This window comes from Embleya sp. NPDC127516, from assembly GCF_044765325.1.
Classification (GTDB): Bacteria; Actinomycetota; Actinomycetes; order Streptomycetales; family Streptomycetaceae; genus Embleya.
Window position 1 is genome coordinate 56,785 of sequence record NZ_JBIWJT010000016.1, and the last position, 53,728, is coordinate 110,512.

Annotated in this window: 65 protein-coding genes and 1 tRNA gene (1 of these 66 cut by a window edge); 16 read left to right on the top strand and 50 right to left on the bottom strand. The window is 71.6% G+C overall.

Features of this window, described 5'->3' with window-relative positions; genetic code table 11:
* Positions 1 to 10 precede the first annotated feature (10 nt).
* Together ACIRL2_RS28975 and ACIRL2_RS28980 are read right to left on the bottom strand one after the other, a co-directional pair.
* Positions 11 to 1,237 (bottom strand): DUF2786 domain-containing protein, encoded by a 1,227-nt coding sequence (locus tag ACIRL2_RS28975; protein ID WP_402235785.1) that lies wholly within the window; start codon positions 1,235 to 1,237, stop codon positions 11 to 13.
* Between the two features lie 66 nt (positions 1,238 to 1,303).
* Positions 1,304 to 2,116, bottom strand: coding sequence for a DUF6597 domain-containing transcriptional factor (locus ACIRL2_RS28980; protein WP_402235788.1), 813 nt, complete (start codon positions 2,114 to 2,116; stop codon positions 1,304 to 1,306).
* 93 nt (positions 2,117 to 2,209) lie between these two features.
* Here ACIRL2_RS28980 and ACIRL2_RS28985 point away from each other — a divergent pair, with 93 nt between their 5' ends.
* Both ACIRL2_RS28985 and ACIRL2_RS28990 read left to right on the top strand, forming a co-directional pair.
* Complete coding sequence (locus ACIRL2_RS28985) at positions 2,210 to 2,788, top strand: TIGR03086 family metal-binding protein (RefSeq protein ID WP_395864596.1); 579 nt, start codon at positions 2,210 to 2,212, stop codon at positions 2,786 to 2,788.
* Positions 2,789 to 2,898: 110 nt separating this feature from the next.
* Complete coding sequence (locus ACIRL2_RS28990) at positions 2,899 to 3,684, top strand: hypothetical protein (RefSeq protein WP_395864594.1); 786 nt, start codon at positions 2,899 to 2,901, stop codon at positions 3,682 to 3,684.
* Between the two features lie 48 nt (positions 3,685 to 3,732).
* On the opposite strand, the gene ACIRL2_RS28995 is transcribed toward ACIRL2_RS28990, so the two are convergent.
* On the bottom strand, positions 3,733 to 6,495 hold the full coding sequence (locus ACIRL2_RS28995) for an AAA family ATPase (protein WP_402235791.1): 2,763 nt from the start codon (positions 6,493 to 6,495) through the stop codon (positions 3,733 to 3,735).
* Positions 6,496 to 6,710: 215 nt separating this feature from the next.
* Here ACIRL2_RS28995 and ACIRL2_RS29000 point away from each other — a divergent pair, with 215 nt between their 5' ends.
* Positions 6,711 to 7,088, top strand: coding sequence for a nuclear transport factor 2 family protein (locus tag ACIRL2_RS29000; RefSeq protein WP_395864591.1), 378 nt, complete (start codon positions 6,711 to 6,713; stop codon positions 7,086 to 7,088).
* A 342-nt stretch (positions 7,089 to 7,430) separates the two neighbouring features.
* Positions 7,431 to 8,942 (top strand): MFS transporter, encoded by a 1,512-nt coding sequence (locus tag ACIRL2_RS29005; protein WP_402235794.1) that lies wholly within the window; start codon positions 7,431 to 7,433, stop codon positions 8,940 to 8,942.
* Positions 8,943 to 9,102: 160 nt separating this feature from the next.
* Here the strand turns inward: ACIRL2_RS29005 and ACIRL2_RS29010 are convergent, their stop codons facing one another.
* Positions 9,103 to 10,737: an MFS transporter gene (locus ACIRL2_RS29010; protein ID WP_402235796.1), complete on the bottom strand. Its 1,635-nt coding sequence runs from the start codon at positions 10,735 to 10,737 to the stop codon at positions 9,103 to 9,105.
* A 121-nt stretch (positions 10,738 to 10,858) separates the two neighbouring features.
* On the opposite strand from ACIRL2_RS29010, the gene ACIRL2_RS29015 reads away from it, so the two are divergent.
* The 7 genes from ACIRL2_RS29015 to ACIRL2_RS29045 all read left to right on the top strand — a co-directional run bounded on the left by ACIRL2_RS29015 (position 10,859) and on the right by ACIRL2_RS29045 (position 17,371).
* Positions 10,859 to 11,593, top strand: a complete 735-nt coding sequence (locus tag ACIRL2_RS29015; protein WP_402235798.1) for a TetR/AcrR family transcriptional regulator — start codon at positions 10,859 to 10,861, stop codon at positions 11,591 to 11,593.
* A 652-nt stretch (positions 11,594 to 12,245) separates the two neighbouring features.
* Positions 12,246 to 13,751, top strand: coding sequence for an ATP-binding protein (locus tag ACIRL2_RS29020; RefSeq protein WP_395864583.1), 1,506 nt, complete (start codon positions 12,246 to 12,248; stop codon positions 13,749 to 13,751).
* 870 nt (positions 13,752 to 14,621) lie between these two features.
* The gene (locus ACIRL2_RS29025; RefSeq protein ID WP_402235801.1) at positions 14,622 to 15,821 is read left to right on the top strand and encodes a helix-turn-helix domain-containing protein; all 1,200 of its coding nucleotides are present in this window, start codon (positions 14,622 to 14,624) and stop codon (positions 15,819 to 15,821) included.
* 75 nt (positions 15,822 to 15,896) lie between these two features.
* Entirely contained in the window at positions 15,897 to 16,085 is a 189-nt protein-coding gene (locus ACIRL2_RS29030) for a hypothetical protein (RefSeq protein ID WP_402235804.1), read from the top strand.
* 295 nt (positions 16,086 to 16,380) lie between these two features.
* Complete coding sequence (locus tag ACIRL2_RS29035; RefSeq protein ID WP_402235807.1) at positions 16,381 to 16,578, top strand: hypothetical protein; 198 nt, start codon at positions 16,381 to 16,383, stop codon at positions 16,576 to 16,578.
* Positions 16,579 to 16,715: 137 nt separating this feature from the next.
* Entirely contained in the window at positions 16,716 to 17,090 is a 375-nt protein-coding gene (locus tag ACIRL2_RS29040; protein WP_402235810.1) for a hypothetical protein, read from the top strand.
* 83 nt (positions 17,091 to 17,173) lie between these two features.
* Entirely contained in the window at positions 17,174 to 17,371 is a 198-nt protein-coding gene (locus tag ACIRL2_RS29045; RefSeq protein WP_402235813.1) for a hypothetical protein, read from the top strand.
* A gap of 52 nt (positions 17,372 to 17,423) precedes the next feature.
* Here ACIRL2_RS29045 and ACIRL2_RS29050 read toward each other — a convergent pair whose 3' ends face one another.
* The 43 genes from ACIRL2_RS29050 to ACIRL2_RS29260 all read right to left on the bottom strand — a co-directional run bounded on the left by ACIRL2_RS29050 (position 17,424) and on the right by ACIRL2_RS29260 (position 46,335).
* Positions 17,424 to 17,756: a hypothetical protein gene (locus ACIRL2_RS29050; protein ID WP_402235815.1), complete on the bottom strand. Its 333-nt coding sequence runs from the start codon at positions 17,754 to 17,756 to the stop codon at positions 17,424 to 17,426.
* Positions 17,753 to 18,007 (bottom strand): hypothetical protein, encoded by a 255-nt coding sequence (locus ACIRL2_RS29055; protein WP_402235818.1) that lies wholly within the window; start codon positions 18,005 to 18,007, stop codon positions 17,753 to 17,755. Before ACIRL2_RS29055 ends, ACIRL2_RS29050 begins: the two co-directional genes overlap by 4 nt.
* A complete protein-coding gene (locus ACIRL2_RS29060; RefSeq protein ID WP_402235821.1) occupies positions 18,004 to 18,840 on the bottom strand; it encodes an N-acetylmuramoyl-L-alanine amidase in 837 nt (278 codons plus the stop codon). Before ACIRL2_RS29060 ends, ACIRL2_RS29055 begins: the two co-directional genes overlap by 4 nt.
* 79 nt (positions 18,841 to 18,919) lie before the next feature.
* Positions 18,920 to 19,381 carry a hypothetical protein gene (locus ACIRL2_RS29065; protein WP_402235824.1) on the bottom strand — a complete coding sequence of 154 codons (462 nt, stop codon included), beginning with the start codon at positions 19,379 to 19,381 and terminating at the stop codon, positions 18,920 to 18,922.
* A 19-nt stretch (positions 19,382 to 19,400) separates the two neighbouring features.
* On the bottom strand, positions 19,401 to 22,112 hold the full coding sequence (locus ACIRL2_RS29070) for a hypothetical protein (protein WP_402235827.1): 2,712 nt from the start codon (positions 22,110 to 22,112) through the stop codon (positions 19,401 to 19,403).
* A gap of 15 nt (positions 22,113 to 22,127) precedes the next feature.
* The gene (locus ACIRL2_RS29075; protein WP_402235830.1) at positions 22,128 to 24,044 is read right to left on the bottom strand and encodes a phage tail tape measure protein; all 1,917 of its coding nucleotides are present in this window, start codon (positions 24,042 to 24,044) and stop codon (positions 22,128 to 22,130) included.
* A gap of 6 nt (positions 24,045 to 24,050) precedes the next feature.
* Positions 24,051 to 24,200, bottom strand: coding sequence for a hypothetical protein (locus tag ACIRL2_RS29080; RefSeq protein ID WP_402235832.1), 150 nt, complete (start codon positions 24,198 to 24,200; stop codon positions 24,051 to 24,053).
* Entirely contained in the window at positions 24,197 to 24,607 is a 411-nt protein-coding gene (locus tag ACIRL2_RS29085) for a hypothetical protein (protein ID WP_402235835.1), read from the bottom strand. The genes ACIRL2_RS29080 and ACIRL2_RS29085 overlap by 4 nt, the downstream gene beginning before the upstream one ends.
* 12 nt (positions 24,608 to 24,619) lie before the next feature.
* Positions 24,620 to 25,132, bottom strand: coding sequence for a hypothetical protein (locus tag ACIRL2_RS29090; RefSeq protein ID WP_402235838.1), 513 nt, complete (start codon positions 25,130 to 25,132; stop codon positions 24,620 to 24,622).
* The gene (locus ACIRL2_RS29095) at positions 25,132 to 25,542 is read right to left on the bottom strand and encodes a hypothetical protein (RefSeq protein WP_402235840.1); all 411 of its coding nucleotides are present in this window, start codon (positions 25,540 to 25,542) and stop codon (positions 25,132 to 25,134) included. Before ACIRL2_RS29095 ends, ACIRL2_RS29090 begins: the two co-directional genes overlap by 1 nt.
* 6 nt (positions 25,543 to 25,548) lie before the next feature.
* Positions 25,549 to 26,286, bottom strand: coding sequence for a phage tail tube protein (locus ACIRL2_RS29100; RefSeq protein ID WP_402235843.1), 738 nt, complete (start codon positions 26,284 to 26,286; stop codon positions 25,549 to 25,551).
* Positions 26,287 to 26,290: 4 nt separating this feature from the next.
* A complete protein-coding gene (locus ACIRL2_RS29105) occupies positions 26,291 to 26,737 on the bottom strand; it encodes a hypothetical protein (RefSeq protein ID WP_402235845.1) in 447 nt (148 codons plus the stop codon).
* 14 nt (positions 26,738 to 26,751) lie between these two features.
* Positions 26,752 to 27,348 (bottom strand): head-tail connector protein, encoded by a 597-nt coding sequence (locus tag ACIRL2_RS29110; protein ID WP_402235848.1) that lies wholly within the window; start codon positions 27,346 to 27,348, stop codon positions 26,752 to 26,754.
* On the bottom strand, positions 27,345 to 28,112 hold the full coding sequence (locus tag ACIRL2_RS29115; protein ID WP_402235851.1) for a hypothetical protein: 768 nt from the start codon (positions 28,110 to 28,112) through the stop codon (positions 27,345 to 27,347). Before ACIRL2_RS29115 ends, ACIRL2_RS29110 begins: the two co-directional genes overlap by 4 nt.
* A complete protein-coding gene (locus ACIRL2_RS29120; RefSeq protein ID WP_402235854.1) occupies positions 28,105 to 28,341 on the bottom strand; it encodes a hypothetical protein in 237 nt (78 codons plus the stop codon). Before ACIRL2_RS29120 ends, ACIRL2_RS29115 begins: the two co-directional genes overlap by 8 nt.
* A gap of 91 nt (positions 28,342 to 28,432) precedes the next feature.
* On the bottom strand, positions 28,433 to 29,878 hold the full coding sequence (locus ACIRL2_RS29125; RefSeq protein ID WP_402235856.1) for a phage major capsid protein: 1,446 nt from the start codon (positions 29,876 to 29,878) through the stop codon (positions 28,433 to 28,435).
* Positions 29,875 to 30,717 carry an HK97 family phage prohead protease gene (locus ACIRL2_RS29130; protein ID WP_402235857.1) on the bottom strand — a complete coding sequence of 281 codons (843 nt, stop codon included), beginning with the start codon at positions 30,715 to 30,717 and terminating at the stop codon, positions 29,875 to 29,877. Before ACIRL2_RS29130 ends, ACIRL2_RS29125 begins: the two co-directional genes overlap by 4 nt.
* A gap of 3 nt (positions 30,718 to 30,720) precedes the next feature.
* Positions 30,721 to 31,938 carry a phage portal protein gene (locus tag ACIRL2_RS29135; protein ID WP_402236097.1) on the bottom strand — a complete coding sequence of 406 codons (1,218 nt, stop codon included), beginning with the start codon at positions 31,936 to 31,938 and terminating at the stop codon, positions 30,721 to 30,723.
* Between the two features lie 2 nt (positions 31,939 to 31,940).
* Positions 31,941 to 32,171, bottom strand: coding sequence for a hypothetical protein (locus ACIRL2_RS29140; protein ID WP_402235858.1), 231 nt, complete (start codon positions 32,169 to 32,171; stop codon positions 31,941 to 31,943).
* 14 nt (positions 32,172 to 32,185) lie between these two features.
* Positions 32,186 to 33,712: a terminase large subunit domain-containing protein gene (locus tag ACIRL2_RS29145; protein WP_402235861.1), complete on the bottom strand. Its 1,527-nt coding sequence runs from the start codon at positions 33,710 to 33,712 to the stop codon at positions 32,186 to 32,188.
* Positions 33,681 to 33,926, bottom strand: coding sequence for a hypothetical protein (locus ACIRL2_RS29150; RefSeq protein WP_402235863.1), 246 nt, complete (start codon positions 33,924 to 33,926; stop codon positions 33,681 to 33,683). The genes ACIRL2_RS29145 and ACIRL2_RS29150 overlap by 32 nt, the downstream gene beginning before the upstream one ends.
* Positions 33,927 to 34,191: 265 nt before the next feature.
* Positions 34,192 to 34,485, bottom strand: coding sequence for an HNH endonuclease (locus ACIRL2_RS29155; RefSeq protein ID WP_402235865.1), 294 nt, complete (start codon positions 34,483 to 34,485; stop codon positions 34,192 to 34,194).
* A 3-nt stretch (positions 34,486 to 34,488) separates the two neighbouring features.
* Complete coding sequence (locus tag ACIRL2_RS29160; protein WP_402235868.1) at positions 34,489 to 34,749, bottom strand: hypothetical protein; 261 nt, start codon at positions 34,747 to 34,749, stop codon at positions 34,489 to 34,491.
* A 142-nt stretch (positions 34,750 to 34,891) separates the two neighbouring features.
* Entirely contained in the window at positions 34,892 to 35,632 is a 741-nt protein-coding gene (locus ACIRL2_RS29165) for a DNA-methyltransferase (RefSeq protein ID WP_402235871.1), read from the bottom strand.
* Positions 35,633 to 35,796: 164 nt separating this feature from the next.
* The gene (locus ACIRL2_RS29170) at positions 35,797 to 35,994 is read right to left on the bottom strand and encodes a hypothetical protein (RefSeq protein ID WP_402235873.1); all 198 of its coding nucleotides are present in this window, start codon (positions 35,992 to 35,994) and stop codon (positions 35,797 to 35,799) included.
* Positions 35,995 to 36,136: 142 nt separating this feature from the next.
* Positions 36,137 to 37,213 (bottom strand): hypothetical protein, encoded by a 1,077-nt coding sequence (locus ACIRL2_RS29175; protein ID WP_402235874.1) that lies wholly within the window; start codon positions 37,211 to 37,213, stop codon positions 36,137 to 36,139.
* Positions 37,214 to 37,239: 26 nt separating this feature from the next.
* Positions 37,240 to 37,614, bottom strand: coding sequence for a hypothetical protein (locus tag ACIRL2_RS29180; RefSeq protein ID WP_402235877.1), 375 nt, complete (start codon positions 37,612 to 37,614; stop codon positions 37,240 to 37,242).
* Complete coding sequence (locus tag ACIRL2_RS29185; protein ID WP_402235879.1) at positions 37,611 to 37,850, bottom strand: hypothetical protein; 240 nt, start codon at positions 37,848 to 37,850, stop codon at positions 37,611 to 37,613. The genes ACIRL2_RS29180 and ACIRL2_RS29185 overlap by 4 nt, the downstream gene beginning before the upstream one ends.
* Positions 37,851 to 38,222: 372 nt before the next feature.
* Positions 38,223 to 38,945: a hypothetical protein gene (locus ACIRL2_RS29190; protein ID WP_402235882.1), complete on the bottom strand. Its 723-nt coding sequence runs from the start codon at positions 38,943 to 38,945 to the stop codon at positions 38,223 to 38,225.
* Between the two features lie 98 nt (positions 38,946 to 39,043).
* Positions 39,044 to 39,574 (bottom strand): hypothetical protein, encoded by a 531-nt coding sequence (locus ACIRL2_RS29195; RefSeq protein WP_402235883.1) that lies wholly within the window; start codon positions 39,572 to 39,574, stop codon positions 39,044 to 39,046.
* A complete protein-coding gene (locus ACIRL2_RS29200; RefSeq protein ID WP_402235886.1) occupies positions 39,571 to 40,362 on the bottom strand; it encodes a hypothetical protein in 792 nt (263 codons plus the stop codon). Before ACIRL2_RS29200 ends, ACIRL2_RS29195 begins: the two co-directional genes overlap by 4 nt.
* Before the next feature lie 31 nt (positions 40,363 to 40,393).
* Positions 40,394 to 41,044: a hypothetical protein gene (locus tag ACIRL2_RS29205; RefSeq protein WP_402235888.1), complete on the bottom strand. Its 651-nt coding sequence runs from the start codon at positions 41,042 to 41,044 to the stop codon at positions 40,394 to 40,396.
* Positions 41,041 to 41,490 carry a DUF6011 domain-containing protein gene (locus ACIRL2_RS29210; RefSeq protein ID WP_402235890.1) on the bottom strand — a complete coding sequence of 150 codons (450 nt, stop codon included), beginning with the start codon at positions 41,488 to 41,490 and terminating at the stop codon, positions 41,041 to 41,043. Before ACIRL2_RS29210 ends, ACIRL2_RS29205 begins: the two co-directional genes overlap by 4 nt.
* Entirely contained in the window at positions 41,487 to 41,687 is a 201-nt protein-coding gene (locus ACIRL2_RS29215; RefSeq protein ID WP_402235893.1) for a hypothetical protein, read from the bottom strand. The genes ACIRL2_RS29210 and ACIRL2_RS29215 overlap by 4 nt, the downstream gene beginning before the upstream one ends.
* A complete protein-coding gene (locus ACIRL2_RS29220; RefSeq protein ID WP_402235896.1) occupies positions 41,684 to 42,298 on the bottom strand; it encodes a hypothetical protein in 615 nt (204 codons plus the stop codon). The genes ACIRL2_RS29215 and ACIRL2_RS29220 overlap by 4 nt, the downstream gene beginning before the upstream one ends.
* Positions 42,295 to 43,374: a helix-turn-helix transcriptional regulator gene (locus tag ACIRL2_RS29225; RefSeq protein WP_402235897.1), complete on the bottom strand. Its 1,080-nt coding sequence runs from the start codon at positions 43,372 to 43,374 to the stop codon at positions 42,295 to 42,297. The genes ACIRL2_RS29220 and ACIRL2_RS29225 overlap by 4 nt, the downstream gene beginning before the upstream one ends.
* Before the next feature lie 67 nt (positions 43,375 to 43,441).
* The gene (locus ACIRL2_RS29230) at positions 43,442 to 43,648 is read right to left on the bottom strand and encodes a hypothetical protein (protein ID WP_402235900.1); all 207 of its coding nucleotides are present in this window, start codon (positions 43,646 to 43,648) and stop codon (positions 43,442 to 43,444) included.
* A gap of 6 nt (positions 43,649 to 43,654) precedes the next feature.
* Entirely contained in the window at positions 43,655 to 44,032 is a 378-nt protein-coding gene (locus tag ACIRL2_RS29235; protein WP_402235903.1) for a hypothetical protein, read from the bottom strand.
* Entirely contained in the window at positions 44,023 to 44,256 is a 234-nt protein-coding gene (locus ACIRL2_RS29240; RefSeq protein WP_402235905.1) for a hypothetical protein, read from the bottom strand. The genes ACIRL2_RS29235 and ACIRL2_RS29240 overlap by 10 nt, the downstream gene beginning before the upstream one ends.
* Positions 44,253 to 44,507: a hypothetical protein gene (locus tag ACIRL2_RS29245; RefSeq protein ID WP_402235908.1), complete on the bottom strand. Its 255-nt coding sequence runs from the start codon at positions 44,505 to 44,507 to the stop codon at positions 44,253 to 44,255. The genes ACIRL2_RS29240 and ACIRL2_RS29245 overlap by 4 nt, the downstream gene beginning before the upstream one ends.
* Complete coding sequence (locus ACIRL2_RS29250; protein WP_402235911.1) at positions 44,507 to 45,550, bottom strand: hypothetical protein; 1,044 nt, start codon at positions 45,548 to 45,550, stop codon at positions 44,507 to 44,509. The genes ACIRL2_RS29245 and ACIRL2_RS29250 overlap by 1 nt, the downstream gene beginning before the upstream one ends.
* Before the next feature lie 213 nt (positions 45,551 to 45,763).
* Positions 45,764 to 45,988: a helix-turn-helix domain-containing protein gene (locus ACIRL2_RS29255; RefSeq protein WP_402235913.1), complete on the bottom strand. Its 225-nt coding sequence runs from the start codon at positions 45,986 to 45,988 to the stop codon at positions 45,764 to 45,766.
* Positions 45,989 to 45,996: 8 nt separating this feature from the next.
* The gene (locus ACIRL2_RS29260) at positions 45,997 to 46,335 is read right to left on the bottom strand and encodes a helix-turn-helix domain-containing protein (RefSeq protein ID WP_402235916.1); all 339 of its coding nucleotides are present in this window, start codon (positions 46,333 to 46,335) and stop codon (positions 45,997 to 45,999) included.
* A gap of 118 nt (positions 46,336 to 46,453) precedes the next feature.
* Between ACIRL2_RS29260 and ACIRL2_RS29265 the strand changes: the two genes are divergently transcribed.
* The 3 genes from ACIRL2_RS29265 to ACIRL2_RS29275 are packed head-to-tail and all read left to right on the top strand — an operon-like array spanning position 46,454 to position 48,606.
* Positions 46,454 to 46,927 (top strand): helix-turn-helix domain-containing protein, encoded by a 474-nt coding sequence (locus ACIRL2_RS29265; protein ID WP_402235918.1) that lies wholly within the window; start codon positions 46,454 to 46,456, stop codon positions 46,925 to 46,927.
* Between the two features lie 2 nt (positions 46,928 to 46,929).
* On the top strand, positions 46,930 to 47,244 hold the full coding sequence (locus tag ACIRL2_RS29270) for a hypothetical protein (RefSeq protein WP_402235920.1): 315 nt from the start codon (positions 46,930 to 46,932) through the stop codon (positions 47,242 to 47,244).
* Between the two features lie 54 nt (positions 47,245 to 47,298).
* Positions 47,299 to 48,606, top strand: a complete 1,308-nt coding sequence (locus ACIRL2_RS29275) for a tyrosine-type recombinase/integrase (protein ID WP_402235923.1) — start codon at positions 47,299 to 47,301, stop codon at positions 48,604 to 48,606.
* A gap of 73 nt (positions 48,607 to 48,679) precedes the next feature.
* On the opposite strand, the gene ACIRL2_RS29280 is transcribed toward ACIRL2_RS29275, so the two are convergent.
* Positions 48,680 to 48,752: transfer RNA gene (locus tag ACIRL2_RS29280), tRNA-Lys, on the bottom strand.
* 207 nt (positions 48,753 to 48,959) lie between these two features.
* Here ACIRL2_RS29280 and ACIRL2_RS29285 point away from each other — a divergent pair.
* The gene (locus ACIRL2_RS29285; protein WP_402235926.1) at positions 48,960 to 50,084 is read left to right on the top strand and encodes an NAD(P)-dependent oxidoreductase; all 1,125 of its coding nucleotides are present in this window, start codon (positions 48,960 to 48,962) and stop codon (positions 50,082 to 50,084) included.
* Between the two features lie 278 nt (positions 50,085 to 50,362).
* Here the strand turns inward: ACIRL2_RS29285 and ACIRL2_RS29290 are convergent, their stop codons facing one another.
* Positions 50,363 to 50,809, bottom strand: coding sequence for a winged helix-turn-helix transcriptional regulator (locus ACIRL2_RS29290; protein WP_395864579.1), 447 nt, complete (start codon positions 50,807 to 50,809; stop codon positions 50,363 to 50,365).
* Between the two features lie 257 nt (positions 50,810 to 51,066).
* Here ACIRL2_RS29290 and ACIRL2_RS29295 point away from each other — a divergent pair, with 257 nt between their 5' ends.
* Positions 51,067 to 52,434, top strand: coding sequence for an MFS transporter (locus ACIRL2_RS29295; RefSeq protein ID WP_395864577.1), 1,368 nt, complete (start codon positions 51,067 to 51,069; stop codon positions 52,432 to 52,434).
* Between the two features lie 71 nt (positions 52,435 to 52,505).
* Here ACIRL2_RS29295 and ACIRL2_RS29300 read toward each other — a convergent pair whose 3' ends face one another.
* A protein-coding gene (locus ACIRL2_RS29300; RefSeq protein ID WP_402235929.1) for an MFS transporter crosses the window boundary here: on the bottom strand, positions 52,506 to 53,728 show its 3' portion. It continues 502 nt past the right edge of the window; only the last 1,223 of its 1,725 coding nucleotides appear in the window; its start codon lies beyond the right edge, outside the window; its stop codon occupies positions 52,506 to 52,508.

A 53,728-nucleotide genomic window follows, 5' to 3' on the forward strand; every position in this document is an offset into this window, starting at 1 on the left:
TGTGCGCCGGTTACGGGCGGGCCGGTTCGCCGCGCTCCAGCTTGTCCCGCAGGCCCAGTTCGGCCCGGTCGGCGGCGGCCTGGCCGTGTCGCCATCCGTCCGCGTCGCGGCCGCGCAGACGGTGTGTGGTCTTGGTGGGGAACATCCGCTCGGTGGTCTCCTGGACCGCGACGTCGCGCGCGGCCAGGACCGGCAGCAGGCGGTTCTCGGCGGCCCGGTCCGCGCTCGCCTCGGCCTCCTCCTTCGCGGCGGTCAGCCGCTCGCGGATCCGGTCGGCGTAGGCGATCAGGAACGACTGGCGGAAGGTCTTGGTCCGGCGCGAGCGGCCGGACTCGTGGTAGCGCGAGCCGGCCCGGTTCATCGCGGCGGTGGCCTGCACCAGGAGCGAGGTGTAGAGCAGTTCGACCGCGTCCAGGTCGGAGTCGAAGCCGACCACGGTGGAGAAGCCCAGCGTGCTCGACCAGATCGCCTGGCAGCCGTTGGCGTCGGCGACCGCGTCGAGCAGCAGTGCCTTGGCGCCCTCGTACGGGTTGTCCACGCCGATCCGGCACGCGGCGGGGGCGTGGCGCGAACCCTCCTGCGCGCCCAGCAGCGCCTCGTCGATCCGATGCCGGGTCATCAGCTCCTGCGCCTTGGCGGTGAACGCCTCCGCCTCCTCCGGGAATTCGCTCGACTCGGCCTTGGCGAGCAGAGCGCGCACCCGGCCGAGTTGGCGGGGTTCGCCGGTGGCGGGCTGCTTGCGGGCCGGCTCCTGGAAGGACGCGGCGGCGAGTGGCTCGATGGCGGGCAGCCGGGCGACGCAGCGGAGCAGTTCGAGCACGCGCGCGGCGGTGCCGAAGCGGTCCAGATGCTCCCGGGCGCCGAGTTCGGCGAGGTAGGCGTCGTCCGAGCTCCACCACGGGGTGGTCGCGTCCAGATCGCGCAGTTGGGCGGTCCACCGGCGGCCGGTGCCCGGGTGGCTGCGGGCCTGCGCGGCGACCACGTCGGCGGCGAGCGCGGCGTGCCGCTCGCCCAGCTCGCGGGTGACCGCGCGAACCACGTCGGCGGGTTGCCAGCCGCGCCGCCAGCAGCCGTCGGCGAGGCGCTCGTACAGGGCGAGCACGGCGCGCGAGATTTCCGGCCAGTCGCCGGCGGAGGCCGCGAGCAGGGACGCGCCGAGGTCGATCGTGTCCTCCAGGGCGTCGTCGGACGCGCTCAGGACGGCGTGGAATCGGGTTTCGACGAGCGTGGTGGGCACCCGTCAAGGATTGCATTGTCGGCGCGTGAACGATTCGGGCCCGGTCGGGCCGCCGCGCGCGGGTGCTCAGGTGCGGGCGTAGCGGCCCGGTGCGGTGCCCACGGTGGCGGTGAAATCGCGGGTCAGGTGGGCCTGGTCGGCATAGCCCAGATCGGCCGCGAGCGCGGCCCAGTCGATCCCGGCGCCGTGCTCGGCCCGTTCGGCGACCTCCTGGAGGCGGGCCCGGCGGAGCACCCACTTGGGGCCGACCCCGACGTACTCGGCGAACAGGCGCTGGAGGCGGCGGACCGGGACGCCGACCTCCTCGGCCAGGTCGTCGACCCGGAACAGGTTCGGGTTCGTGGTGATGCGCTCGACGATCGCGGCGACCTCGGCCACCGCGGGGTCGAGGTCGGGCGGGGCCTGGGTCGGCCCGGACAGCACGCCGCGCAGCCAGGTCTCGGCCAGGACGACCCGGTCGGCCTCGGCGGCGGTGCCGAGCACGCGCTCGCCGACCTCCGCGACGGTCGGGCCGAACAGGTCGACCGCGGGCAGCACCCGATCGGTCAGCGCCGCCACCGGACCGCCCAGGACGGACCGGAAGCCGCCCGCGCGGAACCGGATCCCGAACACGTGTCCGGCGCCGATCAGCTCGCGCTCGAACACGTCCCGCACCACGCCGTACACGGCCGGGTACGGCTGCTCGAAGACCACGTGCACGTTGGGGTGCGAGAGCACCTTCTGCTTGAAGGGCGCCCGACCGTGCAGGTCCCAGCGCACGATCCAGTGGTAGTCGACGAAGGGTGCCAGGTCGGGGGCCGGCTCGTACCGGCTCACGTCCCAGTTGCCCGGTTCGACGGCCGCGCGCAGCACCCCGCGAGCGCGATCGGGAAGTGTCATGTCTCCACCGTAGCCGGCGCCGGTGACACCGCCCGTCGAGCCCTGTCGCGTTTGTTCAAGACCGGTTTCCGCAGGTCGCATAGCGTCTGACGCATGAACATTCACCACCTCTTCGTCGAAGCCGCCGCGGAAGCCGACCGGATCGCCCACGGTGTTCCGCCCGAGCCCGCGGCCGGGCCCACGCCGTGCGGCGACTACGACACCCGGGCGCTGATCAACCACTGGGTCGTGTTCACCTCGCACGGCATGGAGCACCGGGCGCTGCGTACGACGCTGCCGGAGGAGATGACCACGCGCGATTTCGTCGCCGAGCCCGACTGGGCCGACGCGTACGCCGCGCAACTGGGTCGCGCGGTCGCGGCGTGGGCCGATCCGCAGGTGTGGGAGGGCGAGATCGACTTCGGCGGCGGCGGCACCATGCCCGCGACGGAGATCGCCGAGATGCTCCTGTTGGAGTCGGTGCTGCACGGTTGGGACGTGGCGCGGGCGACCGGCCAGGACTATCGGGCGTCGGCGGAACTGGGTGAGGCGATCGAGGGCATCGTGACCAAGTACGCGCAGATGTACCGCGAGTACGCCGGCTTCGCCGAGCCGGTGGCCGTCGGGGAGGATGCGAGCGCGTTCGAGCGTGCGCTCGGCGCGTCCGGCCGGGACCCGCGCTGGAAGGCCTGACGGCGGCCCGACCGCGGCGGCCGGTGGTCGGGATCGTCGCGCGCGGGGAATCCGGGCAGGAGCGGGACGGCTGTGCCTATGGTGGCCGCCGAACCCACTCGGAGGCATGCGTGGCAGCGATGGCGACACTCGACGGTTTCGGTTGTACGGTCCGATTCAGCCCGGGCGCGCGGGAGCGGGCCGAGTTCGTCGCCGGGCGTGTGGATCGTGCCGCCGCGTGGTTGGGCGAACGGCTGGGCTTCGCGCCGCGAATACGGTTGTCCGTGGCGAACGCGGCGGACTGGGACGGCGTGGCGACGGTGCCGCTGTACGGCACGCCGCAGGGCGCACAGGACCACCTGCGGGTGGCCGCCGACGACGGCTGGTTCGGCACCGAGTTGTTCGCCGCGATCCGGCCGCACCTGGGCGCCGGGACGGCCCGGGCGGTGCGTGCCGTGTACGGGGAGCCGCCCGCGCTGCGGCCGTACTTCGACCTGGTGGCGGTGCACGAGCTCACCCACCTCTTCCAGGACCAGGTCTGGCCCGGGTATCCGGGCATGTGGATCGCCGAATTGCACGCGAACCTGGCGATGGTCGGCTACGCGCACGAGGTGGAGCCGGAGCTGCTGCCGGCTCTGCGGGCCTTCACCTCGACCGTGGACGACCTGCCGGTCGAAATCACCCCGGTGCGCGAACTCGCGGACATGGAGCGCTCCTTCGAGCACGGCGCGATCAACTTCGCGTGGTTCCACTTCACCCTGACCCGGGCCGCGGAACGGTTGTGGGCGGCCGAGGGTGCGGAGGTGCTGCGCGCCGTGTACGAGCACATCCGCGCCGGGGGCGGGGCCGAGCACCCGGCGCTGCGGCAGGTCGCGGCGGAGTGGGACCGGCACGCTCGGGCCGACGCCGTCGGCTGAGCACGGCGGGCGGCGGTCCGGGCGGGCGGCGGCGGTCGCGGGTCGCGGTCAGCCGGGGCGGCCCGCCAACTCGGGGATCGCGGACAGTTCGGTGCGCGAGACGATGCCGAGCTTGGGATAGGCCTTGTACAGGTGGTGGCCGACGGTGCGCGGGCTCAGGAACAACTGGGCCGCGATGTCCCGGTTGGACAATCCCTGCGCGGCGAGCCGGGTGATCTGCAACTCCTGCGGGGTGAGCAGCGCGAGCACGCCGGCGGGGCGGGGACCCTGCGGCGTCGCGCTGCCGCCGATCGCGCCCAGTTCGGTGCGGGCGCGATCCGCCCAGGACCGGACGTCCAGGCGGTCGAATTCCTCCAGGGCGATGCGCAGCCGGTCGCGCGCGTCGGTCTTGCGGCGCATCCGGCGCAGCCATTCGCCGTACAGCAGCCCGGTTCGGGCCCGCTCCAGCGGCCGGCGCTCGCTCTCGTGCCGGGCCAGCGCGGCGAGCCAGAGCTCCTCGGCCGCGTCGTCGTCCGCCAGCAGCGCGCGGCAGCGCAGCACCAGCGCGTCGGCCCAGCGTTGGTCGGCGCGGCGGGCCCACTGCTCGAAGCGGGCCAGCGGCTCGTGCGCGCGCTCGGGGGCGCCGAACCGGACGGCGGCCTCGACCAGGTCGGGAATCGAACGGGTCGCGCAGATGTGATGGCGCATCGGTTCCCGGGTGAGCCGCTCCAGCCGGTTCAGCGCCGATTCGGGCCGGCCCAGACCCAGGTCGAGCAGTCCCAGTGCCCACGCCGACCACGGCGCGCCGGCCGGCATCGCGCTGCCCACACCGCCGGCCAGCGCCGCGTCGGCGTGCCGGTGGGCGGCCTCCTCGTCGCCGGATACGCCCGCCAGGTAGGCCAGCACGCTCTCGAACTGGCTGATCCACTGCTGCTGACCGCTGTCCTGCGCGATCCGCAGCGCCTCGGACGCGGTGGCCAGGGCGTCGGTGTGCCGACTCTCGAAGACCTCGGCCTCGGCCACGAAGAACAGGATCGTCGGCAGCCGACCGATCCCGCCGTGCAGCCGGCTCTCGGTGGCGAACATCGCCGCGATGTCGTGCGCGTGCACGTCCTGACCGAGGGTCAGGCCCACGCCGCAGGCGAGCAGCAGGTCGCGCAGCTCTTCGTTGCCGGTTCGGTGGGCGACTCGGACGAGGTCGCCGAGGTCGGGGCGCTCGGGATCGGGGCGCTGGGATTCCGGGTGCTCGGTGTCCTCGTTCGGCGGGAAGGCGGCGATGATGAAGTCGGCGACCGGGGTCACGGAGGCCGTCGCCGGCAGGTCGAGCGCGTGCAACGCCCGTACCGTGGAACGTACTTGCTCCTCGCCCAGATACCACGCGGTGTGCATCGCCTGGAGCAGCGTGCGCGCCGCGCGCTCCGGGTGGGTCACGGCGGTCAGCTCGGCGCCTCGGTGCAGCAGTTCGTGCGCACCGGCGAACGCGCCCTGCCAGAAGTCGGACAGGGCGCGTACGTGCAGCAGCCGGGCCCGGATCGCGTCGTCGGTCGTGCCGGCCTGGGCCCGCTCGGCGAACGTGCGGGCGCGGTCCAATTCGCCCGCCTCGGACGCGGCCTCGGCGGCCAGCACGAGCCGGCGGGTGCGGGCCTCGACGTCCTCGGTCAGGCGCGCGGCCTTCTCGTAGGCCAGTGCGGCGGCCAGGTGGCCGCTGCGTTCGCGGGCGCGTTCGCCGGTGCTCTCCAGGGCGGCGGCGGCCGGCTCGTCGACACCGGTCGCGGCGGCGGCCAGGTGCCAGGCGCGGCGGTCCGCGTGATCGGGCGCGTCGAACGCGGCGGCCAGCGCGCGGTGGGCGGCGAGCCGGCGGTCGATCGGCGCTCGCTGCTGGACCGCCGCCCGGATCAGCGGGTGCCGAAAACGCAGCCGGTCGTCGTCGACCACGATCAGCGACGCCTCCTCAGCGGCGGCCAGATCGGTGGGGCCGGCGCCGAACTCGGCGCCGGCCCGGAGCAGGATGCCCAGTTCGCCGGAGTCGTCGCTCGCAGCAAGGAGCAACAACATCCCGGTTCGCTCGTCGAGCCGGGTGACCTGGCCGTGGAAGGCGATCTGCAGTCGACTGGTGAGCGGCAGCGCGCCCGGGCGAAGGGTGTCGCCGGACCGTTCGCCGGCGAGGGCGACCGGCAGTTCGATCAGCGCGAGCGGGTTGCCCTGGGCCTCGGCGAGCACCCGGTAGCGGGCGGTGGCGGACAATTCCCCGGCCTGGCCGGCCAACAGCGCGCTCGCGTGCTCGGCCCGCAGCGCGCTCAGGCGCAGCTCGGGCAGGCCCGGGACGGAGAACGCGTGGCGGTCGTCGCGTGCGGCGAAGATCAGCGCGATGCCCTCCGCGTACAGCCGGCGGGCGGCGAACACGAGCGCGTCGTTGGAGGCCCGGTCCAGCCACTGTGCGTCGTCGACGACGCACAGGAGCGGGCCGTCGCCGGCGTACTCGGACAGCAGCGACAACACCGCCAGGCCGACGAACATCGGTTCCGAGCGCTCGCCCACGGCCAGCCCGAACGCGGCCTCCAGGGCCTGCCGCTGCGGGTCGGGCAGTCGGTCCAGGTACTCCAGCGCCGGGCGGAGCAGCAGGCTGAGTCCGGCGTAGGGGAGTTCGGCCTCGTATTCGACGCCGGTGCCCCGGATGGTGCGCAGGCTCGTGCCGGCGATTACGTGATCCAGGAGGGCCGTCTTGCCGATGCCGGGCTCACCGACCACGACGAGCACGCCGCTGCGGCCCTTCTCGGCGTGCGCGAGCAGTTGTTCGATGGTCGTCAGCTCGGAGTCTCTGCCGTACAACATCTCTCGCCGTCCCCGTGTCTAGCGATCTCGTGCCGGTGCCCTACCGGTCCGGTACTGATCCGGTACTCATCCGATACCGATCCCACCTGCGGATCCCCGCGCGCCAAAGTACCTATGCGGGACTGATTCCCGTCGGTTCGGGGCTCCGTAGGTTCATGTCCAACGGAGCTCGCCGGAACGGCCGGAAGCCCGGAGGAAGCACAAGGACGGTCACCATGACCACGAACATCGACTTCACCGCCCTGGCCGAGCGCTACATCGCCGCCTGGAACGAGGCCGACCCGGGCGCCCGCCGCAAGCTGGTCGAGGCGGTCTACACCGCGGACGCGGTGTACGTCGACCCACTGGTGGTGGCCGAGGGTCACGACGCGATCGACGCGACGCTGGGCGCGGTACAGGGGCAGTTCGCCGGCCTGGTGTTCAGCCTCGGTGGCGCGGTCGACGGGCACCACGACCTGGCGCGTTTCACGTGGAACCTCGGCCCGGCGGGCGAGGAGGCCATCGTGGTCGGCTTCGACGTGATCCGGATCGCCGAGGACGGTCGGATCGCTCGGGTGAGCGGCTTCCTGGACAAGGTTCCGGCGGGGTTGTGACCGTTCGTCGAGTTCTCGGCAGGTTTCCGGCGAGCTCTCGTTGAGCTCTCGGTCGATTGAATCCGACGCCTTCGCGTCGGTGCCGTATCCGCTGGACGGACCCGGGGCCGGGTGGAGGTAGCGCCCGGCCCCCCGGGGTCCCGGCGGCATCCGGACGCGCGCGGCCTTCCCGCCTTGCCGATCGTCCCGCGCGCCGATTGATCTCTCTTCTTCGCTTCTTCGCCTCTTCGCCTCTTCGCCTCTTCGCGCCTTCGCGCCGTCGGCCCGGTCTTGCCGCGTGCGTCGCCGTATGCCCTCTCCCGCGCCGGTCGGCGCGCTCGTATGGAACCGAAAGGAACACTCATGTCCGCCACCACGACGGCCATCGCTCCCGAAGCAGAGGCACCGACGCCCCGGCAGTCGTGGGGCGCGCTGTTGATCCTGCTCGCCGGGATCTTCATCACCACGCTGGACTTCTTCATCGTCAACGTCGCGATCCCGGCCACGCAGGAGGATCTGCACGCGACGCCGGCCGCGATCCAATGGGTGGTCGCGGGCTTCGGGCTCGCGGTCGCCGCCGGGCTGATCACCGCCGGTCGACTCGGGGACATCTACGGCAGACGGCGGATGTTCGCGGTCGGGCTGGGGTTGTTCACCCTCGCCTCGGCTGGTTGCGGGCTGGCCGGCAACGCGGAGACGCTGATCGCCGCCCGGGTGGTCCAGGGTGCGGCGGCGGCCCTGCTGATGCCGCAGGTGCTGGGCCTCATCAACGTGCTGTACGTCGGTGGGCAGCGGGTCAAGGCGTTCACCGCGTACGGGCTCGCGATGGGTTTCGCGGGGGTCTTCGGTCAGTTGATCGGTGGCGCGCTGATCCAGGTGGACCTGTTCGGGCTCGACTGGCGCAGCATCTACTGGATCAACGTTCCGGTCGGGCTGGTCGCACTGGCCCTGACGCCGAAGCTGGTGCCGGAAAGCCGGGGCGAGGGCGGCGGCACTCGGCTCGACCTGGTCGGTACGGCGCTGATCACGCTCGGTCTGGTCGCCGTGGTGCTCCCGTTGGTCCAGGGACGCGAGCAGGGCTGGCCGCTGTGGACCTGGCTGTCGCTGGGCGTCGCTCCGCTGCTGCTCGGCGCGTTCACGCTGTACCAGCGTGGCCTGGCGTCGAAGGGCGGTGCGCCGCTGGTGGACCTGGTGCTCTTCCGTGAGCGGTCGTTCTCGGTCGGCATCACGATGGCGCTGGTGTACGGCCTGGTGAACGCGGCCTTCTTCCTGATCCTGGCGCTGTACCTGCAGATGGGTCACGGGATGTCGGCGCTCGACTCGGGGCTGCTGTTCATCGCCCTGGGCGTCGGGTACTTCCTGTCCTCGGCGGTCTCGGGGCAGATCGCGGCGAAGCTCGGGCGACAGGTGCTGGCGGCGGGCGCGTCGGTACAGGGCGTCGGGCACGTGGTGCTCGTGGAGACGCTGTCGACCACCGACGCGACCTTGGCGCTGATTCCGGGATTGGCGCTGGCGGGATTCGGGATGGGCCTGGTGATGGGGCCGATGGCGGAGACGGTGTTGTCCGGGATCCGGGCCAGGCACGTGGGTTCGGCGGCGGGGCTGCTGTCCACGGCACAGCAGGTGGGCGGCGCGCTGGGAGTGGCCCTGGTGGGCATCGTCTTCTACGACACGCTGGGTGACGCGCCGACGGCGGACACCTTCGGGGACGCGTTCGTGAACGGCCTGTGGCTGCTGACCGCGTTCTGCGCGGTGGTCGCGGTGCTGGTGCAACTGCTGCCGAGCCGGCGGGCGCGGGCCGGGGCGGATGAGGCCGAGTCCGTGGACGCCGACGAGGCGGTCGACGATTCGGTGAAGGTGGCGGTGCCGGTGTGAGGTGGCGGTGCCGGTGTGAGGTGAGCACGAGGGTGTGAGACGCGATGGGCCGCGGCCGGGTGGTCGGGGCCCATCGCGCTTGTCGTTCTCGGGAGTGTGGATGGGTTGGTCTGCGGGCGGTTTTGTTCGGTTGGTCTGCGGTCGGTTGGGATCGGCTGATTCAGTGGGCGTTTTGGCTTGGCTGGGTTTGGCCTGCGGCGGTGTCGGCGGTGCCGTCGGTGTCGGTGTCGGTGTCGGTGTCGTTTCGGGCTTCGGGGGTCGGGGGGCGCTTGAGGGTGAAGGCCAGGAAGGCGCCGAGTACGGCTGCCGCGCCCGCGACGAGGCCGGCGGTGCGTAGGCCGTCGATGAGGTCGGCGGGGGAGGCCGGGCCGGCGTTCGGGTCGAGGTGCGCGTTGGCCACGGCGATCAGTACGGCGAGCCCGGCCGCACCGCCGAGTTGCTGGGCGGTGGTGGCCAGGGCGGACGCGATGCCCTGTTCGCGGGCGTCCACACCGGAGGCCGCGGTGACGAACATCGCGGTGAAGGTGATGCCGCCGCCGATGCCCCAGATCAGGATGCCCGGGAGCAGCGCCGCGAACGAGCCGTCGCTCGACATGCCGAGTGCGAGGGTGCCGATGCCCAGGCCGTTGCCGAGCATTCCGACGAACAGGGTGGTCCGTAGGCCCCGGCGGCCGATCAGGGCGGGGCCGAGCCGCATGCCGGCGAACACCGACAGCACGGTCACCGGGACGAAGGCGAGGCCGGTGCGCAGCGCGCTGTAGCCCAGGCCGTTCTGGAGATAGGTGGTGAACACGTAGTAGGCGCCGCCGAGGCCGCTCTGGAATACCAGGATCACGGCCATCGCGACGGCCAGGCTGCGGTTGCCGAACAGGCGGAGCGGTACGAGCGGGTCGCGGGTGCGTTGCTCGACGAGCAGGAACGCGCCGAGCAGGACGACGCCCAGGACGATCGCGCCCGCGCCGCGGAGTGAGGCCCAGCCCGCTTCCGGCCCGCTGACCAGGCCGAAGACGAGCAGGGTGGAGCCGGCGGTGGCGAGCAGTACACCTGGGATGTCCAGGCCGGCGGGCTGATGGGTCGGTGCCTCGGGTTCCTTGGAAGTCTTGGGCGCCCTGGGCGTCGTCGGTGCCTTCGGTGCATTCGGCGCCTTCGGTCCGAGGGTGCGTGGAGCGGCGCCCAGGATGGCCGCGGCGGCCGGGACCATTACGAACATCACCCAGCGCCAGCCGCCGAGTTCGGTGAGGACGCCGCCGAGGAGGGCACCGGCGGCGAGGCCCGCGCTGCCGGCGGCGGACCAGACGGACAGCGCCCGGGTGCGCTCGCTCCCTTCCGTGAAACCGGTGTTGATGAGGGACAGCGTCGCGGGGGCGAGCATCGCGGCGCCGACGCCCTGGACCGCGCGGGCGGCCAGCAGGGTTCCGGGGTTGCCGGCGAGGCCGCCCGCGAGGCAGGCCAGGCCGAACAGCGCCAGGCCGAGCAGGAACATCCGGCGCGCGCCCAGCCGATCGACGAGCCGACCGCCGAGTAGGAGCAGGCCGCCGAAGGTCACCGCGTAGGAACTGACCACCCACTGCAACGACTGGGCGCCGAAGCCCAGTCCGGCGCCGATGTCGGGAAGGGCGACGTACACGATGTTGTAGTCGAGAGCGACCACGAACTGCGCGGCCGCGAGTACGGCCAGGAACCACGCGGTGGGAGCGCCCCGAACCGGGGCGTTGCGGGCGGAGGTGTCGCGGGTGGGGGCGCCACCTGCGGAGGCGCCCCGTACGGAGGTGTTCCGGGCAGGGGAAACAGGCACAGCGAGAGCCGTTCTGTGCGATCCGAGCGATCTGAGCGATCCGGACTATGCGGCGTGCATTTACTGCACGCCGTATAGTTACAGCACGTCGAGCAGTATCGCAACGCTGTAGAGTTCGGTCATGGCCATGGACGAACGCACGCCGACCCGCCGGGCCCGGCTACGGGTGGAGACCTCCCGCGAGATCAAGACGATCGCGCTCAAGCTGCTGGCCGAGGGCGGCCCGGGCGCGATCACGCTGCGCGCGATCGCCCGGGAGATGGGCATGACCGCGAACGCGATCTACGGCTACTACGCGACCCGGGACGACTTGGTGAGCGTGCTGATCAGCGAGATCTACCTGTCCCTGGTGGAGGCCGCGGAAGCCGCTCGGGACCGGGTGCCGGTCGAGGACGCGGCGGGCCGAATGCTGGCCTGGGCGCGGGCGTTCCGGGAGTGGTCGCTGGCCAACCCGGAGGGCTTCCGACTGATCTACGGCGATCCCGTACCGGGTTACCAGGCACCGGTCGGCGGGGCCGCGTCCGAGGCGGGACACCGGGCCTGCGCCGGGCTCACCGGCCTGGTCGCCGCCGCGTGGCCGTCCGCCGAGGCGTTGCAGTCCGAGGACGCGTACGACTGGCCCGACTTCGACCCGACGCTGGTCGGGCTGATCCGCGCGGAGTTCCCCGACCTGCCACCGACCGCGGTCGCCCTCGCCCTCCGGGTGTGGGGCCGGCTGCACGGCTTGGTGTCCCTGGAGATCTACGGCCACCTACGCGGCCAGACCACCGACCCGGGCCGCATCTACCGCACCGAAATCCACGACCTCATCCGCTCCCTGGGCCTGACCCCACCACCCCGGACCCCGCCCGGCTAGGCCGAACACCCTTGCCCGCCACCGCGCTTGACCTCGACATCCCGAGCGTGCCCTCGATCGACACAAGCCGGGAAGACGCCCACATCGCGGATGACGACCCACGGCGATGTGTACGAAACGTGTACGCGGCTTCGGCGGCACAAGGCCGCTGCCCGAATCGTCGGACCCGTGACCAGCGGCGGAGCGGTGTTGCGCGGCGTGCCGTCAGGGGATCGAACCCTGAACCCGCGGATTAAAAGCTGGACAGCGGTGATGGTAGCGGGGGTTGGGGCGGGTAGCGGTGTGCAGTTCTGTCCGGATCTGCACACCGCTGGGTCCCGCTGGTACCGCCTCGTGATGCGATGCGTGAGCACCTCCGCTCACGCAGCCAGAGCCTTTGGGAGTGGTCCGTACCTGGTTGTTGGCCGTCCATCCGAACAATGGTGGATTGCCTGAGCAGGCATCCTGGCGCTGCCGGACGTTCGATTCTCCTGGGCTTCACATCATGACGCCCCTCTGACGCATAAATAACAGCAGGTCAGGGCGGGTTTTGGGACGGCCTCCGCGCTCCTGGGCCCCTGCTGCCGTAGCAGTCGTGGTGAAGCCCAGCGGGACGGATTACGTCGAAGTAGACTTCGACGTAATCAGGCACAGTCAATGTGTGGAGGATCCGATGGAGAACGGTCTGCTGGTCAAGCCAGGCGACGTGGTCGACCGGGACCGAGAGTGGAACCTTCTCGCGGAGTTCCTCGCTGATCCGGATCCCGCGATGCGGCTCGGCATCGTGTCCGGGCGACGGCGGCACGGGAAGTCGTACCTTCTGCAGGCCTTGTCCGAGCAGGTCGGCGGCCTGTATGTCACGGCGGTCCGGGAAGAGGGGCGGCTGCCTGCCATCCAGCGGTTCAGCGATGCGGTCGCTGCCCATGCCGGTCTGCGGTCCGGCAGTCTGCGCCTGACGGACTGGCGTGATGTGCTGTCCAACGCCCTGGATGTGACCGCCCGTTCACCGCACCCGCTGTTGGTGATCGACGAGCTGCCGTACCTGCTGCAGCACTCACCTGAGATCCCGGGCTTGCTACAGCAGCTTTACGACGAGCGTCAGCGTGGCGCGCGGCCGGGGGACGGGCCGGGCCCGCGGTTGATCCTGTGCGGTTCCGCGATGAGTGTCATGCATGAGCTGTTGTCGGGGACGAAGCCGCTGCGGGGCCGGGCCGTGGTCGACCTGCGCCTGGGGCCGTTCGACTACCGGGACAGCCGCACCTTCTGGCAGATCAAGGATCCACTGACCGCGTTGAAGGTGCACGCGGTTCTCGGCGGTGCACCCGGCTACCGGCCGGTGGCCGCCCGCCCGCATCCGGACGACGGCTTCGACGCCTGGCTCACCCGCACCCTCCTCGACCCGGGCCGCGCGGTGTACTCGCGCACCGAGACCGAGTACCTCCTGCGGGAGGACCCGCGGATCACGCAGCACACGCTGTACTACGACATCCTCACCGCCATCGCCCAGGGCGCCACCACCCCTACCAAGATCGGCGCGGCCCTTGAGCGTCCGCGCAACGCAGTTGCCCACCCTCTCGGGGTGCTGGAGTCGACCGGCTATATCCGTCGTGAGCAGGACATCCTGCGTACCCGGCACCCGGTCATCACGCTCGCGGACCCGGTCATCCGCTTCAACCAGCTGATCACGCTGCCGCAGGCGGCCGCAGTGGAGCAGGGCTTCGCCGAGCAGGTTTGGCAGCAGGCCGCCCCGACCTTCAACTCCAAGATCCTCGGACCACACTTCGAGGACCTGGCCCGCGACTTCACCCGCCGCTACGCCTACAGCCTGCTGCCCACAAGTCTGCCCGGCCCGGTCGGCACCACCGAGGTCGCCGACCCGGCCGCCCGGACCAAGCACGAGGTCGACGTCATCGCCCTGGCTGCCGGCGAACGACCGCAGTCCCCCCGCGCGAAGATCGCCCTCATCGGGGAGGCCAAGGCGACCGCCGCCCGCCGCGGCACCGGAGACCTGCAACGTCTGGAGCACATCCGCACTCTGCTGGCCGACCAGGGGTACGACACCTCCGGCACCACGCTGGCCTTGTACTCCCTGCACGGCTTCCACCCCGACCTGATCGAACTGGTGGGCCGACGTGACAACATCCTCCTGGTCGACCTGCCCACCCTCTACGGGGAGTAATTCGGTCTGGCGGAAGTGGCTCCGGACCGGCCCAGATTCCCTGGGCGATCCGGTGACCGGCTTCCCAGCGGAAGCGCCGTACCCGCCGCGACTCCAGTGCCGCGACCACCCGCAGCCACAGATCCTCCTGCATAGCAGGCGTCGGCCACCGCCTGTCCCCCCTCGATCAGCACCCGACGAGCAGGAGCGCGTCAGTCTCTGGTCGATATCCGACAATGTTGAGACGTCTCACCAAGATCTGCGCCAGTGGCCGGCCGAGCACGGGCTCCATCCAGCGACTCCCTGGCAGTCGAAGCCTCTCGGGCCCAGGCATTCAGACAGTTCCATACCCGACGTCACCATTAAGCGTGCTGCCGTAGGTCGACCGGGCCTTGGCCGAGGCCGTCGGTCGCATCGTTCCGCGCGCCGCGAAGGCCGTGGTCGAGTCCGCCGAAGACCAAGTCGCCGAGCCGACCGGTGAAGCCCGGCCGCTCCTTTGTGACCTGACCCCGGGACGTCCGCTCACGCAAACGGCCCCGGACCAGAGGTCCAGGGCCGTGAAGAAGACCGCAGCGCGCGATGTTCGTGCTGGTCAGCAGCCTAAAGCCGGCCCTGACGCGGGTGGGCCGTCAGGGGATCGAACCCTGAACCCGCGGATTAAAAGCTCGCGAGACCATCGTCCGCATCGATCCGTGCGAGTCCGTATCAGCCGCTGACCTGGGCAAAAGACTGGTGCGAACGAGTACGGACAACGGTGAACTGCAACCATCGCTGCAACCACGCCACCGCTTGGTGTTCCCAGGTCGTAGCCTGGCCATGACCGCACCACCGGCAGGGTGAAGCTCCCGCCGAGCGTGACAGGGAGCACCCACTGCACAGGCAGGGGACACAGTGGCCGAGCACGACACGCACAGCATCGGACAGCGCATCCACGACATCCGTCGGCGCGAGGGCATTTCCCGCGCCGACCTCGCCGCCGTTGCCGACCGTAGCGTCGACTGGATGAAATCCGTCGAACTGGGGCGTCGGCAGTTGGACCGCATCGGCCCACTGATGGCCATTGCCGACCGGCTCGGCGTCGACCTCACCGAGCTGGTCGGCGTGGCGCCGCGGGACGACCGCAGCCAGCGCACCGGCTACGACGCTGTACCCCAGATCCGCCGTTCGTTGCTCCGGCACCAGCTCGGGCAGCCCACCGGCCACCCACGCCCACTCGCCGACCTACGCCTAGACGCGTACACCGCCCACCGGCACCGGCGCGCCGCACAGTTCGGCAACCTCGGCGCCCTGCTTCCCGGGCTGATCGACGACGCCTCGACGGCTGCTGCCGGCGCCGAGGGTGACACACAGATTCAGATGAACGGCCTTCTGTCGGCGGTGCTTTGCGATACGGCAATGCTCGTGAAGCGCCTTGGTCAGGTCGATCTCGCGAATGTCTCGGCCCGGCAGGCCGTCGACGCAGCCGTTGCTGCTGGTGATCCGCTGCTGGAGATCGCCGCTATGTGGACGCAGGCCGAGGTGTGCGTATCGGCGGGCGCCCGGGTCGAGGGACTCGGCATCGTGCAGGCCGGGCTCGACCGGCTCGACGCATTCCTGAGCGACGACGACATGTCCGCATGGAGCCTGTGGGGGACCCTGCATTTGGTTGCGGCGGTTCAGGCTGCGCAGTGGTCGGATCGGACGACCGTGGAGGACCACATCAAGCAGGCCAAGCGGGCCGCCAAGCGGACCGGCGACCGCAACGACCACGGGACCAGCTTTGGCCCAGCGAACGCGGCGCTGATGGAGTTGTCGGCCCGGCTCGAACTCGGCGACGGACGGGCCGCGATGACGGCCACCAAAGGCGTGGACCTGTCGTCGCTCCCCACGGAGCGCCGCGCACGGCATCTCATCGATGTCGGTCGCGCCCATGCCCAGGCCCGCGACGATGCTGCGTCGATGCGGTCTCTGCTCGAAGCCGACCGACTGGCGCCGGAGTACGTTCACTCGCACGCCATGGTGCGCGACATGGTCGTCACCGCCCGCCGGCGGGACCTGCTGACGTCGCGGGAGCCGGTGCACCGCATGGCGCGTCGCATCGGCGTGAGCTGATCGCTTTACCTTCTCTTGACGGACCGGGTACACCCTGTACCCGGTCCGTCGCTCTGTCCGCGTCACGCTGGATACATGGTCGATGACACGGTGCGCGTAGAGAGCAGCGGCGATCCTGACGAACAGGTGCGGATACACATCCCCGGACGTGCCATCCCGGACATCACCCGCGACGAGGCCGCCTCTCTGTATCGGCAGCTCGGCGCCTTCCTGATCCGGACCATCCCCGCCCAGCAGCTACGCGTGACCAACAGCGGAGGCTGACCCCCCGAGCGCCGCGCGAAAAGAGTCAATCCCCTGGCTCATCTCGCGCGGCACCCCGGCCGGGGTCTCCGCACATTCGCCCGGCCGGGGCCCAGATCGGCCATCCGGCGTCGTGATATCCGACGCCGGATGGCACCCGAGGCGGGGCCGGCAAGGGAGTGGCACCCTCCGTCCCCGTGCCGCACCGAGCGGCACCGGTCCCGCCTCGCACCACGCCGGAGATCCGCATGCGCCTCGCACCACCGCCCCGACCACCAGGCCCACACCGGCCACCACGCAACCCGAGGACCCCGCCATGAGCACCGACATCGCACCGGCCACGTGGGTGGTCGGCGACTGGGCCACCGCCCGCATGCCCGACGGAACCCGCGACCGCGGACAGGTGGTGGCCATGCGGCACGACGGCGTGCAATGGCTCGCCGACGTCGTACCGGCCGCCGACGGCGCCGACTGCGTGACAGTGCCCGCCGACGAACTGTGGCCGGACGCCTGATGGCCGCGCCCGACAGCCCGGCACAGGACGCTCTCGATCGTCTCGCCGCGGCCGTCGTCGAACGCGCGCACTTGGCTGGCATACGGGTTCATCCGGGTATTGCGTCGAGCGAGCGGGCTCGGGCCCACCGCCGCGCGGTGCGCGCCGCGGTCGCGGCCGTGCACGCCGCGGCGGTCGACGCCCACCGGCACGGCGTTCCCGCCTCGACGATCGCGACCACGGCCGGGATCACGCTGCGGTACACGAACACGATTCTGGAGAGCGAGCCAGCCGCCGATACGTACAGTCGCTCGGCGAGTTCGGCCGGCGCCCGGCGCAGGCAGGTCCTGAACGCGATGGTCGACGCGGTCGCCGCGCACGGTATGGCGCATCCGGTGACGCACGAGGCGATTGCCGACGCCCACGCGGACGGGGCCAGCGCGGCCGCGCTGGCCCGCGTCCTGGACGTGCCCCCGGCTCTGATCACCCGGGCGGTGCGGGCGGCCTGCCCCGCCGGCGCTACGCCGCTGTGAGCGGCGACGTCGGTCGCGTGGCCATCGACATAGCCCGCGCGACCCTCGCAACCGAGGTGCGGTTGCGAGGATCGGCACGGGCCGTGCGCAACGCGTTCCCTGCCGGATCCGAGGAACGGCGGCTGTCCCAGGGGTTGTTGCGGATCGCGGACCGGAAGGTGCGCTCCGCTGTCGTCGACGCGCACGCCGCCGGCGTTACGCCTACCGAGCTTGCCGCAGTGCTCGGTGTGACCGCTCAGCGGATCGGCAGCATCATCCGCAGTGCCCGCCGGACCACCTGACCCCAGACAGCACGAAGCCGGCCCGCCCCGATGTGGGGGCGGGCCGGTCGCGTTACTGCGATTCGGTCTGGTCCGGGGTGACTGCCTGCTCGACCCGGTCGACCGCGTCCCGCAGGCTGGTTCCCGAGTTCGGACGAAGCTCGTGCTCGATCCGTCCGCAACGCTCCTCGGTCGCGGCCTGGCGCGCCTCGATCCGCGCGAGCCGCGGCATCACGCCCTGGCGCTCGGGCACACCCGGCCGGGCCGGCATCCCGTCCCAGTCCTGCCGAAACTCCTCCTGACGCTGGGCGATTCGGCGGATCGGCAGGACTACGTATCGCCACGCGAACCCGGTGATGCCGGTCGCCGCGGTCGCGCTCGTCGCGACCACCTGTAGCCAATTCATTCGCGGCCCCGATCGAGTGCGGACCGGATGTCGGCGCGCGGGTCGGTCGCCCGCAGCCACGACGGCAGCAGGCGATCGACGACCGGCGTCGCCATGACACGGGTCAGTCCGCCGGCCACGGCCAGGACCACGCCGACCCCGGCGGTGGTCTGCGGGATGCCGGACGCGGTGATGATGACGGGCAGGCCCGCGGCGAGGCTGAGCGTGCCCTGGACCAGGGTGCGGATCGTCCGGCGGGTGCTGTCCTTCATGCGATCACCTTGAATCCGTGAGCCGCGCCGAGGCGCGAGAGGCTGGTCTGGCCGGGGATGCCGTCGGCGTCGGTGCCGCGGTAGCCGAGGCGCCGCTGCCACGCGGCGTAGGCGGTGACGGTGGCGGTGCCGTAGTGCCCGTCGACCAGGCCGCGCGCCAGCAGGCCCTCGTCGGCCAGGGCGACCTCGACCAAGCGCGCGGGCCCGTAGGTGACCGGCGTTCCGCTGGCCGGCGGGTTGCTGCGCGCGGCCGAGATCAGCCGGGACAGCGACACCTCGGGCAGCGAGCTCGGCGGCGGCGTCGAGCCGCCCGCTCCGGCCACGATGCCCGGGAACACCTCGTCGTGGAACTGACGCACGCGCGCGTCACCAGGGCACGCGGTGCCGCTCACGGACCACTTGGCGAACAACCGGTGATACCCGTACCCGGGGTCGTCCCACGAGCGGCAGATCCGTAGCGGCAGGTCGTGCCGCGCGTGCATCCACACGCCCAGCGCGATCAGCGCGTTGATCTGGGCGTCGGTCCAGGGGTCGGTGTGCTTGAGGTTGCTCGCGGTCTCGACGCTGACCGCGCCGGTGCCGTCGGGTCGGCGGTTCGCCGACGCGTTGGCGTCCGCGCGGGTCTCGGTGCCGATGTACTGCCACAGGCCGCCGTCGTAGTCGCAGCCGAAGTGCGATTCGAGGTTGGTCGAGTCGCGCCAGTACTCGTACATGCGCTGCCCCGACCAGGGCGCGGCGATCGAGTGGAACAGCAACTGTGTCGGCCTGATGGCGGGTTGGCTGTCGGATTCGGGCTGCAGCTCGCGTTTGCGGGCTCCGGGGTACCAGGTCACGGGTGTGTCCTCCCTGGGCATGCGAAACGCCCCGGCCGGCGGCGGCGCGGGGCGTGGTCGGGTGGTCGGTGATGGTGGGTCAGGTGGCGGCTTCGTAGACGGCGAGGATGGTGACGTTGTCGCCGATGCCCCAGGTGAAGGGCCTGTTCGCTCCCCAGGGGGCGCCGGCGCCGTCGGAGAACACCGAGACGTCGGTGGCGCCGCCGGAGACGTAGGCGACGCCGAGGTTGATGGCGACGCCCGCGTTGGTGGCCATGCCGATGCCCAGGCCGGCCTGCCCGGTGGCGACCGCCGCGGCGGCGACCGGCAGGGTGAAGGTCCAGAAGCCGGATCCGGCGTTCGCGCCGGTGCCGAATGTGAGGGCGACGCGGGCGGTGATGCTGCGGCCGATGCGGGTCCAGGACCCGGCGATGACGCCGCCGGTGCCCAGGACGCCGCCGCCGCCGGTCGCCGCCCACGTCGGCGTGTACGAAGTCCACAGCCCGGCCTGGTCGTTCAAGCGCGCGGCGGTGATGCGCATGCCGGGCAGCCACTGCGTCACAACCGGCTCCTCTCCACAGCTACAGGGCGACGATCGCCGGGCGGGCCAGGCGCACGTCGGCGTCGGCGAGTTGGGCCTTGACGACCCCGTTGACGGACCGGGTGACGGTGAACGTCTGCGGCGAGCTGGTGCCGCTGATCGCGGTGACGGTCATGACCTCGCCGCCGACGCGGATGTCGACCGGCATCTCGGCGCCGCTGGTGGTCCACAACGGGCCCGCGGTCACGGCGACCGACAGCGTGCCGGCGGTGGCCGTGACGCCGGCGGCGAGTTTGGATCCGTCGGTGTCGACGCGGTCGGTCTCGACCGTGCCGACGTACCAGGGCCCGGCCGGTGACGCGTTCAGGACCAGGTCCCAGTCGTGGACGCCGAGGGTCTCGGTGTAGCCCTGGACCAGGAGGTCGATCGGGTCGGGCGGCAGCCACGCGGGTGGGTGGGTGATGGTGAGGCGGTCGCCGACGTCCAGGGTGGTCGCTGCGGTGATCAGGTGCGGCGCGGCCGCGAGGTCGACGTGGACGGTGGGGTAGCGGGCCTCGGACCAGGTGCCCAGGTGCAGGCGCCACCCGGCGATCGGCTCGGGCTGGGTGTCGTCGGTGAGGTTGAGGGTGACGGACTCGTCGTACCGTCCGATCCCGGCCGGCGGGGCGAGCACGGACAGGGGCGATGTCTGGTCGACCAGCCGCGCCGACGAGCCGCCCTCGCGGCTGACGGTGATGTCGTTGCGCACGGCCTGGTCGTCGTCGACCGGTTCCAGCGGCGGCGCGACCTCGCCGGGTGTGGCGTAGTCCAGGGCCAGCGCGGCGGCCTGGTTGTAGAGGGACGTGCGTGGCCGGTAGGTGAGGGCGGTGCGGTCGCGGGCCTCGGTGAGGATCCCGCCGTCCGCGTCCGCACTGTCGCCGAGCAGCGCGAGCAGCGTCGCCGGCCGTTGCGGGCCCAACGGCATCTGCTCGGCGAGGACGCCGGCGGCGAACGCCGGGACACCCTCCTCGTCGCACAGGCGCCGGATCCGCACGCCCGCGGCCTCGTTGTTGAATCCGTGGTCGGCGAACTCGTATGCGTCGATGGCGGGTGAGGCGAACACGGCCAGGTGTCCCACGTGGGTGCCGGCGAGGTCGGCGCCCAGTGTGGTGTCGATGGCGGTCACCTGGCCGGTCGTGCCGGTGTAGGTGTTCTCGTATTGGCCGGCGGATCCGCCGATGGTGTCCCACCGCAGCGTCCACCGGACCAGCGTCCCCTCCTGTACGGCGCGGAACTGCTGCCGGCACCAGACGTCGGTGACGTCCGCGAACCCGATGGCCTGGTCGACGACGATGCCGCCGATGAGGTTGTAGCCGGTGATGATGGCGGTGGCGCCCTGCACCGCCACGACCCACCGCACGATCGTGCCGGTGGTGCGCCATTCGCTCAGCGGCGTCTCGGCCGCGGCGGACGCGGCGAGGCGGAAGACGAATTGCACGGACCACTGCCCCGTCGGGGCAGCCGGGGCGGGGACGGTCCCGCCGAGCTTGGCCCCGGCCGCCAACGCGGGCAACGCCCGGGAACCGGCCAGGCCGTCGCCGTCGGCGAACGTCAGGCCCGACACCTCGAGCGGCGCGATGCCCGCGAGCGGCGAATACGCCTGCGTGGCGTCGCGGTCGTCCTCCATCGGCCAGTACGCCAACGGTGCCCGCGAGGGGATCCGCCGCCGCAACGTCGAATCCAGCGGCGACGCTCCTTGCCCGAGGCGGCGCAGGATGCCGGCGGCCTCGACCGGCACCCACACGTCCCGCCCGGACACGTCCCACCGCGAAGGCCACGCGGAGACCTCGCCGACGAACCTTGTGCGGCGGTTGGTGATCGTGGCCGCGCCGCCGAGCGTCCAGGTGCGGCCGGCGGAGTCGGCGAACGTCGTGGTGCCCGGGGCCTGGGCGGTGAAGTCCGGGTTCGCGACCACCGTGCCGGCGATGCCGTTGCGCACTTGGGCGGCGTGGACCCGCCCGACCAGGGGCGTGAAAACCAAGTCGGCGACGTCGGCGATCTGAAGCGGCGCGGTGCTCGCGTACACGCTGGTGGTGCCGGCAGTGACGATGGGATCGCCCAGGGCGGTCCAGGGCCCGGCGATGGTGGGCGCGGTGTAGAACACCACCGTGTTCCCGCCGGCGCCGTTGTTCACGTCCAGGGTCACGCGCACGGCCAGGCGCCCGGACGGCGGGATGTCCAGCGGAGCGGTGGCCCCGGCCTGAAGGACGCTCGTGCCGTCCGTGCTCCACCCGAAAAACAGGGTGCCGCCGCCGAAGGTGATCAACCTCCACGATCGCTGGTTGCCGGTGGGCAAGTATTTGCCGATGAGCTCGACCGTGTCCGGGGTGCGCCAGTCGGGCAGGGTGGCGTCGATGCGCACGTCGAGGTCGCCGGTGATGTCCAGGGCGGCGTGGTCGGGGGTGGTCGCGCGGTCGCCCGCGCCGCCGGGCGCGTCGAGGTAGGACGGCCCGGCCAGGACCGAGACGCGCACCGGCGTGTTGCGGCCGATCTGCCCGTAGTAGGGGCTCGTCGGGTTGCGCGGCGAGTACTTCCCGGACCTGTTGTTCAGGGTCAGGCTGCATCGGCCGGCGTCGACGCGGGCGCCCTCGTCGGCGCGGCCGCGGGTGATGGTGATGCGGTCGCGCAGGTACACGTCGGAGGTGATGTCGGTCCAGGCCGTGCCGATGCGCACGGCCACCTCGACCGGCAGCGGACTCTGGGGAAACGCCACGGTGTTCCTCCGATCTCAGGTGCCGAACGCGGTCTGGACCTGGCCGCGGCCGTCGACGCGGACCATGCGGCGGATCAGGCGTTTCATGTCCTCGTCGGCGCCGGTGACGTCGAGGACCAGGCGCACGGTCTGGCCGCCGCCCCCGCCCGCGCGCGAGAGCGGCGTCACCCGCGCGCCGGCCGGCAGGTCGAGGATCTCGGGCCCGCCGTCGCCGACGACGACCCGGCCGCCGCGGACGATGTCACCACCACGCGCCAGGAACGGGATATCGGGGGTGCCCAGGGTGAACGAGGGGACGCTGACACCCATGAAGCTGCCGCCGCCGACGGTGAACGACAGGCGATTCCAGCCGCCGATCACGCCGTTCACGGCCGATCGGAAGCCGCCGCCGATGCCGTTCCACATGCCGGCGGTGGCGCTGGTCACCCGGCCCGGCAAGCCGGTGAGCCAGGACATCATTCCGTCCCAGGTACCGCGGATGCCCTCGCCCATGCGGGTCGCGCCGCCGGCGATCCCGTCCCAGACGGCAACGACGCCCGGCCACAGAGTGCCGGTGAACCAACCGGCGACCGACTGGATCGTCGACCAGGTCGCCGACCAGGCGGCGGTCACGATCGCCCGGAAGGTCTCGGAGTTCTGCCACAGGAGCACGAGCGCGGCGACCAGGGCGATGATCCCGATGATCACCCAGGTGATCGGCGATGCGGCCATGGCTGCGTTCCACAACCACTGCACGCCGGTCGCGGCCGCGGTTGCGCCGGTCCACACGACCTGCGCCGCCGCCCACGCCATCATGCCCGCCTTGACGACCAGGACGGCGGCGGCGATACCGGCCAGCGTGATCAACGCGGGTCGCATGTACTGCTGGTGGGTCTGTGCGAACTGCACGACGACGCCGCCGATTTCGCCGAGCTTTGCCATGAAGGTCCGCTTGAAGGCCTCAAGCTTCCGCGAGGGGTCCTTTGCCAGCGTGTCGGTCATCCGGGTGGCAGCCCCGGCCGTGTCGTCCATGCCCGTCGCGGCGGCCGCCGAGGCGGGATTCAGGGCGAACAAGGCATCCGCCATCACGGTGCCCGGGTCGCCGAACAACGCCGTCGCGGCGTTGAGCTTGACGCTCTCGTCCTTGGTGCCGCGTAGCGCGTCGAGGGTGATCTGGAGTGCCGACGCGGCGGTCGGGCCGCCCTTGGCGATCTTGGCGGCCATGTCGTCCGCGTCCAGGCCGATGCTCTTGAACGCGTCCTTTGCGGCCTGCCCGCCGGCTAGGGCGAGCTCGCCGAACTGTCCGATGGCGTCGGCGACCTGGTCGATGTCGCGGGCGCCGCCCTTGACGCCCTGGGCGAGCAGGGCCATGGCGGTGGTGCCGTCCAAGCCCAATCGCCTGAACTGGGTGCTGTATTCGTTGATCGTGGCCGGCAGGTCGGCCTGCATGCTCTTGGGCAGGCTCTGTGCGGCCGAGGTGATCAGGTCGAACGCCTCGACGCCGTTCTTGGCGAGGCCGGTCTTGATGAGCTGGCCGGCGGCCGTTGTCGCCTCACCCACGTCGAACTCGAAGACCTCGGCGAGCGCCGTCGCTTGCTTGGTCATCCGGATCAGTTCGGTGTCGCTGGTCGTGCCCAGGGCGCCGACGGAGGTGATGACCGCGCTCAGGGCGCCGTTGACGTCCTGGATGCTCTCGCCGAATCCCGACTTGAACGCCGCCCCCGACAGCTTCGCGACGCGGGCGGCCTGGTCGCCGGTGAGGTCGAGTTGCGCGGCCATCACGCTGTTGGCGCGGCTCATGTCCAAGTTGGTGGCCACACCCGACGCGAGAGCACCGGCGATACCTGCGCTGATCGCGCCGGCGGTGGCGGTGAACTTGTCCTTCATCGCGTCCAGTTGGCCGCTGGCGCGGTCCTTGGCGATCAGGTTGAACACCAGCGAGGTGTCCGACATGCCGGCTCACCTCCTCCCGGCCGACTCGGCCTTTTCGATCTCGTCGCGGTAGGAGTCCAACCAGGCCAGCACCTCGTCGGCCTCGTCGACGGTGAGCAGGGCCCACTCCCACGGCCGGATGCCGAGCAGGTGTGCGGCGTTGCCGAGCTGCCTCAATCGGCGATCGGCCGCCGTGCTTTTCCCTCGTCGGCCGGGTCGTCCCATGCCGTCTCGATCTCGGCGTCCAACGCGGTCAGCCGGGCGGCGAGCTCGTCGCCGTGCAGGGCCTCGGCGGTCTCCGCGCGCAGCTCGATCAGCTCGGCCTTGGAGAACTCCAACTTCAGTTCGTCCCAGGCGAAATCGACGTCGGCGAACCGCAGCTTGGGGTGCTCGCGCCGCATGAAAGTGAACAAGAGCGCGCGCCGACACAAGGCGTGCCCCTGGATGACGTCCATGGTGAATTGGGTGAACGGCCGGTCGGTCCTGCGCTCGAGGTCCTCGCGCTCGATCGACATGAGCTTGCGCGGGTCGTAGCGCCAGCGGGTCGGCTCGTCGGCGCCGTCGGGGGTGTAGACCAGGTACACGGGCGTCGCTCCTTACGTGGGTGGGATGCGGTTGGCGATGCGGCGGGCCATGGATTCCATGGCGTCGCGGATCGCGTCGGCGTACAGGTGGCCGCGGCGGCTCATGGCGTCGTCGAACCAGTTGAGCGACCCGCGCTGTTCGTGCCAGACGTCGCTCTTGTAGATCTGCGTGCGCCACGTCTCCTGCTGGGTCCTTTTCGCGGCGTTCGCGAAGCCCCTGACGTTCGGCGTCTTGCGGGCCTTGACCCGCGCGCCCGACCAGCGGCCGCCCAGCTTGACCTCGGACCGGATCCTGCGGGCGATCGAGGTGCGCAGGCCCGGGGACGCGGTGCCCATGCCCGCGGACGCCATGCCCATGATCCCGGTGCGGGCGTCGCCGATCGCCGGCTTCAGGGCGTCGCGCAAACCCTGGGCGAGTTCCTTGCGCAGTTCCTTGCCGTCGGCCTCGGCGCGGATCGCCCGCACGAGGGCGTCGAGACCTTCGTGGGACACGCTGAGGTCGACCGGCGGATCGGGGCGGGCCATCAGGCGGTCGCCCTGGTCACCACGCCGGACGTCGGATACGAGACCTTGACGGACGCGTCGTCGCCCACGCCGCCCTCGATCGGGGACCACTTGTTGATCAGCACGCTGCCGGTGTACTTCGGGTTGGACGTGCCGACGGCGGCCTGGTCCGCGCGGACTTCGAAGGACACGACCTGGCCGAGGAGCGGCCACATGATCGAGTCGAGCTTGGTCGCGGCGAAGTCCTGCTTGAACTCCAGCGCGATCTCGCCGGACTTGAGGCCGCCGAGCACTTCCTTCCAGCCGAGTGACCCGTAGGTCGTGACGTCCTTGTCCTCGACCTCGATCGCGACCTCCGCCTTGGTGGCGTAGGTGGACAAGTCGCTGGCGTTGATCGACACGTAGGCGGCGAGCAGAACCATCTTGGGCATGGGGGATCACCTGATTCCGAGAGCGGCGGCGAACATGAACGAGGGGGTGGTGCCGGTGACGGTCCAGGCGAGCCGGTACCAGGTGTCGGCGATCGCGGTGCCGTCGGTGCGCAGGGTCTGACCGCCGGGCGCGGTCGCCGCGGCGAACGTGCCGCGGGTGGTGGGACTCGCGAACCCGTTCGCGTCGTCGGACTCGACCCGCGCTGTGATGGTCGGGGCGGCGGTGCCCGCGACCGAGAGCACGTGCAGCGCGGCATACAGCCGGCGGCCGGTGGTGACGGCGCCGAGCTGCATGGCGGTGCCGACGCCGGTCACCGTGCGCGCGGTGCCGGGCGGGTGCGCGACGCTCCCGCGCACCAGCGGCCAGCTGGATTTGGCCGTGCCTTTCCAGGGGGCGATCTCGCCGACCTGGTCGCCCAGGCTGTAGTCCGCGCGCAAGGCCTGCGTGAAATAGGCGAGGTCGCCGACGGCGGCGCCGACCGGGCCCACCGTCCAGGGTCCGATGCCGCCGAGCTGCGACCAGGAGGCGTCGTCGACCATGCTCGGGTCGCCCGCCTCCCAGTAGCCCTCGGCCGAGATCTCTGCCGACGACAGGCCGCCGAGCAGTTCCTTCCATCCGCCGCTGCCGTAGGTGGTGGCGTCCTTGTCCTCGACCTCTGCCGAGATCTCGACCTTGGTCGAGGCCCCGGTGAGGTCGGCGCCGGCGGCGAACGCGCGCACGTTGAGCAGGATCATCTTGCCCATGGCTTCAACTCCCGTCCCCGATCACGCGGATCGTGAGCTCGGCGCCGACGTATTGGGTGCCGGCGTGTTCGTACCAGCGGTAGCCGGCGACGCGGACCACGTGCAGGTCGTCCGCGAGGCCGCCCAGGGCCGCCTCGCCGGGCGCGCCGCGGGCCGCCTCGATCGCCTGTTTCAGCGATGCGGGTCCGCCACCGGAGAGCATGGCGTCGAGGTGGGCCTGGGCGGTGCGGTCGTCGGCGCGGCCGACCAGGACCCGGGCGGTGAACTCGACCTCGTCCTGGCCGCGCCCGAAGGCCTTGTCGTAGGTGATGTTGTATTCGCCGACGAAGAAGTGCGGTTCGATCACCGCGTCGGGTGTGAAGCCGCTGCAGGTGAGGTGGCCGGCGATTTTGGGCAGGACGACCGCGCGGGCGGCGGTGGCGATGGCCGCGCGTACGGCGGAGATCTGCACGGCGGTTCCTTCCTCTATGCGAACGCCGGCAGGACCAGGCGCTGCAGCTGCATGCCGACGTCGGGGTCGACGCGGGTCAGGCGCATCCCGCCCCACTCGGCGGACCCGGTGATGCCCTCGGGGCTGTTTCTGCGGTTCCACAGCCGTGAGGCCTGCAGCACGGTGGCCATCTCGACGGCGGTGGGGATGGCGGGCCATCCCCACCGGGCGGTGATCCGTGCGCGGGTGCCGGGCGCGGCGTGCCATCCGCCGGGCCGGGCGAGTGAGGTGTACGGCCATGTCTGGTCGTCGTCGTGGTCGCGGATGGGTTCGACCTCGGTGGTGATGTCGCGCCAGGCGCCGGGGCGGCCGAGCTCGACGACGAGGCCGGTGGTGGTGCCGATGTCGGGGATCAGCAGCCGCGGGCCGTCCTGGTCGACGACGACCCGGCGGGCGATCCGCAGGGTGCGTGGTGCGGGGATGTCGTCGAGGTGGAATCGGCGGCCGCAGTGCGAGTCCACGCCGCGTGAGGCGGCGTCCAGACGCTGCTGCAGCTGTTCGTCGCGGTCGTCGTCGAGGATGCCCATGGATTCCTTGAAGAACGCCAGGGTCACGTACGCCGGTTCGCTCATGGGCCGGGCCTGGGGGCGGCGGGCGGCGGGGCGCCGATCCACACCTGTTTGTGGTGGGTGGCCAGGATCCCGGTGTGGACGTGGACGGGGGCGCTCGCGTCCGCCACGCGCCTGCAGAACGAGAGGTCCTCGGACACCCACCGGCCGTCCTGGTAGCGGATGGGGTCGTACCAGCTGTCGCCGTGGCGGCGGCGGATCGCCTCGGCGACGTAGCGGTGGATGAGGATGCACGCCGAGCCGGTGCCGGCGACCGGAACGAGCGTGTCGGGTGGGACGTCGGCGACGGGCGCGAACCCGGTCCGGCCCTGGGGGTCGGTCGCGACCTGGTACATCGTGGGCACGGCGGTGATGTGGCGGCCGCCGTACCCGTCCGGGCCGATCTCGCGGGCGGAGTAGGCCAGTGCGCCGACGACGGGCCGGGTGGCGGGGTCGGCGGCGGCCAGGAGGCGGTCGACGGTGTCGGGACGAAAGCCCATGTCGGTGTCGATCCACCACAGCCATTCGTGGTCGGTCTCGTCGAGCCACTGCCGCATCACGGAGTTGCGGGCCTGGACGAGGCCGCCGGTGGGGCAGGACACCATGATCGGTCCGCCGCTGCGGACGATGCGGCCGTCGTGGTCGAGGTCGTGCAGGAGCAGCGCCGTGACCGACTCGTGCCAGCAGTGGGACACGATGTGCGGGTGCAGGTAGGCGACTTGGACCAGGCCGTCGCCGGTGGACTCCTCCGGCGCCCCCATCGGGACGGCGGGTTCGGGCTCACGCATTCGGGGCGGCCGTCTTCCTGGGCGGGCGGGCGGGGCTGCGTTGGCCCGGTTCGCGGGTCGCCCGCTCGATCCGCGGGGGCATCGGCAGTTGCGCGGGTGCGTCGCCGTCGCCGAACAGGTCGGGCCGCTCGATCACCAGCGGGTGATCGTCGTCGACGGTCATGCCCTCGCGCAGCGTCGTGCTGCCGCCGGACCAGCGCACGACGCAGGTCATCAGTGCGTGCTTCACCGTGGGCTCCTCTCGCCCTGGAATGGGGGCGGCGGCACGCGTGGGGCGCGCCGCCGCCCGGGGGAATGCGTGCCCGAGGGCACGCCGCCGGTCAGGCGCCGTCGTTGTTGACCAGGAGCCGGAACCCGGTCGGGTTGATGACGCCGGCGCCGACGCGGGCCCAGGCGAACCAGCCGCGCTGGCCGGTCGGCCGGTTGTTCGTGACGTCGAACAGCATCGGCACGAACTCGACCGACATGCCCGCGCGTTGGGCGACCAGGTAGTTCCGGAAGTCGCCGACCAGCAGGAGCGGCTGGGTGCCGGTTCCGGCGATGAGCGAGCTCATGTAGTCGTTCATCGGGTACTCGCGGCCGAACAGGCGCGGGATCGCGGACTCGGTGATGTTGACGGAGAAGTTCGGGTCCGTGGTGCCGAGTTGCCGGACCACGTTCTGCACGTCGGTCGAGCTCATGAACGCGGTGGTTTCCGAGCGGCGGTGCCGCTGGGGCAGCGCGGCCCACAGGTCGTAGATGTCGGCGGCGCCGATCGCCCCGGACGTGGTCACCTCCAGCTCGACGTTGGTGTTCGCGTCGAGCGCGGCCACCAGGCCGGTCGGCTCGTTGGACCCGGCGGTGCCGTTGGTCAGCTTGCTCGCCAGGAGTTCGTCGTACCCGTCGGCGAGGAGCTGTGCCATCTGTTCGGCGAACCCGGGCCAGTCCATGCCGACCTCGATCGAGAACGGCACGAACCCGTCCGCGCGGCGGGTGGGCACCTCCGGCTGGGCGATCGTGGGCGAGTTGTCGGCGGCGGTGGCGCCCTCGGCCTTGAACGACCAGGTGACGCCCGCGCTGGACAGGCCGCGCCAGGTGTCGTTGGTGATCGTCTCGACCCTGGCCAAACGAAGGATGTCGTTCGAGGAGCCCTGCGCGGTGAGGATCACGGTGGGGTCGATCAGGACCGGCACCGCGAACCCGCCGGCGGCGTCCACGCCGACCGACATCGCGCGTTTGATCAGCTGTACCCGCTCGATCGCGCGGGCCTCGTCCTGGGTGAACGCCGGGGACTGCGAGGCGGCCGACCGCTGGAACGCGCTGCGGTAGGCCGGGTTCTCCGTCGCGAGCAGCAACTGACCGACGAGTTCGCCGTTCGTGTCGCCGGTGTGCGTGCGCAGGATCGACTGCACCTGCGACTTCTGGTCGGCGCGCAGGTGCCGGCCGCCCTGCGGGTCGTCGAGGACGGCCATCGCCCGCGAGTACACCGCGTCGCCGCGCAGGGTCCGCGGGTCGTCCTCGAACGGGTCGGTGTCGGGCGTGAACTGTGTGCTGTTCCAGCGTTCGCGGGACGCGTTCAGGCGGGCACGGCGCTCCAGGGTGGAGTGCTCGTCCTCGCGCCAGGCACGCTCGGTCTCCAGGGTGTCCCAGTCCTCGCGCGCGGCCGCGCTCAGCGGCTGGTCGCCCGCCTCGCGGTGCATGCGCGCGAGCTCTTCGTTGATCTGTTCGATGCGGCGCCTCGCCGCGTCGGCGTTCGCGCTCGCCAGGTATTCGGTCGGCATGGTCATCGGTTCCTTACGCCGTAGCGGTTCAGGCGGCGGAGTCGTTCCGCCGCGGTGAGCTCGCCGACGTGGCGGGCCGACGCGGGCGCGTCGGGTGCCGAGGTGGCGGGTTCGCCCTGTTCGGGGGCCGCGGGCACCTGCCGGGTGGGCGAGGTGGTGCGGAGCCCGTGCAGGGCGCGGAATGCGTCGTACGCGCGCTGTTGCTCGCGGACGGAGTGTTCGTCGCCGTGTTCGGCGAGGTCGGCCATGAGCCAGTCGGCGCCGGAGCGCAGCCCGGCCGTGGCGTCGGGGTTCGCCGGCCACGTCACCGGCCCGGCCTCCATCAGCCGAACCTCGGTGATGGTGCGCTCGGGCAGGCGTTGCGGGTTGTGGTCGGACGCCTCGGGCTCGTTGTTCCACTCCTCGGCGAGGACCTCGAACATGAACGAGCTGCCGTAGGCGCCGGCTTCCAGGCCGGGGACCAGGTCGCGGTTGTAGGAGGTGTCCAGCAGCGGGACCTCCATGTAGGGGGACGTCTCGCGTTCCTCGATCAGGGCCGGCACACCCAACGCCTTGGACCCGATCGCGCTGTCGCGGCCGTGGTTGAACAGCACCTTGACCGCCGACCCGTTGTTGGCGATCGTCCGTTTGAACGCGCCCGGCGCCGTCGACTCCAGGAACCGCCCCTCCCACCAGCTGTCGATCTCGTACCAGGTGCCGAACCGGGAGAACTCGACGGTCATCACCGGCATGCCCGCCTCGTCGTCCGCGCGGGCGGCGCGTGCGGCATGCGGGGCGGGCGGTGCGGCGAGTGCGGGGGCGGCGGTGGTGCCGCGGATCAGATACAGCCCGCGGATCGCGGCCATGGGTCACTCCTCCTGGGTGGGGTCGACGTCCGTCGGTGGTGGATCGTCGGACTCGTCGGGTGCGGGGCCGGTCGCGGCGGCGGGCACGTACGGGGCGTCGCCCCACGGCACGGGCGGCCGGTCCTCGATCGCCCGGACCTCGTTGATCGTCTGCCAGGCCGCGGTCAGCGACGAGCCGTACGCGGCGTACCGCTGGGCGGTGTTCGTCTCCAGGAGCGCGTCCCGGTTCAGCCGCACGTACTGCGGCCGCGGCAGGAACTCGAACAGCAGCCGTTCCAGGCGGCGGATCCACTTCCCGACGGCGTACTTGAGCAGGTGCAGGTCGCGGTCGACGATGTTCGCGTACGTCATCGACCCGGAGCCGTAGCCCAGGACCTCGGCGATGCCGGGGCCGAAGATCCGCGCGCACTCGGCCGCGCTGTATCCCTGCGTCTGCAGGAACTGTGACTCCTCGGCCGAGACCTGCAGGGGCCTGTAGTCCCAGCCCTTGCCCATCACCAGCGGTTCCCGGCGGCCGCGGACCGCGGCCAGGAACCGCTCCTTCGCGGTGGCGGCCTGGTCCGCGTCCAGCGCCGTCTCGGTGTTGATCAGCAACGCCGAGGGGTGCGCGCCGTCCTGGAACCACTGCAGACCGAACCGGCCGGCGGTCACCTGCTGGCCGATGGTGGTCATGTGCAGCTGCACCGGCGACAGGCCCAGCAGGCACCCGGGCATGGGGTTCACCCGCCGGTGCAGCATCTGCGCATCGGGCACCGGGGCGCCGTCGGCCGTCCACGCCACCGAGCCGTCGACACGGGTCGGGCGCACCCGATCGGGGTGGAACAGGTCGACCTGGCGCAGGAACCCGCCCGCCCCCCGGTCCAGGACCGCCCCGTAGGTGTTGCCGCGCAGCAGCCACGACATCACCACGCGATACGACCAGTCGGCCAGGCCGTGCCCGGACCCGTCGGGATCCAGCAGGTACGAGGGCATCGGCAACTGCCGTCGCTCCGCACCCGCGCCCCGGTAGAGGTCGACGGGAAGCTCCGAAACCAGGCTGGCGACCAGGTCGCACGCGGACCACACCGCCACGGCCTGCAGCGGGCCTTCGGCACTGGAGAGGTCCACGTCGGTGTAGGAGTTGTTCAGGCCGCGGAACGTCGCCAGGATCTCGTCGACGGTCGAGCGGACGGGCCGAGGTCCCGCGCGCGCCCGGTCGCGGTCGGGGCGGCGGGTCCACATGCTCACGCGTCCTCCCGGCGGTGGTCGAGCGCCAGGCAGAACCCGCCGGCGACGGCGGCGCCGAGGGCGGGCCACAGCATCCACCCCGCCCACGTCATCAGCACGGCGCCGGCCAGGCCGGGCCCGTAGCGGACCACGGCACGGATCGCGTGCCCGGCCGCGCCGGCGACCGCGACATGCGCGCGGGCGGCACGGGACGGCGGCGGGACACGCGCGCTGCGGGGTGCGGCCACGTCGAATCCTCCGATCAGTAGATGTTGGCGAGCGGGTCGTACGGCCGGGCGACCTGCGGGCCCAGGGTCAACAGGGCCCACCGCGCGAGGGTGACCGCCACCAGCGGGGACACGTCGACGGCCGACCCGCGGCGGTGCCACGCCCACGAGTCGCCCACCGGCCTGGTGCGCGCGCCGTTGACCGCGCCGGTGAGCGGCGCCTGGTCGAGGTGGACGAGGGTGCCCTGGCGCATCGCGTCCGCGATCTGGCCGCACGCCTCGACCACGTCGTTCGGGCGCACGATCACCAGGTCGCCCCGCAGCGGCTCGTCCTGGCCGGTCGCCCGCAGGCCCGCGGCGACCAGGTCGTCGATCAGCGCGGCCGCGGGCGATCCGCCGGCCACCGCCACCGCGACCGGGGACCACAGCGCGGACAACCGCACCAGCGCCGGTACGAGCCAGTCCGTGCCCGGCCGTTGGTCGACGATCTCCACGTGCATGCGCCCGTCCGGTCGCACCGACGCGACCGCGATCGACGCGATGTCCCGGGCACCGGCGACGTCGATCGCGAACGCCAGGTCGGCCCCGGTCTGCGAATCGGCGTCGACGAGGGCGGACCATCCGTCCCGGGGAACGTTCGGGTCGGCGGTGGGCTCCCTGAGCCTGGTTCGGTTCAGGTACGCCCGGTCGAACTCGGCCGGCTTCAGCTTCACCAGCTCGGCCCGAACCGTCGCCTCGGTCACGGTGTGTCCCAGCGCCGGCATGCACATGCGCCAGGTCGCCGGGTCGTCCCGACGCAGGGTCGAGGGCGCGTACCACTCGAAGTAGGCAGACGCCGGATGCACGCCCGACTCCCACAGCTCCTCGATGAGCGCACGGCCCGCGGCGCGCTTGCCGTTGAGCCACACGCTCCGGTCGGTGCCGCCGGCGGACGCCCACCAGAGCTGGGCCATCGCCTTGGTCAGCATCGCCGGGGACATCGCCTGCTCGACCCGATCGTCCTCGTGGGCGAACGCCTCGTCGATCAGGCCGAGATCGAGGGACGGACCGTGGCCGGCGCGTTCGGTGTTGCTCGTAATGCCGAGCTTGGACCTGGTCGACGTCCACAGGATCGCCTCGTTCCCGTTCGTCATCCGGGTGCGGTAGCGGCGCCGCAGCGGGGACGTGTCGAGCGTGGCGACGAACTCGTCCTCGAACCGTGTCCGGGCCATCCCTCGGGTCTGCGCGGCGTAGACCACCTGCTGGCGCTTCCACGCCATCACCCGGTGGACCATGACCGCGAGCAGCTGCTGGGTCTTGCCCTGCTGTCGCGGGACCGACAGGCCCACCTCGCGGTGCACGAACACCCCGGCCGCATCCACCTCCAGGGCCACGTCGAGGACGTACCGCTGCCACGGCATCGGCGGGTACCCGAGCGTCGTCATCACCTTGGCGACCTTCGGCCCCAGGGTCGCAAGCTCGGGCCGCCGCGGCGTGCCCCAGCGCGGCGGGCACTCCAGCCCGTACAACTCGCGGCACTGGTCGGCGAACTCAGTCGGGTGCTGCCAGGTCTCCGAGGCCATCGTCCTCCTCCTCGACCATCCGACCCGCGACCAGCGCGGCCAGCGTCGCGCGCAACTCCCGGTTGAGCGCGGGCAGCAGACGCCCGTCCTCGCCGCCGCCCTCGTCGATGCCCCGGGCCATGGCGTAGGCCATCTCGACCAGGGACGCCTCGACACCGACCAGGTCGCCCAACGCCTCGACATCCGAGCGCACCGCGTCCTCGACCCGGCCCATGGCCCGCCCCCTCACTGTGTGTGGTGGTCGCGCGGGCCGTCCGGCGGCCTGCGGGCGCAGGCCCGGCCCGCAGCACGGCCCCGCTTGACGCAACACCCGCCGGTTGGGGCCCCCGGGCGGCCGCCGGCCACCCACCGGCCAGAGCCCTCGGGGGCATATGTGCAGGTCAGGGGCCTGCGGGTCGGCCGGTGGCGCGGGCCCCGGGGGGAGAAACCCCAGTTTGGGCGTGGGGCTGGGATGAGCCCCTCCCAAAGAAGGCGTCGGCTCAGGTCGGGCCGGCGTACCAGTCACGCGACGTGACGAGACGCGAGGCCTGAGCCAACGGCCGGGTGCCCTTCTCGTTGTTGCACTTGCGGCCGCAGGTCGGGCAGCCGGCCACCCCATGGATGGGGGCCAGGTTGTCCCGGTCGATCGGGGCGCCGCCGCGGGCGACCGGGGTGAGGTGGTCGGTTGCGTCCGACCCGGGGTGCCCGCACCAGATGCAGGTGTCGTCCTCGGCCAGGATGCTGGCGCGCAGGGTGCGGTAGGCGTGCGAGGTGAGGTCGGAGCGGCCGGCCACCGCTCACGCCCCGCCGGCCGGCGGCGTCCACCCCAGCAGGACCAGCGCGGCGTGTGCCCGCGGGGCAAGGTGGATCTCGACCTGGTCCTGGTCCACCTCGACCTCGTGTACCGCCGGGGTGAGGACCAGGCGCGCCGGCTGCCCGGCCTCGACGACCAGGTCGACGCAGGCGACCGCATCCGAGATGTCGACGCCGTCCACCGCCAGGGCGTGCCCGGTGCCTCGGCTGGTCAGGGTCACGGTGTGCGTGGGCGTGGCGGACATGGTCAACCTCCTGTGCGGCGGCGGCTACTTCTTGCCGCCCGGGTCGGGGCAGTTCATCGCGATAGTCGGCCACTTGTCGGGCGCGGCGTGGTGTCTCGGGAACGGCGAGAGCCCTGGCCGGGCCGGCTCGCGGCGGCACGGGTCACGCGCCGAGATCGAACCGACCTCGGGCAACGTTGGCATAGTGCTCGGTGATCTCGATCCCGGTCCAGGTGCGCCCTTCGGCGAGGGCGGCGACTCCGGTGGTGCCGGATCCGGCGCACGGGTCGAGAACGTGGCCGCCGGGTGGGCATATGCGAACGAGCGCACGCATGACGTCGAGGGGCTTCTGGGTGATGTGTACGCGGGACTTGCCGCGGGGCTGTGAGCCTTCGAGCCACCCGGGAAGGTAGATCGTCTCCGGATGCTTCGTGGGGTCGCCGTTGCTGCCCCACAGCACGTACTCGCACTCCTGGCGGAAGCCGTTCGCGATTGGCCGGGATATCGGCTTGTGCCAGGGGATGATGCCGCGCCAGGTCCAGCCGCCGGCCTGTAGGGCGTCGGAGGTGGCGGCGAGTTGGCGCCAGTCGGAGAACACGAGGCAGCTCGCGCCGATCCGTGCGACGCGCAGGGATTCGGCGAGAAGCATCGACAGCCACGCCGTATAGGAGCGTTGATCGCGGTTGTCGCCCGCGAAGTCGCCCAGGGCGTGGGCGTCGGGTGCATGGCGGCTCTGGGGCGACACGTATTTCGTGAGGGCGCTCTGATTGCGGCGGTCGCTGCTGGTGCGTCCGCCGCTGTTGTACGGGGGGTCGGTGATGACTGCGTCGACCGATGCGGCAGGGAGCGTGGGGAGAACGGTAAGGGCGTCGCCGCGGATGATTCTCCAGGGTGCGGGTGGCATGGGCTTCTCCCGTGGTGTGGTCGTGTGCACGCGTCGAACGGCGTGAGCGAGTCGATACATCCGGGGACGGCGAGAGCCCCGGGCCGGTTCGGCTCGGGGCTCTCGGGTGGTGTGTGGGCGCACTGGTGGCACTGCACGCAGTGTGACACTCGGTCGCGACGTGATCAAGCGTGATCGATTTGCGCGGCGCTCTCCTCGGGTACCAGGGCCTCGACTTCGAGCAGGTCGACCATGGCGCGGCGGCGCGCGTCGTACCCGTGGTGGCTGAGCCGGCCGCGGTGGAGCCACTGCCGGAGCAGCCTGGGGTCGACCTCGCAGTGCAGCGCGGCCGCGGGCAGGTCGACGATGATCACCCGGTCCATGTGGCCGATGCTACGTCCCGATCGCGGTGCTTGCTCGGAGGTTCGCGTGACCCGCTCCCCTGGGGTCGTCGCGTGGTCTGCGGGGTGGTCTACACCGCCCCGACCTGCGGTGTAGGCGTAGGTCGGGGCGGTGGGGGAGTGGTCACCGGGTGGGTGGTCCGCCGATGCCGTCGCGGTGGCAGAGCACCCGCAGCCTGACGAGGCCGCCGGCGTCGGGGACGCGGGTGGGTTCGGTGTCGGTGTGGTCGACGAGCACGCCGACCGCGCGCAGGATGGTTGCGATGCGGTGGGTGTCGTCGTCGCCGCCGGTGATGTCGACGACGGTCGCGCCGCGGCCGCTGTTCAGCCATTCGCGGTGTTCGGTGTCGGCGTCGGTGGTGTCGGCCATGCGGGCGGTGGCGACCAGGAGCCGGTCGGCCCGGTCCGGCGGCAGGCACGTCCACACGCGAGCGCCGGTGGTGTCGACCAGGCCGCGCCACGACGGCAGCCGCGTGTCGAGTCGGTCGCGGCCGTCGACGTCGATCGGTGCGAGACAGGTGAGCGCCTCAGTCTGGAAGGCGTCCCACATGATGACGCGGCGGCCGCCGAGGCGTTCGGTGATCAGGGCGGCGGCGGTGGCCTGGTCGACCGCGTTCGGCGGCACCTCGGTGTTGCCGGCGGCGACCAGGCGCACGATGGTGCGCAGCACGGGAAGGCCTGCGTGGTCGGCGGCGGTCACGGTGACGGCGGGGCAGGCGCGCAGCCGGCCGGTGGCGGTGCGGGTGCGGCGCGCGTGGTCCACGTGAACCCATACCGACCTCGGATCGGCCATCACCTCGCGGGCCCACGCCGTCTGCGCGGCGCGTTCGACCCGGGCCCGGCCCTGGGCGGTGACGATGGCGTCGACCAGGGCGCAGGCGGGGCACAGTCGGCGGGTTTGTCCGTGGCGGACGGCGGCCGGGCGTTCGGTCCGGGCGCCGCAGTCCTCACAGGTGTGTACGGCCTGGTCCATTGCGAGCAGCCGCCCGGGACCGCTCTTGCTCGGCGTGCTGTTGCGGGCGTCGTACAGGTCGTAGGTGGCGGGCTTGCCGCGGAGGTCGGTGCCGGTGACGCGGGCCGACGGGTTGGCGGCAGGCACGCGGGGCAGGTCGAGGTCGCCGTGCTGGGTGCGGGTCAGCAGTGTCGGCACGGGGATGTCGTCCCAGTGTCGGTACTGGGGAATCGAGTCGGGCGTGGTCATGGTCGGGTCCTTCCGGGTGGCGGGTGTCATCCGTTGGCGGGTGCGAGGCGGCGGTTTTCGCGGTGGGTGTCGGGGCACCGACAGGGGGCGTGGGGTGGTGGTGTCGGGCTCGGTGGCGGGTCGGGCACGGGCACGCCGGACAGCAGCGGCTCGATGTCGTGGCGGTGGATGCCGGCGCGGCCGCCGACGAGGCCGACACGGACCTGGGGGCGTACCGGGACCGCGAGGTCCTCGAGGAGCGCGCGCAGTGCGCGGTCGTCGCGCCCGGCCCAGTGCGGGTAGTCGCGCAGGGTGCCGTACAGCTCGGCCAGGTGGACGGCGAGGCGGCCGGGTCCGATGATCGCCAGGACCAGGACCAGGTAGGCCTCGCGTCGCATCTCGGCGCGGGTCGGGGCGGTCACCGCGCGCCGCGCAGGGCCAGGCCCAGCGCGAGGACCATGACGGCGCCGAGCGTGAACCACAGCATCGCCGTGCGCTGGGCGGGTGTTCGCTTGCCCTTGCCGGTCTTGCGCCACTGTCCGGTGATGTAGCCGGCGATGCTGAACGCGACGGACAAGCCGACACCGATCTGCTTCGGGTTGGTCGTGCCCGTGTCGGCCTGGGCGAGCATCTCGCCGGCGAGCTGGTGCAAGCTCATGCCGCGACCGCCCGGATGGCGGGTGTGGTGGCGGGTCGTGTCGGCCTGTGTGTCCGCCCGGATTGTCCACCCGACACGTCGTGTCGGGTCGCGGCGACAACGGCCCGGTTGTTGATGTGTGTACGGCGCACCGGTCGGGTCCGGGCGTGGGTTCCAGTCGCCTGGTTGGCGGGTCGATTCGGGGGCGCAGCCGGGTGGTTGGCGGGGTGTCGGGTGGTGTCGGGTCGGTGTCGGGTCTGTTCCGCCGTGTCGGGTCGGCGGGTACGGTGCTGATCAGCCATCAGATGTCCTGCCTGGTTTTGTTCGATCTGGTGGTGAGGCGTTCGGCCGGGGATTCGAGCCCCGGTCGGGCGCCGTTTGCGTTGTGGGGGGTCAGGCGGCGCCGCGGGCGCGGGCGATGCGGGTCCAGGCCCGCCGGCCGTAGGCGGTGCGGCATCCGGTGCAGGTGACGACGTCGTCGTCGGGCGCGACCGCCAGGTCGACGCCGCACGCGGGATTGGGGCAGGCGCCGACGTAGCGTTCGGTCTGGTGGTCGAGCGCGGTCCGGAGCTGCCGCAGGATGCGGCGGGCGGTGGTGGTGATGTCGTCGAGGACGAGCGTGGGCACGCCGTCGTCGAGCGCGCCCAGCAGCCACGTGCACGCCCACTCGGCCCCGTGGCGGTGCGAGGCGTTGTAGCGCCACCGCCCGGGGTCCTCGGCCGGGATCGGGCCCAGAACCGGGCGGGCGATCCGCACGGGCCGCACGCCCCTGGTGAGCCACACGCGGCTGCTCTCCACGCGCGCGCTCACCGACGCCGGCGGACGCTGCACGCGCGACGCGACGCGGTCGGCGAGGTCGCACAGGTCCTCGGCCAGGGTGCGCTCGACGTGCAGAAGGTCGAGGTCCAGGGGTGCGGGCGACGCGCCGCGGCCGATGGCGCCCTTTTCGCGGTCCTCGCGTTCGGCGGCGTATCGCTCCTCCTGCGCGGCCTGTTCGGCGGCGGTGAGCGGGCGCGGCGTGCCGCTGTCACGCGGACGGGTGCCGGGCGCCGCGACCAACTCGGGCCACAGGTCTCGGATTGCGGTCAGGTCGCGATCTGCGCTGCTTGGCTGCATGGCGGTCTCCTGCGTCGTACGGTGGCGACCCCTCCCCAGGGTCACCGGGCCCGCGCCGCATACAGCGACGCGGGCCTGCGTGCGTGGTCGGGTGTTGGTCACCACCCGTCCGCGATGAAGTCGGCGAGGCTGTCGTGGTCGAGGACCGGCCGGGGGTCTTTGAGGCGGGCGCGGCCGCGTGCGAACCACGTGCAATCCCAGTCGTCGTACCGAGCGGGGTGCCGTGGGCAGCCGGCCCGGTAGCGGTCGACCGCGGCGAGCAGGGTGCGGTGTGCCCGGCGGGCCAGGCGCACGCTGCCGGTGGTGCCCGCGCCGGTGTGTCCGTGCCACCGCTCGACGGGATCGGCTCCCAGGTCACGCAACGCGCCGACCAATGCGTCGAGTTCGCCGGGCGCGAGGACGGTCGGTCCCCGTTCGGGGTCGTGGTCGACGCGGGCGACGCCGAGGATGACGACCGGCGTTCCGTCGGCACCGACGGGCACCCAAGAGATGAGTCGGTTCGAGCCGGCCGGGCCGCGCAGCGTGGCGCCGTGCTGCTCGACCAGGGCGCGGCGCGGCTGTCGGGTCTCGTACAGCCAGCGCAGGCCGCCCCGCAGGATCGGGAGATGTATGGCGTGGTCGAACGTCACGACCGCCCCCCTGCCGGTCCGTGCTCGGCGACCAGGGCGCGCAGCAGAGCGACGGACTCGCCGCGGCCGGGGTCGAGTTCGTGATCCTGCGGCAGGGCCTCGATCTGTTGCGCGGCGTAGGTGAGCGAGGTGGCCCAGGCGGTGCTCAGGTCGTCCTCGGCGGAGCGGTGCAGGGCGCCGAGCATCTGCATCCGTTCCGCCTCGCGGTCGAGGCCTGCGGCGTCGGTGAGTTCGGTGACGCGTGTCTCGGCGGCCTGGGCGCGGCCGAGGATGCGGGTGGCGTAGCCCACCAGGTATCCGACGGCGGTGTCGGCCTCGGTGCGCAGGTCGACGAGGGCCCGCCGGCACCGGGTGGCGTCCTGGTCGGCGGCGTCCTGGTCGCGGGCGGCCTCGATCGTGGCGGTGTCCTGCATGGCCAGGTCGGCGCGCAGCCGTTTGACCGCAGCGACGAGCGTGGGCGCGTGCTCGTCGAGGAGCCGCCGCATCGCGGGGTCGACCCGGGCGAGTTCCTCGGTGGTGGCCTCGTCGTCCTGGATGCGGGCGACGGCGGCCAGGTCCGCCTCGACCGCGCCGAGGTCGACCCGGTCGACGGGCTCGGGCTCCCCGGTGATGCCGCACGCGCGCCGAATGGCCGCGACGACCTTCTTGGCGTCCGCGGGCCGGACGTAGACGCCGTCGAGGGTGGTGGTGATCGCGACGCCTCGTTCACCAGTCTCGTCGAGGGGGCGGATGTACAGGGTGTCGCCGGTCTCGTCGACGAGCCGGTAGTGGGAGTCGGGAATGGTCACGGACACGGTTCCTCCTGCTTGGTCGGGTGGGTCAGGTGCGGGGTGTGCCGAAGGGCGGCTGCGGTGTGGTGCGGGCGGCGGCGCGCAGGGCGGGAAGGCCGTGGCCGATCAGGACGACGCGGGCGCCGGCGTGGCTGCCGGGGACGTGGGTGTAGCGGCTGCGGTTGACCTCGGTGCCGTGGCCGGCGTCGAACAGCTCGCGCCACCGGGCCCACTGGTCGAGGTGGGTGAGATGGACGTGGACGTGAAGCGTCGACGGGTCGAGGAGGTCCCGGCGCACGGCGGGCGCGGGCAGCCCCAGGGCCGCGGCGGCGACCCTGATGGTGTCGATGGTCGACAGCGCCGGCCGGCCGGTCGTGCAAGCGTCGTGGGCGTCCTGCCGGCAGGGCGCGCACAGGTTGCCGTGCCGGGTCGGGGCCTCGCACATCTCGCACAGGGTGTGCGGGCGGATGTCGGGGTGCGCGTCGGCGTCCTGCACTGCGGCGGCGCAGCGCGGGCACAGGTCGTCGGGATCGGCGTGGTCGCTGTCCAAGTGCACCGGGGCGGTCGCGGGCACCACGGCGAGGTTCCCGCACGCGGTGAGCGCGAGCAGGCCCGGCCGCGGTGTCTGGCCGAACGGGCTGGGGATCACGTGCCGCAGCGCGGGGTCGGCGGTGGCGTAGGGGCTCGTCGGGTGGTTCATGCGGGTTCTCCGGGTGTGGTGAGGGTGGCGGCGTGGGCGCGGGCGACGGCGTCGGCGAGGGCGACCAGGACGGCGTCGGGGACGTCGCGGCGGCACTCGGGTCCGATGCCGCCGGTCTTGGTGTCGGGGTCGGTCAGGGCGCGGCCGCACGAGCAGCAGCGGGTCGTGAGCGCGGCGAACCGGGCCTGGGCGGCGACCGGTTCGGCGGTGAGCGCGTCCACCAGGGCGGTGGTCCAGGCGGCGCGGGTCGCGGCGCACGTCGTTGCCCAGGTGATCCATGCCTGGTTGTCGCCTCTGGGCGGGGCGTCGCGCCGCAGGAACCGCGGGCCGTACGTGGCACGGGCGGGCCACGGCTTCAGGCGGCCGGTCGCGACGCGCCAGTACGTCATCGTCGTCGCGTTCGTCGGGTCGAGGACGGCGTAGTAGCCGTCGGGCAGGGGCGTCATTGCGGTGGTTCCCGTCGGGTGAGTTCGATGGGCTGCTCGGCTGCGTCGAAGCGCGAGCCGTGCGAGTTGTGCAGGGCTCGGCCGCGGGCGTCGGTGCAGGGCTGGTGGGCCTGCACGCCGCAGTGCGGACAGGGCACCGCGCGTTCCGGGCGCATGGGGATCCGCTGCTGGCCCTCGATGCGGCGGTGTCGTTTCACCGGTCGTCGCCCTGGTCGGCGGGTGCGGTGTCCCGGGCGGCGGCCGCGGCGTGGGCGTCGTCGACGCGGCTGTCGTGCGGGTCGGTCAGGGGGGCGCCGTGGACGCGGGTGACGCACCGGTCGCCGGGGTCGGCGTGGCAGTGGCGGCAGGGGACGGAGTACGCCCGCACGCTCGGCCGCTGCATGGTGACCCGCTCGACCGTGACGCGTTCGATCGACAGGCGTTCGCCGGCGCCGTCCAGGAGCGCGGCGAGCTCGGGCATGGCCGCCAGGTCGGAAGCGAGGAGTCGGCGTTCCTCGCGCAGGGCCGCGCGGTAGGCGACGTGGTCGTCGGGGTCGACTTGGGGGACGCGGCGGGACGTGCCGCCCATGACCGGGCCCCCGTTGTGCTCGGCGCGGTCGTTGCGGATCTGGCGCACGTGGCGGCGGACGTCGGCGGGCATGATCCGACGGGTCTCGTCCCGGTAGTGCAGGAGGACGGCGGCCTGGGCGTCGGTGTAGTCGACCTTGCCGAGGATCAGGTGCCATGCGGCGACGTCGGCGTCACCGACGATCCGCAGATCGAACGAGGCGGCCAGGGTGAGGAGTTGTGCGATCTCGGACTTCTTCACGGGGTGCCTGCTTCCTGGGATGTGAGGGCGGCGTAGGCGGCTTCCTCGGCGGCTTCCTCGGCGGCTTCCTCGGCCCGGTACTTGTCGGCGAGGGCGGTACCGGCAGCCCAGCGTTGATCGGCTGCGGACAGGCGCCGACCGTCGCCGCCAGGGGCGGCGCTCGGAAGGGTGGTGCCGGCGTTCATCAGCTCGTTGACGAAGCTGGGCAGGGTCGAGGCGTGCTTGCCGGCGCGGACCCAGTTCGCCAGGCCGTGGCGAACGAACTGCGGGTCGATGCCCTCGTCGAGCATTTCCTTGAGCAACCGCGACGCGTGACCGATGACCTGGCCGGGCGGTCGGTGCGGCACGTACGCGAGCCACTCGCGGATGAGTGTCTGGGTGGTGACCGGCGGATCGGGTTCGACGAACTCGCCGTCGACCGCCTCGTCGTCGTTGCCAGCCTCGGGCGGCTCGGCCGCCCCGCCGGAGGCCCCGAAGCGATCCGCAACCGCCAGCGGGTCTACGGGTGGGTCTTCTTCGATGGGTGGGTCATTGATGGGTAGGGCAGCTTTGGGTGCGTTACATACGGACGCAGAGTGCGTTACATCGTTGAGGTAACGGTGTTCGGCGCCGTTACGTACGGACTCTGCGTGCGTTACATCGGTGGCCGTAACGGACTCTGACGCCGTTTCAGTAACGGACCCTGCGTTCGTTACGCGCGTGGCCTCACGGTGCTTTCGTACGCGGGCGGCGACTGCGGCGCGCTCGCGCTCCTCCTCCCTCTCCAGGTCGGTCCAGTCGGATGCCGGCCGCTTGAGGTGGAGTTGCAGGGTGTAGTTCACGCAGTCGTTCACTGTGCCGACCGCCTTGATCAACCCTCCGTCCTCCAGCCGGCGCAGAATCCGGTGGACCGTGGGCCGCGCGAGACCGGTGCGGTACGCGATGCTCCTGACCGACGGCCGGGCCTCGGTGCCGTCCGAGTTCGCGAACTCCCCCAAGACCTGAAGGACTTGGCGCGCAGGCGCATCCCGGTTGCCCGCCTTGGTTCGCAGCATGGGCGCATCGACCATGGCCCACTTCACTGCCTCGACGCTCAAGGTCTGGTCTCGCTTTCGTGCAGGGCGCGGGCGGTGGTGGCCGGCGGTGGGTACGCCGGCCACCGGATCAATCGGGGAGTGCCAGCAGGTCGAGTTGTTCGAGCGGGACGACGGGTACCGGCGGGCCGGGCGGCGGCTGCTCGGGCGGTCGGGCGCCGTGCAGGTGTGCGGGGCAGCGGTGGCCGTGCTGGTAGCGACGGACGCCGTCGGTCGCCCCGCACTGCCCGCCGGGCACCCCCCAGGTGCACGCCGCCGGCCCGGCCCCGGTGGGCATGGCCGGCTACCTCGAGGTGCCGTGCCGAGGGCACGACCGCGCCGCGCAGTGCGGACACGTGTCCGGCACCGGATCACACGGGTCGTCCTCCGTGCTGTCCCACAGCGGCAGGGGGCGGTCGGGATCGAGGACCAGGAGCAGGCGGCAGTCCGGGCACAGGTGCCCGTCGCGATGCTCGGTGTAGGGGTTGCAGACCCAACACGACGAGCGCGGCGGCGCGGGGACCAGGACCGGCACGGTGCGGCCAGCCCGGTGGTCGGCCTCCGGGTCGATCACCATGGCTGCGAGCATCCGGGCGGCGTGCCGGCGCGTGACCAGGTCGCCGATCCACCAGAGCGCCACCACCGTGGTCGTGCACATCACGACCAGCACGATCACGCCCATGGGTGCACCACCCGACACGTCCAGCACAGCCACCCGCATCGGGTGTGCACGCCCAGGCGGGGCGTGCCCACACACGTCGGGCAGGTCCGGATCGACTCGACGACCGGCGCGGCGACCAGGGCCGCGCCGCCGTCCGGCGTGATCGGTGCGGGCAGGCGCGGCACGTTCGCCGGGATCGCCGCCCCCGACACGGGGGCGGCGACCAGCGCGGTGGACGCGCTCATCCGGCGTCCTGCATGCGCAGCTCGGCGAGCGCGATGCCCACCGTCGAGCACCAGCCCGAGCACCACTCGCGGGCCGGCTCGCTCGACTCCGACACCGACGTGCGGACCCACCCGCGCGGCAGCCGGCGCGAGGAGGCGACGTCGCCGCACCGCTCGACCGTGCACTGCTCGATCACCGACGACCGAATCGGCGTCCGGGATTCGCCGGTCTGGCCGGCGTTCCATTCCTTGGCGCTCTTGCGGGCGGGCATCAGTAGCTTCCTCCGGGTTCTGCGCGGCGGTCGCGCTGCTGGGGGACCAGGACGCCCGAGGACGGGCCGCACTGGTCGCAGACCCACATGCCGGTCACGTACCGGTGCGTCGCCCCGGACCGGCCGCAGTTCTCGCACTGCTCGGGCGCGGAATCGGCCGAGTCGACCGGGTCGGCGTCGCCGGAGGGTCGTCGCTGCTCGAAGATCGCCACGGCCTGTGCAACCGCCCATTCGGCGATCGCCCGGTCGGCGGCCGGCAAGGCCTCGTCGAGGTGCTCGATCAGGAATCGGCCGCCGGCGTACACGGACCCTTCGGGACCGAACAGGAACCATCCGCATGTGGGTTCTTCGTCGGGCCGGACCTCGGTCTCGTCGTGGTGCCCGAGCGCCCATGTCACGCCGATAACCGTGCGCTCGTGCCGGAACGAGTCGACCTCGATCCAGTCGGGGTGAGGCTGCGGCGCGTCCTCGACCGGGTCGGTCGGATCCGGCTGCGGGACGGGGCAAGCCGGTGAGCAGGCAAGCGCCTGGCCGTAGCCGGACACGACGGCGACCGGAGTCGAGCAGACCGGGTCGGCCAGGCCGCAGCGCACGCACGCGGTGCCGTCGAGCTGGGCCTGGGTCATGTGTGCCGCGCCGCCCTGTCGGGTGAGGATCGGCAGCCTCACCGGCTGCTCGATGTGCGCGAGTTCGGCGGGCAGAACCGGGGCCGGCGGCTCGACGGTGTCGATGAGGCCGACGCCGGACAGGAACACGGCGACGGAACCGTGCGCGATCTCGACGCCGTAGGTCCGCCGGTCTGCCCGGCAGGACCCGAGTGTCCGCAGCGGCTCGCCGAACAACGCGGCCCACACGGTCAAAGCCGCGTGAACCTCGGCGTCGGGCGCCTTGGCGTGCGTCCCGCGCACGCTGCCGTCGGGGGCAACATTCCACTCCAGGGCGGGAAGGTCAGGGTTCAGCACGAGCGTGGCGGCGACGAGCGCCGTGGCCATGGCCTGGGACGACAGCGGCCGGCCGATCGGGATCTGGATACTGTGGTTCACGTGTCTGCCACTCCTGTGGTGTGGGTCGGTGGCGGGCATGGAGGCCGTGCCGTGTGCAGGACCGGGGGCTACCGGTCGCCGTCGGGGCGGCCTCACCCGCGTGAGGTTCGAACGGGGTTGCGGGGTGGGGGATACTTCAGGTGTCCCGCTGTCTCCGCAGCCGGTGGGCTGGCCGTCCCAACCGGGGCGGCCATCGGCTGTTTCAAGCCGAATTCACGCCGAGCCGTCGTCTGTCGGCTGTTCGATGTCGCCTTGGTCGGCGGCCACTTGCGCCGCGGCGTACTTGACCAGCGCGGCGTACGGGATGAGTCGACGGCCCGCGAGCATCGTCGAGGTCAGCTCTTCGGTCTTGATCAGCTCGTACACGGCGGTGCGGCCGATGCCGAGCAGCGCAGCCGCCTCCTTGACCGGGTGCAGGAGCCGGTTCGGGATGACCATCTGCCGGTTCACCGGGCATCGCCGATGAGGTCGTTGAGGCTCAGGCCGTAGGGCGTACCGAGGCGCATCAAGGTGTTGAGCGACGGCACGGTGCGGCCGTTAAGCGTTCGACTGATCACCCCTGCGGACACGCCGGTAGTGCGGTGGATCGCCTGGCCCGTGTGATCGCCTTGTGCGGCGGCAGCCTCTCGCAGGCGGTCGGTGCGCACGCTGTAGCTGATCAGGGTTGGCATGTTCACCCCCATAGGTAGGACGGCCACCAGGCTGTTTGCGGCCGTGCAATTACCGTAGACGCTAAATAGCTTGCATGCAAGCAAGTAGGCCGAGTCGAGAATGACGTGCATCATGCGAACGTTTGTGCGAACGTGGACATACGCTGCACGGTTGGCCGGGAACCGATGCCGCGCTAGCTTGCATGCATGCAATGTCGATTTAGCTTGCGTGCATGCGGGCTAGCCTGCACACATGCGGAGACACGACCAGGACGACGCGCTAGTCGCGTACGCCCGATGGGTATACGACCGAGCCGTCGAACGCGGCTATGACCTCGACAGTCCACGTGGCGGCGGCCGGAGCCAGCTCGCGGCAGACGCGGGCATGTCCGCGTCCTCCGTCGGCCGTCTACTCAAGGCCGAGACCATGCCCGACCTCGACAGCATGATCAGGCTTGCGAAAGTCCTGAATGTTGAGGTACGGGAAATGCTGATTCGTTCCGGAAAGCTAACGGAAGAAGATCTTCCGCTAACTCCCAGACATCCAACCGCTACGCAGGTATCGTCGGATGACCAAATTCTGACCCCCGAAGAGGCCGTGACTCGCGTGGGTGTGAAGGATGCGCGGGTCCGAGAAATGGCAGCCTGGATGCTCCGGAAACAGCTCAATGAGGAGTCAGTTCCAGGTGGTCAGGGCGACCTTCTTGGGGGCGACGCGGAAGGGTGATCGTGGGACGTATCGGGGTCGCGGCCGGCGTGGTGGTGGCGATGGGTGGATTCGGGCTCGTGATCACGGGCATGGCGAAGGACCAGCACACGATGGGGAGTCTCGGCGTGCTGGTCGGCATCACAGGACTGACGTGGCTCGCGCTGGTCGTGATCCGGGGATGGATCGTCGAACAGCGGGACCGTGAGTTCAAGGCCTATTCGGCGGGCTGGAAGTCGCGCGCCGGACAGGAAGCATCGTCGAAATATATTTCGGCGGAAGATAAAGGCGTACCTAAGCCCAATCCGCCGAACCAGGCAAGCGACACCGGTCGGTAACAGGTCGTCGTTACGGGAAAGAGACCGATTCGGGACATCCCTGGGGGACGCACAATGGCGCGACAATCCGGCCGAACGTCGAATGGCCGGTCATCGATCTATCTCGGTGAGGACGGCCGGTGGCACGGCTGGGTGACCATGGGGGTGAAGGAGAACGGTAAACCCGACCGTCGCCACCGCACCGGCCAGAGTGAGGCGGTGGTGACGGCCAAGGTTCGGGCGCTGGAGGCGCAGCGTGATGCGGGGACGGTGCCCAAGACGGGCAAGGCATTGACGGTCGAGGCGTGGATGGTGCTGTGGATCACGACGATCGCTCCGCGGTCCGTTGAGCAGTCGACCCTGGACAGTACCTATCGACCCAAGGTCATGAACTGGATCGTGCCGCGGCTCGGCAGGCACCGGCTGGATCGCCTCCAGCCTGAGCATTTGGACGCCTTCTACATCTGGCTCGGGCAGCAGGGCCTGTCCAAGAACACGATCGTTCAGATCCACCGCATCCTTTCGCGGGCGCTGAAGATCGCCGTCCGCCGCGGCGCGGTCGGTCGCAACGTTGCTGCCCTGGTCGATGCTCCGTCAGGTGAGGAAGTGGAGATCGAGCCGCTGAGCCGGGAAGAGGCCCGGCGCGTGCTCGGCGTGGCCGACGCTCGACGCAACGGGGCCAGGTGGTCCGTTGGACTGGCGCTCGGCCTGCGACAGTGCGAGGTGCTCGGGATGCGGTGGGAGTACATCGACCTCGACGCTCGGCAAATGCATGTCTGGTGGCAGATCAAGCGAACCCGGTTCAGCCACGGGTGCGAGGACCCGCGGACATGCGGAACGCGCTACCACCGCGCCGGATGCGCCGACAACTGCACCAAGCACACGAAGTGCCCGCCGGCGTGCACGCCGACGTGTACGGCTCACGCTCGCGAATGCCCGGATCGCGTCGGCGGTGGCTGGCACTTCGCGCGACGCAAGGGCAAGGGCAAGCGCGGCGGCAACCTGACGCTGACCCTCCCGCCGGCGCTCGTACAGCGGTTGCGAACGCACAAGGCGGCGCAGTCCCGCGAGAAGCTCGCCGCTGGCGACCGGTGGACCGACCTGGACCTGGTCTTTGCGGGGCCCACCGGTCAACCGATCGAACCTCACACCGACTGGGAGGAGTGGAGGGACCTGCTTCAGGAGGTCGGCATCGCTCACGTGCGCGTGCACGACGGCCGACACACCGCGGCAACGCTGCTCGTCGAGCAGGGCGCCGGCGCGGAGGTGGTCCAGGAGGTGCTCGGCCTCTCCTCGATCACCATCGCCCGCCGATACATGCACATCTCGTCGAGCCTGGCGGCCAAGGCGACGGACCGCGTCGGTACGGCCCTCTGGGGGTAACTGCAACCACGGCTGCAACCAGAAACGACCAGGGCATCCCTTGATGATCAAGGGATGCCCTGGTCGTTGCGGGTGGGCCGTCAGGGGATCGAACCCTGAACCCGCGGATTAAAAGTCCGCTGCTCTGCCAATTGAGCTAACGGCCCGGTTGGGTGCTTGCGGTGTGATCCGCATTTGCCCACCGGCAGAGTACCGGTATCGGATCGAACATGCGGCGAGTATCCCCGGACACGCCGTGACCTGCGGGGATGTAGCGCGAGGGGTCGGGATGCCCGGTCGTCGGTGGGTCGGCTCGATCGAACGGGTCGAAGCGCCCGGCCGTCCGAACCCCTCCGGAACGGAAGGCACTGGATATGGCCGTCAAGCCCGTCGCCCGGATTCTGATCCTGGACTCGGCGCCCGGTGAGTTCGTCGCAGACGAGTTGGAGCCGTTGTTGCGGGCGGGTTTCGAGGTGACGCTCAACCTGTGGCGCCTGGCCGACCGGGACGAGATTCGGAGACGGTGGGCGGGGCTGGTCGGGTTTCTGGATGTGGATGGGTTCGACGAGGGGCGGGTTGTCGATGCCGTCGTCGGGGACGGCGTCGGCTTCGATGTGATCAAGACCAGGGCGAATCTGCCGCTGCGGGAGCCGCTCCTGCGGGCCGCAACGGGACCGGGGCTGGATCGGCGGCTTCGGGTGATCGGGCAGGTGGGGGCCGGTACCGACAACATCGACAAGCACGCCGCCGGGGAGAGGGGCGTCGTGGTGACCCATACGCCGGGATTGAACGCCGTCGCCGTCGCGGAGCACGCCCTGGCGATGATCCTCGCGCTGACCAGGAACCTCGTCGCCCTCGACCGGGAGGCCCATCGGGCCCGCTGGCGTCCCGCCCGGATGTCGTTCCCGCCGGAACTGGCCGATCTGACGCTCGGGATCGTCGGACCGGGCCGGAGCGGGACGGAACTCGCGTGGCGTGCCCGGGCGCTCGGCATGGGCGTCACCGCCTTCGGATCACCGCGGTTCACCCCTGCCATGGCGCGGGAGGCCGGCATGGGGTTCGCGGCCTCGCTCGACGAACTGCTCGCCGGCGTCGATGTGCTCTCCCTGCACTGCCCGCTCTCCGAGGCGACGAGGGATCTGATCGGGGATCGGGAACTCGGTTTGATGCGCCCGGGGGCGATCCTGGTCAACGTCAGCCGTGGCGGCGTCGTCGACGAGGAGGCGTTGGCGCGGGCGCTCCGTGACGACGCGGCACCCCTGGCGGCTGCCGCGGTCGACGTCTTCGCCCTCGAACACGGCCGGTTCGCCTCACCACTGACGGGTCTCCCCAACGCGGTTCTCACGCCTCATGTCGCGGGCATGACCGGCACCGCGATCAGACGAGCGGCACGCACCCTCTCGGAGAACATCGTCGCGCTGATCGCAGGCCATCCGGAGGAAGTCCCGGTGGCCACGGCCCATCCGGAGGGAGTCCCGGTGGCCACGATCGAAGGATGACGACGTTTGGCCGACGCTCGAGCGCGATCGTCAGGACGCCTTCCGCCCCGCTATCGCCGCGTCGCCGGTGGGCCCGCGCGGCCCTGGTGTCGAGCGCGCTGGTCATGGGGCTCGACGGGGCCGCGATCATCGGGGTCTCGACCGCGGTGATGCGGCACCGGGTGGATCACGACGGCGGCGACGACCCGGTCGAGTCGTACGACCCTCCACCTGGACATCCTCACCTGCGGCCCGCGGCCCGCGGTTCCGACCGGCCCGGTTCAGCGGCCGGCTCCGGCTCACAGGTCGGCGGAGGCCAATCGGGCGTCGGCGTCGGCGCGTGCGTCGTACTCGGCCCGGGCCCGTGCGATCTGTTCCTGGTGCTCCTCGGTCCAGGTGATCAGGGACCGGATCGTGGTGTGCAGCGTCGTGCCCATCGGGGTGAGCGCGTAGTCCACCCGCGGCGGGACCACCGGGTACACGGTGCGCCGCACCAGACCGTCGCGTTCGAGCTGACGCAGTGTCACGGTGAGCATGCGCTGGCTGATCCCGTCGATCGCCCGGCGCAGCTCGGTGAAGCGCAGTGTGCGGCTCTCCAGGATCGCGATCACCAGGAGCGACCACTTGTCGGCGACCCGGTCCAGGATCTGGCGTACCTCGCACCCTTCGCGGACGTCCCACTGATGCGCGTCGTAGTCGTGGTTACTCGTGCAGAGGGTCGGTTCCTTCGAAGTGCCTTCTTCCATGGGAGACGATGCTGCCCAAGGATGGGGGTGGTTACAAGAGGGAACCGGGTTCGTTCGGATAACCGACCTCCCGGAGCCTCGACCCCACCTCACCCGTGTCCAGCGTCCCCAGGGGCTGCCGCATGTCCGCATCCACGTCCTCGTCCACCGCTTCCGCCTCGTCCACTCCCTCCGTCCCACCCGCCTTCCTCCCGGCACCGAGCGAGGCGGGCTCGCCGAGAGCACCGCACACGCCGGCGGAGAACGACGCAGGACGGATGGGTGCCCGCGCGTGGGGCATGTTGATCGTGCTGTGTGGCGCGATCTTCCTGGAGGGCATCGACGTCGCGATGCTCAACGTGGCGCTGCCGACCATCCGCGAGGACCTGGGCATGTCCACCGGTGCGGTCAGCTGGGTGATGAGCGCGTACGTGCTCGCCTACGCCGGTTTCATGCTCCTGGGCGGGCGCACCGCCGATCTGCTCGGCCGGCGGCGGATGTTCCTCTTCTGGTTGACCGTGTTCCTGGTCTTCTCCGGTCTGGGCGGGTTCGCCACCGAGGGCTGGATGCTGATCGTCGCGCGCTTCGTGACCGGCGCCTCGGCCGCCTTCATGACTCCGGCCGGTCTGGCCATCATCACCACGAGCTTCCCCGAGGGGCCGCAGCGCAACCGGGCGCTGCTGTTCTACGCGGGCACCGCGGCGGGTGGCTTCTCACTGGGCCTGGTGATCGGCGGCCTGTTGACCGCGATCGACTGGCGTCTGGTGTTCTTCGTACCGGTCGTGCTGGCCGCGGTGATCCTGGTGGTGGCGTCGGCGCTGATCCCCAAGGACGGCCGACCCGAGCGCAACGGTCAGGGCTTCGACGTCGCGGGCGCGATCAGCGTGACCGGCTCGATGTTGTTGCTGGTGTACGGCGTGGTCCGGCTGGAGCACCCGGCACACGGCTGGGGCTGGACGATCGCGGTCTTCGCGGGCGGGATCGCGCTGCTGGTCGTGTTCGTGGCCGCCGAACGGCGGGCCGGCACGCCGCTGGTGCGGCTCGGCATCCTGCGCTCGGGCGCGCTGGTGCGGGCCAATCTGGGCGCGATGTTGTTCGCGGGCTCGTTCTTCGGGTTCCAGTTCGTCGCGGTGTTCTACCTCCAGGAGGTACGCGGCTGGTCGACCCTGGAGACCAGCTTCGCACTGCTGGCGGTCGGCGTGGACGCGGTGCTCGCGCCGACGGTGACGCCGCGGTTGGTCGATCGGTTCGGCAACCTGCGGGTGATCCTGGGCGGGATGTTGCTGGCCGCGCTGGCGTACGCGCTGTTCCTGTCGATCGACGCGGACACCTCGTACGCGGCGATGTTCCCGACGATGTTGTTGCTCGGGCTCGCCTTCTCGCTGGCGTACGGGCCGCTCACGATCACCGCGACGGACGGCATCGAGGAGGACGAGCAGGGTCTGGCCGGCGGACTGCTGTACACCGCCTTCCAGTTCGGCGCTGCGCTGGGCCTGTCCGCCGTGACGGCGGTGCTGGCCGGCGCGGGCGGCTCGGAACTGGACGGCTTCCGGACGGCGTTGCTCGTGCCGCTGGCGGGCGTGCTGCTGGGCGCGGTGGTCACCACGTTCGGTCTGCGCGGGCGGGCACGGGTGCCGGTCGGCTAGGTCCTGTCCGGCCGCGGGGTTTCGGGCACGGTGCCGCTCGCCGAGCGTACGGATCGGCGAGCGGCACCGCGTCACGCCGACGTGGAGGTCGAGAGCGTGGCGGTGGTGGTGGCGGCGGTCGCGGGTGCGGGTACGTGCCGTGCGGTCACGCCGCCCGCGTGCTTGGACCGGCGCACACCGATCATCAGCACGGTGATCGCGGCTGCCACGAACATCCCCACCCCCGCGATGGTCATGCACAGGTGCAGCGCGTCCGCGAAGCTCTCGCCGACGGCGGACAGTGCCTTTTCGGTGGCCTCGGGGGCCAGGCCCAGATGGCCGGCCGCCGAGACGCCGTCGGCGGAGACCGCCGCGTCGACGTGGTCGCGGTCGGTGGCGGACAGGCCCGAGCCGGCCAGGTGGTCCGGCAGGACCACGACGATCCGGCTGGTCAGCACCGCGCCCAGGACGGCCGGGCCGAGCGCGCCGCCGAGTTGGCGCAGGGTGTTGTTGTCCGCGCTGGCCATGCCCGCCAGGTGGTGCGGCACGCTGGTCACCGCGACCGAGGTGATCGGCGTCATCACGAACGCGAAGCCCACCCCGATCACCGCGAGCGGTCCGACCAGCGCGGCGAATCCGGTGTCCGGTTCCAGGGTGTTCAGGGTCAACATGCCGATGCCGGTGATCACCAGCCCGGCGGTGAGCAGGGCGCCGGAGGCGATCCGGCCCATCAACCGGCCGACGATCGGGCCGATCAGCACGGTGAGCCCGTTGATGAGCAGGAACCGGTAGGCGATCTCGAGTGCGCTCGGCCGCTGGACGTTGCCGAAGAACAGGCTGCGCGAGAAGACGATCCCGACCAGGCCGAACATGGTGAGCATGGTGACCACACCGGCGCCGGTGAACGCGCGCGAGGAGAACAGCCTGAGCGACCACATCGGGGTCGCCGAGCGGTGCTCGATCACGATGAACGCGGCCAGGCCCAGCACCGCGAGCGCGAACGCGGCCAGGACCGGGCCGTCGGTCCAGCCGATCGTGCCGCCCTCGATCACGCCGTAGATCAGGCCGGTGATCGCGATGATCGCGGCGATCTGGCCCGGGACGTCGATCGCCCGGCCGTGCGGCGACCGGGAGTCCTCCAGGAGGATCGCCGCGACCAGGACACCGATCAGGCAGACCAGCACGATCGGCGCGAAGATCCAGCGCCACGAGGCGTGTTCGAGGATGATCCCGCTCAGCAGCGGGCCCAGCGACAGGCCCAGGCCCAGGGACGCGGCCCACGCGGAGATGGCCTTGGCGCGGGCCCGGAAGTCCG

What these genes read in the sequence shown, in the direction of transcription:
- ACIRL2_RS28980 (WP_402235788.1), bottom strand. Translation starts at nt 2,116, where the DNA reads ATGACACTTCCCGATCGCGCTCGCGGGGTGCTGCGCGCGGCCGTCGAA.
- ACIRL2_RS28985 (WP_395864596.1), top strand. Translation starts at nt 2,210, where the DNA reads ATGAACATTCACCACCTCTTCGTCGAAGCCGCCGCGGAAGCCGACCGG.
- ACIRL2_RS28995 (WP_402235791.1), bottom strand. Translation starts at nt 6,495, where the DNA reads ATGTTGTACGGCAGAGACTCCGAGCTGACGACCATCGAACAACTGCTC.
- ACIRL2_RS29000 (WP_395864591.1), top strand. Translation starts at nt 6,711, where the DNA reads ATGACCACGAACATCGACTTCACCGCCCTGGCCGAGCGCTACATCGCC.
- ACIRL2_RS29005 (WP_402235794.1), top strand. Translation starts at nt 7,431, where the DNA reads ATGTCCGCCACCACGACGGCCATCGCTCCCGAAGCAGAGGCACCGACG.
- ACIRL2_RS29015 (WP_402235798.1), top strand. Translation starts at nt 10,859, where the DNA reads ATGGCCATGGACGAACGCACGCCGACCCGCCGGGCCCGGCTACGGGTG.
- ACIRL2_RS29020 (WP_395864583.1), top strand. Translation starts at nt 12,246, where the DNA reads ATGGAGAACGGTCTGCTGGTCAAGCCAGGCGACGTGGTCGACCGGGAC.
- ACIRL2_RS29030 (WP_402235804.1), top strand. Translation starts at nt 15,897, where the DNA reads ATGGTCGATGACACGGTGCGCGTAGAGAGCAGCGGCGATCCTGACGAA.
- ACIRL2_RS29035 (WP_402235807.1), top strand. Translation starts at nt 16,381, where the DNA reads ATGAGCACCGACATCGCACCGGCCACGTGGGTGGTCGGCGACTGGGCC.
- ACIRL2_RS29050 (WP_402235815.1), bottom strand. Translation starts at nt 17,756, where the DNA reads ATGAATTGGCTACAGGTGGTCGCGACGAGCGCGACCGCGGCGACCGGC.
- ACIRL2_RS29055 (WP_402235818.1), bottom strand. Translation starts at nt 18,007, where the DNA reads ATGAAGGACAGCACCCGCCGGACGATCCGCACCCTGGTCCAGGGCACG.
- ACIRL2_RS29075 (WP_402235830.1), bottom strand. Translation starts at nt 24,044, where the DNA reads ATGTCGGACACCTCGCTGGTGTTCAACCTGATCGCCAAGGACCGCGCC.
- ACIRL2_RS29090 (WP_402235838.1), bottom strand. Translation starts at nt 25,132, where the DNA reads ATGGCCCGCCCCGATCCGCCGGTCGACCTCAGCGTGTCCCACGAAGGT.
- ACIRL2_RS29095 (WP_402235840.1), bottom strand. Translation starts at nt 25,542, where the DNA reads ATGCCCAAGATGGTTCTGCTCGCCGCCTACGTGTCGATCAACGCCAGC.
- ACIRL2_RS29100 (WP_402235843.1), bottom strand. Translation starts at nt 26,286, where the DNA reads ATGGGCAAGATGATCCTGCTCAACGTGCGCGCGTTCGCCGCCGGCGCC.
- ACIRL2_RS29110 (WP_402235848.1), bottom strand. Translation starts at nt 27,348, where the DNA reads ATGAGCGAACCGGCGTACGTGACCCTGGCGTTCTTCAAGGAATCCATG.
- ACIRL2_RS29115 (WP_402235851.1), bottom strand. Translation starts at nt 28,112, where the DNA reads ATGCGTGAGCCCGAACCCGCCGTCCCGATGGGGGCGCCGGAGGAGTCC.
- ACIRL2_RS29125 (WP_402235856.1), bottom strand. Translation starts at nt 29,878, where the DNA reads ATGACCATGCCGACCGAATACCTGGCGAGCGCGAACGCCGACGCGGCG.
- ACIRL2_RS29130 (WP_402235857.1), bottom strand. Translation starts at nt 30,717, where the DNA reads ATGGCCGCGATCCGCGGGCTGTATCTGATCCGCGGCACCACCGCCGCC.
- ACIRL2_RS29135 (WP_402236097.1), bottom strand. Translation starts at nt 31,938, where the DNA reads ATGTGGACCCGCCGCCCCGACCGCGACCGGGCGCGCGCGGGACCTCGG.
- ACIRL2_RS29145 (WP_402235861.1), bottom strand. Translation starts at nt 33,712, where the DNA reads ATGGCCTCGGAGACCTGGCAGCACCCGACTGAGTTCGCCGACCAGTGC.
- ACIRL2_RS29150 (WP_402235863.1), bottom strand. Translation starts at nt 33,926, where the DNA reads ATGGGCCGGGTCGAGGACGCGGTGCGCTCGGATGTCGAGGCGTTGGGC.
- ACIRL2_RS29160 (WP_402235868.1), bottom strand. Translation starts at nt 34,749, where the DNA reads ATGTCCGCCACGCCCACGCACACCGTGACCCTGACCAGCCGAGGCACC.
- ACIRL2_RS29165 (WP_402235871.1), bottom strand. Translation starts at nt 35,632, where the DNA reads ATGCCACCCGCACCCTGGAGAATCATCCGCGGCGACGCCCTTACCGTT.
- ACIRL2_RS29170 (WP_402235873.1), bottom strand. Translation starts at nt 35,994, where the DNA reads ATGGACCGGGTGATCATCGTCGACCTGCCCGCGGCCGCGCTGCACTGC.
- ACIRL2_RS29175 (WP_402235874.1), bottom strand. Translation starts at nt 37,213, where the DNA reads ATGACCACGCCCGACTCGATTCCCCAGTACCGACACTGGGACGACATC.
- ACIRL2_RS29185 (WP_402235879.1), bottom strand. Translation starts at nt 37,850, where the DNA reads ATGAGCTTGCACCAGCTCGCCGGCGAGATGCTCGCCCAGGCCGACACG.
- ACIRL2_RS29190 (WP_402235882.1), bottom strand. Translation starts at nt 38,945, where the DNA reads ATGCAGCCAAGCAGCGCAGATCGCGACCTGACCGCAATCCGAGACCTG.
- ACIRL2_RS29205 (WP_402235888.1), bottom strand. Translation starts at nt 41,044, where the DNA reads ATGAACCACCCGACGAGCCCCTACGCCACCGCCGACCCCGCGCTGCGG.
- ACIRL2_RS29210 (WP_402235890.1), bottom strand. Translation starts at nt 41,490, where the DNA reads ATGACGCCCCTGCCCGACGGCTACTACGCCGTCCTCGACCCGACGAAC.
- ACIRL2_RS29230 (WP_402235900.1), bottom strand. Translation starts at nt 43,648, where the DNA reads ATGCCCACCGGGGCCGGGCCGGCGGCGTGCACCTGGGGGGTGCCCGGC.
- ACIRL2_RS29235 (WP_402235903.1), bottom strand. Translation starts at nt 44,032, where the DNA reads ATGGGCGTGATCGTGCTGGTCGTGATGTGCACGACCACGGTGGTGGCG.
- ACIRL2_RS29240 (WP_402235905.1), bottom strand. Translation starts at nt 44,256, where the DNA reads ATGAGCGCGTCCACCGCGCTGGTCGCCGCCCCCGTGTCGGGGGCGGCG.
- ACIRL2_RS29245 (WP_402235908.1), bottom strand. Translation starts at nt 44,507, where the DNA reads ATGCCCGCCCGCAAGAGCGCCAAGGAATGGAACGCCGGCCAGACCGGC.
- ACIRL2_RS29255 (WP_402235913.1), bottom strand. Translation starts at nt 45,988, where the DNA reads ATGGTCATCCCGAACCGGCTCCTGCACCCGGTCAAGGAGGCGGCTGCG.
- ACIRL2_RS29260 (WP_402235916.1), bottom strand. Translation starts at nt 46,335, where the DNA reads ATGATGCACGTCATTCTCGACTCGGCCTACTTGCTTGCATGCAAGCTA.
- ACIRL2_RS29265 (WP_402235918.1), top strand. Translation starts at nt 46,454, where the DNA reads ATGCGGAGACACGACCAGGACGACGCGCTAGTCGCGTACGCCCGATGG.
- ACIRL2_RS29275 (WP_402235923.1), top strand. Translation starts at nt 47,299, where the DNA reads ATGGCGCGACAATCCGGCCGAACGTCGAATGGCCGGTCATCGATCTAT.
- ACIRL2_RS29285 (WP_402235926.1), top strand. Translation starts at nt 48,960, where the DNA reads ATGGCCGTCAAGCCCGTCGCCCGGATTCTGATCCTGGACTCGGCGCCC.
- ACIRL2_RS29290 (WP_395864579.1), bottom strand. Translation starts at nt 50,809, where the DNA reads ATGGAAGAAGGCACTTCGAAGGAACCGACCCTCTGCACGAGTAACCAC.
- ACIRL2_RS29295 (WP_395864577.1), top strand. Translation starts at nt 51,067, where the DNA reads ATGGGTGCCCGCGCGTGGGGCATGTTGATCGTGCTGTGTGGCGCGATC.